The organism is Streptomyces sp. LE64 (assembly GCF_052606915.1).
Map to the genome: position 1 here is coordinate 2,710,687 of NZ_CP199708.1, position 54,695 is coordinate 2,765,381.

The following is a 54,695-nucleotide window of genomic DNA, read 5'->3' on the forward strand; positions in this document are numbered from 1 at the left end:
GCCCGAGTCGCTGTTGGCCCGGCGCCCCGGCCTGCCGGCCGAGCTGTGCGCGTCGCTGCCGTACGACTTCTTCCAGGTCGCCCTGGTCCTGCACCCCAACGAGCACAGCGGGACGGGCCGGTTCGACCTGTCGCGCTGGTTGGCGCCGGCGCTCGGCGCGGGCCTGGTCCTGGCCCGGCCGTACGAGGAGTGGGCCGCGCTGCTGGTCGCGGCGGACGCGGTCGTCAGCGACCACGGTTCCACCGCGCTCTACGCGGCGGCGCTCGGCCGGCCGGTGGTCGGCGCCTACGACGGGGGGCGCGAGCTGCTGGCCGACAGCCCGATGGCACGGTTGCTGGCCGCGGCCCCCCGGTTCTCCTCGGCGGCGGACCTGCCAGACGTCCTCCGGGCGGCCCGCGCGGTGGACACCCGCGCCCGCGCCGCGGACGCCTTCGCCCGGCCCGGGCAGGCCCTGCCGCTGTTGCGCCGGCACCTCTACCGGCTGCTGCGGCTGCCCCCGCCGGCCGGCCCGCTGGAGGCGCGCCCCTTCCCCCGGCCCGGCACGCGGCCCCGCACCCCGCGGGCCTTCGCGGTGCGGACCGGGGTCGCCGGTGACCGGGTCGCCGTCGCGCGCTTCCCCGTGCACACCGACCGGCCGGTGCACCACCTGGCGGCCGAACTGCCCTTCGCCGACCCCCGGTCGGCGCAGAGCGCGGCGGTGGTGTGGCGCCGTGCCCGGGACGCCGCGGCGGGCGCCGGCACCCCCGCGTGGACGGCGGAGGGGTGGACGGCGCACGCCCTGGCCGAGTCGCCGGGGTGCCGGACCGCGGTCGCGGTGCTGACGCCCGGGCGGGCCCTGCTCCGGAGCCGTACCGCGGGAACGTTCAGCCTGCGGGTGGAGCCGCACCGCGCGGCGGGCCGCGTCGCCCACGCCGATCCGGCGGCGGTGGCCTCCGCGGTGCACGCCTGGCTGGGCCCCGGCGCGGCGGGGACCCCGCCAGGGTCCCTGTGGTGCGACACCGGGCCGCTCTCCGTCCGCGTGCACCTGGCGCCCGCCGAGCCGGACGACCTCGACTACGTGCTCTGACCCCCGTCGGAAACCCGTCCGCCGGCGGTGGCGATGCGTCGGGCCTCCGCCCGGTGGGCCCCGGCCGCTTCGGCGTCGCCGCGGGCCTCGGCCAGCTCCGCGAGCTCCTCCAGGACGCGCACCTCGTCGGTGCCGGAGCCGCGTCGGCGGGCCCCGTCGAGCGCCGCGCCGACCAGCGGACGGGCCTCGTCGAGCCGGCCCGTCAACCGCAGTGCGCGGCCCAGTTCGAACCCGGCCCGGGCCCCCATCCGCTCGCGTTCCTGCCCCAGTGCCATGGCGTGGGCCTCCCGCAGCAGGACGACCGCCTCCCCGTGCCGCCCGCCGCGCAGCGCGGTCCGCCCCAGCAGATAGGTCTGGAGCAGCACCCCGTACGCGTTGCCGATCTCCTCGTGGACGGCCCGGGACGCCTCGAAGTCGGCGGCGGCGCCGGCCCAGTCCCCGGTCTCGGCCTTGAGCAGGCCCCGGAACTCCACCGTCGAGGCGCGCAGTTTGCGTTCGACGGGGGCGTCGCCCAGCGAGCCGGCCGCGTTGAGGGCCCGGTGCAGGTGCTCGGCGGCCTCCTCGTACCGTCCCCGTTCCCACAGCGGGCGGGCCAGCTGGCACCTCATCCGCACCATGGCCGGCAGGTGCTCGGCCCGGTCCGCGGCGGCCACCCCGGCTCGGAACGCGTCGATGGCGTCCGCGTGGTGCGGGTGGTCCAGGAAGTGCGTCCACAAGGGTTCGCACAGCGCCCAGGCGTCCTCGTACAGGCCGTCCTCCAGGGCCAGCCGGACGCACCCGTACAGCGCGTGCCGCTGGGCGTCCAGCCAGCGCAGCGCCTCGGGCTTGCCGGCGAACGCGAGGTCGGGGCCGCCGGGGGCGACGGCCCCGGGCAGGGCCGCGAAGGTCATCCGGGGGCCGGCGGCCAGCGCGTCTGCACGGGCCGCCTGGCGCCGGTACCAGCCGATCAGGGCCCGGCGGGCGGCGGCCCGTTCGGTGCCGTCCGGGTCCTCCTGCCGGGCCCGGCGCTCGGCGTGCCCGCGCAGCAGGTCGTGCAGGCGCCAGCCCTCGGCGAGGGCCTCCAGCAGCCCCGCGGACTCCAGTTCCTCCAGGGCGTCCCCGGCGGCCTCGGGGTCGGTGCCGACCAGGGCGGCGGCGGACGCCTCGTCGCTGCGGCGGCCCGGGAGTTGGGGCAGCAGCCGGTAGAGGCGGGCCGCCTCGGGGGAGAGCCCGGCGTAGCCGGCGTCCCAGACGGCCTCCACCACGGGAACGCCCTTCCGGTCGAGTTCCGCGGTCAGCTGCGCGACCAGGCGGGACAGGCTGCGCCGGCGGTACCTGCGCACCCACTCGCCGGCCACCTGGAGCGCGGCCGGGAGCCCGCCGCACCCCCGCACCAGCTCGCTCGCCGCGGCGGGTTCCGCGGCGAGCCGCGGATCGTCCACCAGGTTGCCCAGCAGCCGCACCGCGTCGTCCACGGCCAGCGGGCCCACCGGAACCTCCAGGGCGGCGGTGCCGTCGAGGTCGTACAGGGCGTGCTGGCTGGTGACGATCACCAGGCTGTGGCCCGAGGACGGCAGGAGCGGGACCACCTCGGTGCCGAAGCGCGCGTTGTCGACGACCAGGATGAGTCGCTTGTCCCGGGTCCTGCTCCACAGTTGCTTGCTGCGTCCGCCGAGGGACCGCTCCAGCCACTCGGTCGAGACGCCGAGGCCGACCAGGAGTTCCCCGACCGCGTCCGAGACCTCGACGACCCCGTCCCGGCGCAGCTCGTCCAGGTCGAGGTAGAGCACCCCGTCCGGGTACCGGTCGGTGAGGCCGCGGGCCACGTGGACGCCGAGCGCCGTCTTCCCGATGCCGCCGATGCCGGTGAGGGCGACGAGCAGGGGTCCCCCGTGCTCCGGGTGCTCCTCCACCGCGCGGGCGATGCGTTCCCGCTCCTCGTGGCGGTTCTCGAACCGGACGCGGACGGGCGGGAGTTGGAAGGGCACGGGGCAGGCCGACGGTTCCGTGCCGGACAGGTGTTGGTGGAGCTCCCCGATGCGTCCGGCTTGCACGACCACGTGCGCGCGTCCGTCCAGGCTGTTCCGCGTCTCCTCGACCATGCGGCCCACCCTAGGTGCTCGGCGGACGCCGGGCGGTGCCTTCCGGGCCGATCGGCGGCCCGACCGTGACCGCGGGTGCGGAACGGCCCCGACCACGCCGACGGCCCCGTACGCCGTGCCGACCTCCCGGGCGGCCCGCACACTGACCCCATGGGCGGGCAGCCGGCACCGGAGGGCAGCGGGGACGGTCCCGTGCCCGCCGGCGGGTCCGGGGACGAGGTGCTCGACCTGGTGACGCGGCTCGCGGAGCTGCTGGTGGCCGGCGGGTACGAGGGGACCCTGGGCAGCGAGCGGCGGTTGCGGGCGGTGGCCGCGGCCTACGGGGCGCGGGCCGAGGTGTCGGTGGGGGCCGAGTCGGCGGTGGTGGGCGTCGAGGGGCGGAGCCGGGTGGTGGCCCGGCCGCCGGAGGTGCCGCAGCTCGACCGGGTGAGCGCGTTGAAGCCGTGGCTGCGGGAGGTGACGGCGGGGCGGCTGCCGGTCGCCGAGGCCCGGCGACGGCTGGAGGCGATCGCGGCCTCGCCGGCGCCGTACCGGGGGTGGGCGCGGGTGACGGGGACGGTGCTGTTCTCGGTGGGGTTCGGGATGTCGATCCAGCCGACCTGGCAGCAGGTGTGGATCACCGGGGCGCTCGGGGTGGTGGTGGGGCTGGTGATGGAGGCGGTGCGGGCCCGGGGCGCCTCCGGGCGGGTGGCTCCGCTGTTGTGTTCGGTGCTGGTGGGGGTGCTGGTGCTGGGGGTCGAGCGGGCGGGGTGGGTGAGCGGCGGGACGATCCAGCTGATGGTGCCGGTGCTGTTCCTGTTCATCCCGGGCGACGCCATCACCATGGCCGTCCTGGAGGTGGCCGCCGGGCGGCTGACCGCCGGGGCGGCCCGGCTGGCCCAGTCGGCGGTGGCCCTGGTGACGCTGGCCTTCGGGCCGGTGCTGGCGGCGGCGGCGCTGGGCATCGACCAGCGGGAGATCTTCGACGTGCCGGTGGCGCCCGACTTCGGCCCGGTGGCCGGCTGGCTGGGGTGGGCGGTGTTCGCGGTCGGGGTGCAGCTGGTGTTCGGGATGCGGCGGGGGGACCTGCCGTGGGCGCTGCTGCTGGTGCTGGGCACCTACGGGGTGCAGCTGCTGGCGGTGCGCGGCTTCGGCACGCTGGCGGGGACCTTCCTCGCGGCGGCGGTGATGGCGTTCACCGCGGTGGGCCTGGGCGCGCGGGAGCGCACGCCCCCGGCGTACGTGCTGTACCTGGGGGCGTTCTTCGTGCTCACGCCCGGCTCGCACGGCCTGCGCGGCCTGGAGGCGTGGGTGGGCGGGCACCCGGTGCAGGGCCTCCACGACATCGCCGGCATGGTGGCGCTGATGGTGGCGATCGCCTTGGGGATGTTGGTGGGCGTCACCCTGCGGCGGGGGCCGGCCCCCGCCGGGGAGAGCGCCTGACGCCCGCCCCCGGCGCACGGAGGCGCGCGCGACCCGCGGGCCCCGTGGGGCTTGCGCCCGGCGGGCCGCTCACCTCACCCGGAGCCGACCGGTGCCGGGGCGGCGGCCCGGCGGTCGGGGGCCAGGACCCGTTCGGCGAGCTCCCCGAAGAGCAGGCCGAAGGCGGTCCACAGGGTGGCCTGGACGGCGAGCGCGGCCAGCCGGAACTCCCACACCACCGTCGCCGGGAAGTCCGCCGGCATCTCCTCGACGGACGGCAGGAACGCGAGCGCCAGCCCGACCGCGAGCACCCAGCCGGCGCCCGCCGCCACGGTCGCGTGCCAGGTGCCGAGCCGGGGCGCCAGCAGCCGCCCCAGGATCACCGCACCCACCGCGAGCAACAGGCTGAGCACCAGCATCAGCAGGTAGAGCGTGGTGCGCCGGCCGACGCTGTCGTCGGCGCCCACCGCGGGCGGATTGGCCGGGTACTTGAGGAACGGGACGACGTACACGGCGACCAGCCCGCCGAGGGAGAGCAGCAGGGCGGTGGCCCGCGGGGTGAACCGCCCGATCCGGCCGAGGGCGAAGCAGTGCGCGAGGGCGACGAGCCCGCCGAAGGCGACCCCGTACACCAGGATGCCGGTGGCGAGCCCGCCGGTGGCCTGGAGCCCCCGGCTGACCAGGGGCTCCTCGCCCGCCCCGTGGTCGTGGCCGGCGGCGTGGGCGTCCTCGTAGGCGATGGCGGCGTCCACCTGCGGCTCGCCCAGGACGTACGCGACGAGCAGGGCGAGCGCGCCCGCGGCGAGGCCAGCGAGCATGCCGCGCACGAGCAGGCGTCTGACGGTGTGGGAGTTCACGGTGGCGACCCGGTCCCCTCAGTGGCAGGGGTAGCCGAGCAGGTGGCGGGCGTCGTGCACCCACTCGTGGACGCCCTCCCCGGAGACCAGTGCGACGGCGCCCTGTTCGGCGCCGACGAAGTAGAGCAGCACCAGGACGAGGGCGCCGGTGAACACCGCCCAGGGGGCGAGTTGCCCGAGCGGGAGCTTGACGGGGACGCCGGCGGGGGGCGTGGTGGTGGATGCGGCTGTCGGTCTGGCGACGGACTGCGTCATGGCAGGACCTCCTGGGGAACTCGCGTCCCGGTTCGGTGGTGCACGGGACGAGGGCCGCGGGTCTGACTCCGCTCGTACCGCGGGCTCCGGGGAGCGCGGACGGGCTCACAGTGGCGCGACCGTGCCGGATTCCCACCGGCTTCCGTCGTGCCCTCGTCGTTGACGTGATGAAGTTGTCCAGCGGGTGGAACCCTGGTGCCCGGTACGGCTGTCGGGCGCGGTGGTGCTGTTCGGCGTGCGCCGGCGGCGCCGGCGGACACCGGCCCGTTCGGCCGGTACCGCACGGTGACGTCTCGAACGCGACGTGAAGGTACCGCGTACCGTGCGAGCGGGGAAGGGGGCCGTGACCTGGTACGGCACCCCCGTGCCCACCGACCGGGCGAGCACCTTCCCCCGGCCCTGTGCAGCAGGAGGACTGACGGAATGTCGACCACCCGAGTGACCCTGGTGGCCCCCGCCGCCGGGCGTGACCTGCGGGAGGCCAGGTTCGGCGGGGACGGCCCGCTCGACCCGCCGGCCCTCGCCCGCGCCCTGCGGGCCGGACCCGCGCTCCCGACCGCCGCCCGCTGGTACCGCTCCCCCACCGGGCGCTGCACCGAGACGGCCCGCGCACTGCGCGCCGGGCCGGAGCCGGGCGCGGAACGGGGCGCGGAGCCGGATGCGCCGGCGTCCGCGCCGGAGCCCCTGGACGTGGGGCGCTGGCGCGGGCGCACCCTCGCGGAGGTCACCGCCGAGGAACCCGCCGCCCTGGCCGCATGGCTCGCCGACCCCTCGGGCACGCCGCACGGCGGCGAGTCCTTGCCCGCGCTGCGCCTCCGGGTGGGCGGCTGGCTGGACGGGCTGACCGCGCGGGGCGGCCGGGTGGTCGCCGTGGTCGAACCGGACGTCGTCCGCGCCGCCCTGGTGCACGCCCTGGACCTGCCCGGACGGTCCTTCTGGCGGCTGGACGTGGAGCCGCTCTCCGCGGTGGAGCTCACCGGCCGGGCCGCCCGGTGGAACGTCCGCCCGGGACGCCCCCTCGACGGAACCTCCGGCTGATCCCCCGCGCCCTGCGCGGAGGAGCCGGTTCCGCGCCGGCGCGCACGCCGGATATTCCGTGGCCGGCACCCCGACTGCTGCACCAGGCTGGGCCGTTCGACCGCTGAGGAGGCCCCCGCATGCCGTACCGTCCCCACCCCGTCGCGCTCCCGGACCTGACCCTGTCGGGCACGGTCACCGTCACCGTCTGGAGCACCGATGCCGCGACGACCCCCCGCGTCCTCGCGGCGGTCGAGCGGGCGTGGCGGGCCCAGCCCGAGGAACGACGTCCGCTGGCGTACGCCGTCTGCGCGGCAGCGGACGACAGCGCGCTGTTGCACTACGCGCGCTGGCCGGACGACACCGCGGCGGCGACCGGTCCCGTGCCCTACGAGGAGGCCGTCCGCACCGCCGCCCCCGTCGCCGAGCGGCTCGCCCAGGGTGCGTACCACCGCTACCGCAGCGGACCGCGCGTGGCGGGCGACGACCGTACGGCGGGGTGCCTGGTGGCCGTGACGGTCACCTTCGACGGGGCGGACCCGGACCGCCAACGCGACTGGACCGACGGCATGTTCGCCGCCACCGGCCACGACCCCTACGACCGTACCGGGGTGATCGCCGCGCACTTCCACACCTCGGCGGACGGCACCGAGGTCCTCAACCTCGCGGAGTGGGAGAGCGAGGAGGCACACCGCGCCGCCTTCGAAGGCGCCCCGGCCGACCCCGCGGACCCCGTCGACGGGCAGCCGGCGGAGGAACCCGCCGGCGAACCGGAACTCACCCCGGAGCAGCAGGCGGCCTGGGACCGGGTGGTCAACTACCCCGGGATCACCGGCAGTCGCGTGGTGCGGCACGTACCGCTCCTGGTCCTCGCCCCCTCCTCCGGCGCCGACGCCCCGCGGGGCGGGCGACGGGCCGGGGGATGACAGCCGACGTCCCCGGCGGCCGGTTGGGTCAGCGAGCGGTGCAGAGGCCCCCGGGAGGGCCGTCCCCGGAACCGGCCCCGCCCCTCCCTCAGGAGTGCGCGCCGCCCCGGTAGGTGCCGTAGCGGGGCCGTCCGGTCGGCTCGTACACCTGGGCGACGACCCCGCTCGGCGTGGTCTCGCTGCTCAGCAGGCGCAGTCCGGCCTGGGCGCCGTCCTGCGGGAAGAGCCTGCGTCCGCTGCCGACGACCACCGGGGCGACCATCAACCGCACCTCGTCGACCAGCCCCTCGGCCAGCAGCGAGGCGCCGAGGCGGGCGCTGCCGTGGATCTGGAGTTCGCCGCCCGGTTGCTCCTTCACCGCGGCCACCCGGGCGGCGACGTCCCCGGAGAGGATGGTGGTCGGTTCCCAACCGGCCGTCGTCAGCGTCTGCGTGGCCACGTACTTCGGCAGGCCGTTGAGCCGGGAGGCGACCGGGTCGTCGGGGTCGTCCATCGCCGGCCAGTCACGGGCGAAGTTCTCGTAGGTGCGGCGGCCGAACAGGAAGGCGCCCGCCCCCAGGGTCCAGCCCGTCACGATCCGCAGGAACGCGTCGTCGAGGTGCGGCACCAGCCAGCCGCCCCGGGTGAACCCGTCGCTGGTGTCCTCCTCCGGTGACCCGGGCCCCTGCGACACCCCGTCCAACGACAGGAACTCCTGGAGGACCAACTTCATCGGCGGACCGTCCTTCCTCGTCACCGGGGCGACCACCGTCCCGGTGCGGTGAAGACTCGCGGACCGCCCGGGACCCGTCGCCCGCGGCGACCCCGGTCCGGCCGACCGGCGGCGGTCCGTTCACCCGTCCGCGCGGGCGGACGGCCCCGGACGGCGGGACCGCGGCCCGGGCCGCCCGCCCCTCGCACGCCCGTCGCGGCGCCGTCCGTCCGGGCCCCACGCCCGGACGGACGGTCCGCAGCCACCCGGTGGCGCCCCACGCGCCCCGGGTGTTCGCATCGCCCGTGCCCCGGGCGGGGACGGACGGTGGTCTCCGGTTGCCCGGCCGGGGCTCAGGTGCCCACGTCCCGGCCGAACAGGTCCTCCAGCGACTCGCGCCGCACCAGCAGCCGCGCCCGGCCGTCCCGGACGGCGACCACGGGCGGCCGGCCGACCAGGTTGTACGCCGACGCCATCGACAGGTGGTAGGCGCCGGCGACGGGCACCGCGAGCAGGTCGCCGGGGCGGACGTCCGGGGGCAGGGCCGCGTCGGCGGCGAGCACGTCGCCCGCCTCGCAGTGCCGGCCCACCACCGTGACCGGCACCGACTCGGCCCGCGAGGACCGGCCGATCAGACGGGGCGCGTACCGCACGCCGTACAGCGCGGGGCGCGGGTTGTCGCTCATCCCGCCGTCCACGGCCACGAAGTGCCGGTTGCCGGTGTGCTTCACCGCGAGCACCCGGTACAGCGCGACTCCGGCGGGCCCGACGATCGCCCGTCCCGGTTCGACGATCAGCCGGGGCACCCCGATCCCGGCGGCGGCGCAGCCGCTGACCAGTTCGGCGCGGACCTTGCGGGCGAGGGTGGTGAGGTCCATCGCCGCCTCACCGGGCCGGTAGGCGATGCCGTGCCCGCCGCCGATGTCCAACTCGCGCAGCACCAGACCGTGTTGGCTGCGCAGTTGGGCCATCATCCCGACGATCCGGCGCACCGCCGCGAGGTACGGCTTCACGGTGGTGATCTGCGAGCCGAGGTGCATGTGCAGCCCGGTCAGTCGGAGTTGGGGTTGGTCGAGGATGCGGGCGACGGCGTGCTGGGCCGAGCCGTCGGTGAGGGAGAGGCCGAACTTCTGGTCCTCGCCCCCGGTGCGGACCTTCTCGTGCCCGCCCGCGACGATCCCGGGGAGCACCCGCACCATCACCCGTTGGGTCTCGCACGGGGGTACCGCGGCGGCCAGCCGGGCCACCTCGGAAGCGCTGTCGATGACGATGCGCCCCACGCCCAACCGGAGCGCGGTGTCCAGGTCGCGCGGACTCTTGGCGTTGCCGTGCAGCACGATGCGCTCGGCGGGGAAGCCGCTGGTGACGGCGAGTTCCAGCTCGCCGGCGGAACACACGTCGAGCCCGAGGCCCTCCTCCCGCACCCAGTGGACCAGCGCCCGGCACAGGAAAGCCTTGGCCGCGTACACCACCTCCGCCCGGTCCTCGGGGAACGCCGCCCGGTAGGTGCGGCAGCGCTCGCGCACCTCGCCCTCGTCGAGGACGTACGCGGGGGTGCCGAACCGTTCCGCCACCTCGGTCAACGCCACTCCGCCCACGCTGATCTCACCGTGCGGGAGGCGTCCGGTGGAGGCCGGCCACACCGACAGCTCGTCGGACCCGCGGGGCCCGTCCGGCGCCGCCGCGGAACCGACCGTGGTCGTCTCGGTCATCGCGCACCTCCTCCTCCGGAGGCCGACAGCAGTACGGAACGGCCGCCCGTCGGCCCGGGCCCCGTGGCCGGGCCGACGGGACGGGCCACCAGCACCGGATCGACGGTGAGCCGGCGCACGCCCACCGGGGTGACCAGCGCGCGCAGCGCGGGCACGGCGAGCCGCACGTACGCCGTGCCCGGGCCGAGGACCTCGACCAGCCGGGCCGCCGAGGTGAACCCCACGGCCGTCCGCTCGCCCAGCGGCGTGCGGAAGAGCCGGGCCGTGCACCCCCCGGGGCCGGTGCGCGCCGGCACGAACAGCGCCCGGGGAGCGCCACCGCCGTCCCGCTCCGCGCCGTCCCGGCCGCCGTCACGCGGGCCGGGGCCGGAGGGCGCGCCCGCGCACGCCCCGGTATCGGGCGGCTCGGGCTCTTCGGCGCAGTTCACGCCCTCCGTCGCCCGCTCGGCGCGGGTGCGGACAGCGGTACGGGGACCTTCGACCATGGGTTCCTCCGTGGGGGCGCGGGGTTCGGCAGGGCTGCCGCGGTGGCCGGCACCCCGGGCCCCCACCACGCGGCGGGACCCGGGGGCCGTGCGTTGACCGTATGCCCGGCGCCGGGCCCCGCAGGACGTCCCCTGACGCCACGCTGACGCCCGGGAGCCGGACGTTGACACGGGCCATACGGCCCAGCCGGACGAATGCCTCGTGCCCCGGTCAACGGGCTCGGACCGCCTCTCGGGCAGCAGTCGAGCCCACCGCGCTCATACGGGCAGGACCACGACCAGAAGGGGGAGCGGCGAACCACTGGCCGGCCGCGGTGTACGCCGGAGACTCACGGCGCACCAGCCGCACCTGCGCGTCCACCGCGCACCCGGGGACGGAACCGGGTCAGGCCGTCGCCCCCTGGAACACCGTCACCACGATCACCGCCAGGAGCCCGGCCACCGAGGAGAACGTGAGGACGCCTCCCCAGAAGGCCCCGTCCAGGGAGACCCGCGCCCGCGCACGGTGTCGGCAGGCGTGCCGCGCAGGGCAGTCCCCGCGCGCCCGCCGGGCGTGCCGTCGCCTCGTCGCCGTCCGGGTCATCGGCCCGGCACCTCCTCCGAGCGCTCCAGCACCGTCCAGTCCGTGAACGTCCGCTGGTACCAGAGGTGCCGGGTCTCCTGGGCGTGCAGCAACAACCAGTCCTCCACCTGCGCCGGGTGTTCGCAGGGCCCCGACTCCGCGCCGCAGCACGCGGCTTCGCCCGAGACGCAGCGGGCCGCATAGGCCGGCTCCGTCGCCGGGTCCTGGGGGAAGGTGAACGGTACGTAGCGGAACACCCGGCGCAGTTGCTGCGGCGCCCCCGTCCCGCTCCAGCGCGCCGAGCGCTCGTTGGCCGCGCGCAGTCCGGCGCTCAGCCGCTCCCGATCGGTCGGGGGCCTCAACTGCGAGACGTCCGCCTCCCATTCGCGACCCCCGCCGATCGGCCGCAGCAGCGCATAGGGGGCCGGACTCCGTCTGGTACACCCCCACCTTCTGCCGAATGGAATCGAACACAACAGCTCCGCTAAACAATCCGGCGCTGTCAGTTTCCACTTGCTTAACCATGCCTACTCCATGGGCCGAACCCGCCCTCCCCCGGCGGATATTCAATTACTGTTCGTGCCCACAGCGTTGCGCATCGGAGCAACGAAGTTCAACGCTGCACATGTTCCACACGATCCATGTCACGGAAGGGGCGCCCAGTGAGCCAACCCATCGCCACGGGCGGGATCGGGACCATCACGACGGCCCAGATGTTCGGAGCGGTGCTCCGCCATCTGCGCAAGGCCGCGGGCTACACGCAGGAGGGACTGGCCGCCGACATCCCGTGCGACCGCACCCTCGTCACCCGCGTCGAGTCAGCAACTCGGGTCCCGCAGGACACCTTCGTACGGAAGTGCGATGAACTCCTGGGCACCGGAACCATCTTGATAGACCTCTGGAGCCAGGTGGACTGGTACCCGTCCGTCGAACACCCGGACTGGTTCAAGCAGCGCGCCGAGATGGACGCCAGGGCGATCGCGCTGTACGAGTACCAAACCCAGGTGATTCCTGGCCTTCTCCAGACCAAGAATTACGCGCACGCGCTGTTCTCCCTCGTGAACGACGACGCTCACATCGACGAGCCCGTGCGTGCCCGGATGAGTCGGCAGCACAGATTCTTGATGACTGACGGTCCCCTACTGATCGCGGTGCTGGACGAGAGTTGTCTGAGGAACGTGGTGGGGGACTCGGAAGTCATGCGGGAGCAGTGCGCTCACCTGTTGCAAGTCGGCGAACTACCCAACATCCGCATCCAGGTGGCCCCGTCAAGCAGACCCGGCATCCTCCGACCCAACACCTCAATGTCACTGATCACGCTTCCGGACGACAAGCGATGGGTCTACTCCGAATCCCTGGATCGCGGTCACTTCAGCAAGGACCCGACCGTATTTGCCCAGCACCTACAGCTCTATGATGTGCTGAGGGCGGACGCTCTTTCGGCTCTGGAGTCCGCAGCGCTGATCAGCGAGGTACTGGAAGGACACGGGCATCATGGTCAAGCACGGCCTCGACGCGACGTGGCGCAAGAGCAGCTACAGCGGGCACAACGGCGGCAACTGCATCGAAATAGCCCCAGGTATCCCCGACTTCGTCCCGGTGGGTGACACCAAGACCCCCGCCGCCCCCGCACTGATAGCGAGCCACACCGCCTGGGCAACGTTCGTGACGGGAGTCAAGGATGGCAGTTTCCGCGCCTGAACCCACCACCTGGCACCACTCGTCCCACAGCGGATCGAACGCCGGCAACTGCGTCGAGTGGTCCCCGAACCACCGAGGCGAGGTGGCCGTACGGGACAGCAAGCGCGCACGGGCGGGGAGTGACGGACCGGTGGTCCGTGCGTCCCGCACCGCCTGGACGCACCTCGTCCACTGGACGACGAACGGGTCGTCCACCCACTGAACTCGTGCCGCACCAAGGGGCCGTGACCCAACCGGGTCGCGGCCCCGACCATGTTCCAGCACGTTCCCGGCACTGCCCGAGCACTGCGGAAGCCCCGCACGAAGGGCAGGGTGGACCTGTCGCGGAAGCGCCCCACCGCGGAGCCCCGCGACCCGTCCCGTTCGTCCGTCGCTCCCCCCGTCACGGACGAACGGGGCCGCCACACCACCCTCACACACAGCACGAGGAGAGCATGATGGGCACCAGGCTCGCGACCGGCGAGGACGGCAACGGTCCCGGGGACGGCTCGGGAGGCGAAGGCGGTGGTGGCGGGCTGCCCGGGCATGCTGTCCGACCTGGACGTCCGCCCCGGGCAGCGGGTGCTGGAGATCGGGACCGGCGGCGGCTGGAACGCCGGGCTGCTGGCCCACCGCCTCGGCGCCGACCGGGTGGTCTCCGTCGAGGTCGACGCGCACCTCGCCGACGCGGCCCGGGAACACCTGCACCGCATCGGCCTGCACCCCCTGGTGGTGACCGGGGACGGGCTCCTCGGCCATCCGCCGCGGGCGCCGTACGACCGGATCGTCGCCACGGTCGGCGTGCGCGCGGTCCCGTACGCCTGGGTGGCACAGACCGTTCCCGGCGGTCTGGTCCTCGCGCCCCGGAGCCAGCCGTACGGCAACGCCGACCGGCTCGTCCGCCTCGTGGTGAGCGAGGACGGCGCCTCGGCGAGCGGGCGCCTGTCCACGCCGGTGGAGTTCATGAAGGTCCGGTCCCAACGCCACCGCGTGGACCAGGCCGCCTACCTCCCCGACGGGTTCCCCGGTGACGCGACCGACGGAACCACCACCCTGACCGCGGCCGACCTCGGCGCCGACGACCGGGCGCACCATCCCTTCGCCTGCGTCGCCGGCCTGCTCGTGCCCGACTGCACCCTGCTCACGGACCGCCGCGGCTCCGCCGTCAGCACCTGGCTCTACGGCCTGACCGACCGGTCCTGGGCGGCGGCCGTCCTCGTCGACGGGACGAGCAGGGGCAGCACCACCGTCCACCAGGCGGGCCCCCGCAGGCTCTGGGACGAACTGACCGCCGCCCACCACTGGTGGACCCGGAACGGATGCCCCGACCCCACCCGGTTCGGCGTCACCGTGACGGAGACCGGAGAGACCACCTGGCTCGACGCCCCCGACCGCCCCCTGCCCCGCGTCTGACGACCGTCCCGTCACCCCGTTCGGCCCCGGCGCGTCCCCGCCGGGGCCGGCCCCGCACCCCACGGCGAGCGGCGCGCCCGGCGCGCCGCCGACGCAGAACCGGTCGAGTCCCGTGCCGTACGTACCGACACCGGACGGATGCCTGCAAGGACGTGCAACGGCATGGAGGTCCCGGCGCCTCCCTCCGTAACGTCGTGCACACACCGAGCGACCAGGAGGTGCGGGATGGCAGTACCCGATCTGTACGGTCTTCCCCTGACAGAGGCCGTGTTCGCCAGGGCCTGCGGGGGCAACACCCATCCGGACGGCGAGTCGTGCGTGACCCTCGCCCGAATCGGCGTCGACGCCTGGGCCGTGGGTGACAGCAAGCGACCGGACGCGCAGCCCCTCCGTTTCACCACCGCCGAGCTTGAGGCGGCGGGCATCGACCCGACGCAGTTCGGCGTACCCGTCTGAGCCGCAGCCGTCGACCGGCCCCGCTGAACGCTCGTCGTTCCAGCGGGGTAGCCCTCCCGGAACGGAGCACGTCATCCACATCCACGGCTATGCGTGGCTCGGCGAGAAGGCGAGGTTCGACCAGGAGAGCCTGCGTCGCCCCCTGGGTGAGTCACCCTGCCTCACCGCTCCCGCGGAGGTCGCGGAGCGCTACCGTCGCGCGGCGGCCGAATTCCCCTCCGCCGATCTCCCCCCGGTCCAAACCGCACACTGGCTGTTGAAGCCGCCGTCACAGGTGCGGGGAACCTGGCGTGATCCCGAGGAAGCCGCCGCATGGTTGCGGAATCGGCTGGCACAACTCTCTCCGCGCTTCGCCTCGGGCGTGGAACGTGAAGCTCGCTGGCTGACCGTTCTGACGCACTCGGCCACCGAGCGTCTGACGCACGGCGGAGACGTCTCCCTCGGGCATTACCTCAAGGGAACCCTCTTCCACTCGGTAGCCCTGGTGACGTGCTCGCCTAACCGAAGCGCACCCCAACTCGCCTGTCCCACGCGCTAGTCGAGGACGTTCCAACGATCGGTGGAACACCGCAGGCATTGCCCCGACGGTTCACCGCCGATCAACGTGTTCACGTCGGGCGAAGCTGCACAGCGCCTTCCAGGCTGCCGACATCGCCCTTCCCGGCACGGGCCTGTGGTTGTTCGACGACACCGAGGTCCTGTTCACCCACTTCTCCGGCGACGGCGAGGTGGTCGACCGCGAGTGGCGAACCGAACCGGAGGTCGTGGCGCTGGTCTCCACCGCCTTCGAGACGGTCTGGGAGCGTGCGACCCCCCACGCGACCTACCGTCCGGGCTAGCGTCTCCAGGCGTGACCACGCCTTCCTCCTCCAGCGCACAGCGCGCCCGGCGCACGCTCGCCGATCACCTGACCGAGCTGTGTCGGGCCGCCGGGCTCACGGGCCGGGGCCTCGCCCGCGCGTGCGACTGGTCGCCGTCCAAGTCGTCACGGATCATGAACGCGCGTACCACCCCCTCCCCCGACGACGTCCGGGCCTGGTGCCGTGCCACGGGCGCCGAAGGGCGGACGGGCGATCTGCTCGAACTCCTCCGGTCCGTCGAGGGAACGTGGATCGAATGGCGTCGCATGGAGCGGACGGGCCTCCGGCACGCCCAGGAAGCACGCCTGCCGCTCTACGAGCGGACCCGCCACTTCCGCTCCTACTCGCCCGGCCTCGTCCCGGGGCTGCTCCAGACCCGGGAGTACACCGAAGCCGTCCTGCGGGCCGTGCGGCGACGGCGGGTCGAGGTGGATGACGTCGCGGACGCCGTAGAGGCCCGCATGGCACGGCAGCACGTGCTCTCCAGTGGTCAACGGCGCTTCGCGTTCCTGGTCGAGGAGGCCGTGCTGCGCAACGCGCCGTGCGGGCCGGCCGTGCTGGCCGAACAGCTCGATCGACTCGTGGAGATCGGCTCTCGCCCCCACATCAGCCTGGGCGTCCTGCCCACCACCCCCGACCGTTCCCGGATGCCGGTCGAGGGCTTCTGGATCTACGACACCGAACAGGTCAACGTCGAGTTGGTCTCGGGTTACCTCACGATCACCCAGGCATCCGAAATCACCATGTACGCACAGGCGTTCATGCAGTTGTCCGCATCGGCCGTGTACGGCGCCGACGCCAGCGCACACATCACCGCGGCCAGGGGCGCCCTCCGCCGGGGCTGCGACCGGGACGGTTCACCGTGATCGGAAGGCGGCTCGTGGGACGAGCGCACGCGAAGCGGCTGGTATGACTGGGGCATGCAGGAAGAAACCGCATGCTCCGCGATCGACACGTTCATCTCCGCGTTCAACGCCTCGGACGACAGCTATGTGACTGCTCTGCTCTCCCAGGCCCTGACCTCAGACGTGGTCTTCTGGGGACCCTTGGGCCGCAGCGAAGGAATCGCGGCGGTCGAGCGGTTCGTGCTGGACATCCGGCGCCACCCGGCGGGGACCGGCACGATGGTGCGCTGCTCGGCGGTGGACATGCCCGACGAGTGGGCTCGGTACCAGTGGGTCTTCACCACTCCTGACGGAGGCCCCCGCCTGGCCGGAACGGACGTCGTCCATCTGCGACGGAGCCTCATCGACCAGGTCATCGTCTTCGCGGGGGAGATCGAGCCGTTCGCCCACGGCGATTGAACAAACCGTTTAAGTCAATGTGTTGACAACGATCAGTGGGCTGGCTCACCCTTGCGCCATGTCGTCGCCCCATGCCCAGCACCACGCCGATCCCTTCGCGCCACCACATCCCGAACAGGCCCGAGCACGCCGCGTCCACGCCTCCCTGTTCCGCATCGCCGAGCGCCACGCGACGACCGAGGAGCAACGCACCCGCCAGGTCCACCCCTCGGTCATCGGGCCGCACGAAGCCGTCAGGTTGGTGTCCTTTCTGCTCAGCGGAGCCGCCCGACTCCACGACGACGAGCCGGAGGTGGACCCCGCCGACATCACCGCCGCGTTGAGCCTGCTGCCACTGGTCCGCGGGGAGATGGACGAACTGGAAACCGGGCTCCTCCAGATGGCCCGCGGTCGCGGCATGACCTGGCAGGAGATCGCCTTCGGCCTCGGGCTGGGCACCCCGCAAGCCGCCAGACAGCGGTACGAACGGTTGGCCAGCCGGAGCACACCCGACGCGGAGGGCCCGGAACAGGAAGGATCGGCGCCCGCCGCCCACACCTAGCGTTCCGGTCGGTCCGTCCCGATCACTCCGTCACGGGCAGGCACTCGGCGAGCAGCCCGAGGACGTCGTGCCAGGCCCGCTGCGCATGCCGTGGGTGGTAGCCGACGCCGGGGACCACGGGGTGGTCGACCGTCGGATGGTGGAAGGCGTGCAAGGCGCCCCCGTAGACCACGAGGCGCCAGTCCACGCCCGCGCCCTGCATCTCGGCCGTGAACGCCGCCCGTTGGGCGGGCGGCATGATCGGGTCCTCCGACCCGACCCCGGCCCACACCGGGCATCGGATGCGCGCCGCTTCGCCCGGTCGGCCGGTGGTCGTTGCGTTGACGGTCCCGATCGCCCGCAGGTCCACGCCCGCGCGCCCGAGTTCCAGCACGATCGCGCCACCGGTGCCGTAGCCGATGCCGGCGATCCGGTCGGGGTCGGTCCGCGGTTCGGCGCGCAGCACGTCGAGCGCCGCGTGGCCGATGCCCCGCATCCGGTCCGGGACGTCGAGCAGGGGCAGACAACGGGCCAGCATCTCCTCGGGGTTGCTCAGATAGCGCCCGCCGTGGAGGTCGAAGGCGAGCGCCACGTACCCCAGTTCGGCGAGGGCGTCGGCCCGGCGGCGCTCGACGTCGCCGAGCCCCGTGCCCTCCGGGCCGAGCAGCACGGCGGGCCGGCGGCCGGTACCGGCCGGGAGCGCCAGGTGCCCCACCATCGTCAGACCGTCGGCCAGGTACTCGACCGGGCGCGTAGTGATCGTCGTCATGGAACGGGACGGTAGTGATCGTCGGGCCCGGCCGGGACGCGTTTCACCGCCGGCCGAACGGCACGGGCGCCCCGCCTCGGCGGCCAGGAAGCCACCGAGGGCCCGGGGGACGCCCCGCTGCCGTGCCCGTGGGACGTCGGCTGCCGCACGGATCACCCGACGGCCGGCGCGACCGGGCCGAGCCGTACCGCGGCCCTGGCCGCGCGCATCGCCTCCCGGGCCCGCGCAGCACCGAGCCGGGCCACCGCCACCCCGGCCCCGGCGGCGTCCGCAGGTCCGCCGAGGCCGGCGCAGGCGCGGCAGAGGCCGGGGCGGGGCACCGGGTCACGGCACTCGGTGCACTCGGCGTACCGGGCCCCCACGGGCGGCGCGGGGGCCGGGACGGGCGGCATCTTGTGTTCCAGGCGGTGCCGGAGCACCGCGACCGGGGAGTGCACCGGCGCGGGCAGGCCCGGCAGCAGGGCCCGCGCGAGGTCGTCGGGGGTGCTGCCGCGCTCCAGCCACCGGGTGACCAGCGGCGCCAGCTCCACCGCTTCCGCCTCGCCGAGGCGCAGGCGCGGCTCGGGACGGATCACCCGGAGCAGCACGGCGACCGCTTCGCCGACCCGCCCGTCCGCCGCCGGTGCCGTCGCCGGCAACGGAGGCCGAGGCGGGGGCGGAGGCGGGGACGGAGGCGGAGGTGGGGGTGGGGGTGGCGACGGAGGCCGAGGTGGGGACGGCAGAGGCGGTGGTTCGCCGGTGTCCTCGGGGCGCTCCGCCTCCCGCCACCCTCTCGCCTTCGCCTGCGGCTCGACGAACTGCGCGGCGGGGAGGGAGGGTTCTTTGTACCGGTTCTTTATTAGGGCGCCTACGCCGCCAGTGCCCCGTCCACCGGAAGCCGGACGGGTGACACCCGGCGCCACCACGCGCTGCGGGGTGTCGTAGACGTGGGTCTCGGTGCGCAGGGTGCCGTCCGGCAGGCGGATCTTCTCTACGCGGTAGAAGCCGGCGTCGGTCAGCTCCTTCAGGGCCTTGCGGATCGCGCCGCGCCCCTGGGGGCTGGTGTCGGCCATCTGTCGGCCGTCCTCGCACCGGCCGTCGGGGCGGGAGAGGAGGTCCGCGAGCAGGCCGCGGGCAGTGTAGGACAACTGCCGGTTCTGCAACACGCAGTTGGGCAACACGGTGAAATTGCTTGCGTGGGCGCTACGATGGACGTGCATGGGGAGGGTTAGCTCCTAGTGCCGGGCCCCGGGGTGTTCCAGCACCGCCGGGGTCATCTATGTGTTCGGGTGGAGCGGGAACGTAGCACACGCACCGAGCACGGTTCGACACGGTCAGTGATCGATCGCAATCATGCGTCACTCGATGCAACACATGCTCCTCCCCAGTCACCAAGTAGCAGATGTCGATACTGACTCCTGTCATTGCCGATCCCGAGCGGACGCCGAGCGGGCAGCAGGGCGATCCAGGCCGGGCCTGGTCGTGGAATCCCGGTGGTGCACGGCCCTCGAACCGTGCACACTCCCCAGTCATGTCGACGAAGCCTCCGGCCGGACCGCTGTGCACGCGCGATTCACTCGCCTCCGAGCTGCTTGACCTGGGCCTACGCCCCGGTGAGACCCTCCTCGTGCACTCCTCCCTCAGCTCGCTCGGCTGGGTGTGCGGTGGTTCCGGCACCGTCGTCACGGCCCTGCTCGACGCCCTGGGCGACCGCGGAACCCTGGTGGTGCCCACGCATTCCGGCGACAACTCGGATCCGGCGGAGTGGAGCGATCCGCCCGTGCCCGAGGCGTGGTGGGCTGACATCCGGGCGTCGATGCCGCCCTACGACCCGCGCACCACGCCCACCCGCGGGGTGGGTGCGATCCCGGAGACCGTCCGCACCTGGCCGGGAGCCGTCCGCAGCGCGCACCCGCAGACCTCGTTCGCGGCCGTGGGCCCGGGCGCCGCCGCGATCGTGGACGACCACGCACTGGACTGCCGGCTCGGTGAACGCAGCCCGCTCGCCCGGCTGGAAGGGGTCGGGGCACGGGTCCTGCTGCTGGGCGCGGACTTCGCGTCCTGTACGGCGTTCCACCTGGCGGAGTACCGGATTCCCGCCCCTCGGGTCGACAACTCCTTCGCCATCATGACCACGCAGGGCCGCAGTTGGCACACCGTGCGGGACACCTCGATCACCGATGACCGCTTCGACGAGCTGGGCGCGGCCTTCGAACGGGAACGCCCGGTGGTACGGGGCACGGTGGGGGCGGCCCGGGCCCGACTGTTCTCCCTGGCCGACTCCGTCGCGTACGCCCGGGTCTGGCTGGCCGAGCACCGCCCGCGCCCGTCCTCGACCGGCAACGAGCCGCTGGTGTCCCCGTCATGATCGACAACGCTCGTAGCTACCGGCGGGGTCAGGTCTCCCCCGCCGAGGTCCTCGCGGCCATCGGCAGGTTCCGCGGCGCGTACCAGACCCGGCGGCTGACCGCGGCGCTCGACGAGATCGAGGACTCCACCGGCGACATGCGCCTGGTCGAGGGCGACCTGCACGTACCCGGCGACCTCGACCTGCCCCGGGAGCGGATCCACCTCCTGGTCGTGCTGGGCGATCTCCTCGTCGACGGTGCCTACGGCGACGGCGACGACCCCGAGTCCTTCCTGCTGGTGACCGGCGACATGCGGGCGCGCGACGTCGTGACCGCCGGGTGGTTGGAGGTCCACGGCGACCTGAGCACCGACCGGCTCGTCGGCGACTACAACGACTGCGGCGCCCACATCGGCGGCGACGTCCGCACCCGGCTCTTCTACGGCGAGGAACACCACTTCGCCATCGGCGGCGCGCTCCACGCGGACGCGGTGCTCGGTCGCCCTCGCCTGGAGATCGCCACCCCGCCGACCGCGATCGCCCTGGACGACCCCCGCCTGCTGGAACACGTCGACCGCGACCTGCTGCGCGTGCTCGACGACCACGACGGCGACGGCGCCCCGATCGCCTTCCTGGACGGCTTCCGCGACTTCCGCGAGCTGAAGCGGCGGGTCCGCGCCGGCCTGCCGCTCCGCACCGCCGGCACCCACGTCGACTGAGCCTCCACCCGGGCCCGACCCCGTCGCCGTCCGGCCCGCCTGCCGACCGCACCGGCCCTCGCGGCCCCTGGTCCGCCTGACCCTCCTCGCGTCCGCGATAGGTTGCCCGGCATGACCGAACACGGCCCGCCCGCCTGGCCGCCCGCCCCGATCAGGACCGCGCGGCTCCTGCTCCGCGCGTCCGAGGCCCGTGACCGTGCCGTGTACGTCGAGCTGTTCGCCTCGCCGGAGGTCGGCGCCCACCTGGGCGGCGCACGCTCCCGCGAGGAGTTGGAGCGCGTGGTGCCCGAGGTGCCCGGACGGCGCCCCGGCTCCTTCGTCGTCGAGCTCGACGGCGCGATGATCGGCACGGTCACCCTCGACCGGCGCGCCACGGGGCGCCCCGTCCGTCCGAACGCCGAGGAGACCATGCTCGGCTACCTGTTCCTGCCCGGGGCGTGGGGGCGGGGATACGCAGCCGAGGCGTGCGCGGCGGCGCTCGGCTGGTTCACCGAGGCGTCCCCCGGCGAACCGGTGGTGCTCTGCACCCGGACCGACAACGACCGCTCGATGCGCCTCGCGGCGAAGCTGGGGTTCGGCGAGGTGGAGCGGTTCGAGGAGTACGGCGCCGAGCAGTGGTTCGGCGTGCGGGTGCCGACCCCGGTGTGAGCGGCGGCCGCGCGAGGACGAGGAGCCTTCGGGCGGGACGGGCGTGGTCCCGGGAGCCGTGTGCCGGGGGTCGCCGGTGCGCGCCCCGGTCCCGGCCGCCCTACCCCAGTGCCCGGTCGACCAGCCGCCGAGCCGCCCGGGACTGGGCGTCCGCCCGGCCCGGTTCGGTCGGCAGGGTGAACAGGGCGGCGGCGACCGCGGTGGCACCGTCCGGTGTCACCCCCGTTTCCGAGACCACGCCCAGGTGCGTGCCGCCGTGGAACCACACGCCGGCACCGCCCGCGCCCGGACGCCGGGCGAGCCCCAGCCCGTAAGCCGTGCCCGGCGGGCCGAAGTCGGGGGCCGGGACCGTCCGCTTCATGGCCGCGACCTGCGCCGGAGCCAGCAGCCGGCCGCTCAGCAGGGCGCGGAGGAAGACCGTCACGTCGTGCGGCGTACTGATGATGCAGCCGTCCGCGCCGCCCGCCGACGCGACGGTGGTGTCCGTCAGGCCGGTGGTGCCCGGGAACTGGGTGTAAGCCACCGCGGTGGGCCGCGGGACATGGGACGAAGTGCCGGGGACGAGGGTGTTGCGCAGCCCGAGCGGAAGGATGATCCGCTCGTGGACCTCGTGCGCCCAGGGGTTGCCCGTCACCCGTTCCACGATCATGCCGGCCAGGACGTAGTTGGTGTTGGAGTACCCCCAACGCCGTTCCTCCGCGGGGTCCGTGGCGTCCGGCGTCCAGAGCGGTGGCCTGCTCAGGGCGGCCGTCACCTGCTCCTGCGGGCCCCCCGGGCGGAATCGGTTCCGGCGGTAGGCGTCGGGGGTGAACGGGGAGCCCTCCGAGGACGACAGGTAGTCGTTGAGGCCGCTGGTCTGGCGCAGCAGATTGGCGACCGTGATCCTGGAGCCGTCGTTCCCGTTGCCCCGGACCACGCCGGGGAGCCACCGTTCGACGGTGTCGGTGAGGCGCAGTCGTCCCTCCGCCACGAGTTGGAGGACCAGGGCGGCGGTGTACGTCTTGGTGTCGCTGCCGATCCGGTAGTAGGCGTTCCAGGGAACCGGTCCGTCGTGCCCCAGGTCCGCCACCCCGGCCCGGGCGACGGTCCGACCGCGGGGTGACCGCACCTCCGCCAGCACGCCCGTGGTGCCGGTGGCCCGGATCGCGTCGACACCGGCCTGGAGGGCGCCGCCGGACCGGGGCAGCGGGGCGGCGGGACCGGCAGCGGCGGCCACCAGCGTGACCGCCGTCGCCGCCGCTCCCGTCAGACCGGAACGCCTGCTGAGGAAAGGGCCGTTCGTGCGCATGCTGCTCCCAGGGGATCACCGTCGACCGTCGGTTCCGACGCTAGGTGCGGCCACGGGTCGGCACCATCGGGCCAGCCCGTGGACCCGTCCTGGGGGCAACCCCCGGTCATGGTCCGGAAGGGGGAACCCGGGGCCCCGGGTCAGGGGTGCGCGGCAGCAGCCGGCGCACCCGGCAGGCGCACCACCGCCGTACCGGCCTGGGACTCGCCGAAGCCCCAGCCCGCGACGAGGGAGTGGCCGAGCGCTGCCAGGTCGGTCTCCGGCCAGGCGTCGGCTCCGCAGCGGAAGCCGCCCTCCGTGCGGGCGTCCCGTTCGCTGAGGCAGAGCATGCGGAGGTGGTCTCGGAGCGCGGGATGCGGGACCGCGCTCAGCTTCTCCTCCCAGGGCTCGCCGGCGGCGCGGGCGTACGTCATGTCGTCCACCGACACCAGGTGTGCGGGGCCGCGTTCGGTGAACGTGGCAGCCCGCATCGCATCGGTGAGGGTGCCGTCGGTCCTGACGCGCAGCACCACGCTCAGCCAGCCGTTCAGCTTCTCGGACCGCCTGCCGGTCAGGTCCACGCCGTGGCGAGCGAGGAGGGGGCCCAACTCCGTGCCGTACAGCATCACCAGACCGCTGTCCTCATCGACCCGGGCGACGGTCCGCACGTCGGCGACGAAGGCGTCGTCGAACGGCCGGGGGCCCTTGTGACCGCCTTCGGCCCAAGGCCCCGTTCCGTCCAGGAGGTCGGGGTCGAAGCAGAACACCGACCGGCTCGGGTCGAACCACCACGCGCTCGGGGAGAACGGGTACTCCCCCTCCTCGGCCAGCAGTCGCCTCGGCTCGCCGGCCGTCAACGCGTCGGTGGTGGCCCAGGTGCTCGGGAACAGGAACTCGTTGACGGAGTCCGAGCCGTAGTACACCCCGTAGCCGGCACCGGGCTCGACGGTCGGCACCCCGCCGAGCAGTATCTCGAAGGCCGCCGTCAGCGCGGCGTCCCAGCCACCGGGGTCGGCGCCCGGATCGGCCGCCGGACCGGCCGCCGGACCGGGAGTCGGATCGGTCGTCGGGTCCGTCTCGGATGTCACGGGCCGCTCCTCCGCGTGCTGCCGCACGGGTTCGCGCGGGTCGCCGCACGGTACCGGCCGGCACTGACGCTCCCGGGCGGGCCGGCACCGGGACGCCCCGGCCGGGGTCGGGCGCCCGCACCGCAATCCGGTTGCGGTGCCCCTACCGACGGGGCACTGTCTACCCGTGATCGAACTGCGCGTTCTGAGACCGGACGACTGGCCGGTGTGGCGGAAGCTGCGGCTCGCGGCGCTCGCCGAGGCCCCGTACGTCTTCGGCGCGACGCTGGCCGACTGGCAGGGGGAGGGCGACCGGGAGGAACGCTGGCGCGGTCGCTTGGAGATTCCGGGTGCGCACAACGTCGTGGCCCACCTCGACGGCGAACCGGTCGGGATGGTCAGCGGCGTCCCCACGGCCGCCCCGGACGCGGTGGAGCTGATCTCGCTGTGGGTGGGCCCCGGGGCCCGGGGGCGGGGGCTGGGCGACGCGCTGGTCGAGGAGGTGCTGCGGTGGGCGGGCCGGGACCCGGGCCGGAAGGTCCTGCGGCTGTCGGTGGCCCCGGGCAACACGGCGGCCCTCGCCCTGTACGAACGGCAGGGCTTCGAGGGCCTCGGACGGCACAGCGACGGCCCGTCCGCCGAGCCGGACGGGGAACTGGTCATGGTCAGGCGACTGACCTCCTCGTGACCCGGCCCGTCCTCGAACTCCGTTGCGGGACAAGGTGGTTCGGCTACTTCTCCCCGGCCGCGTACGCGGCGAAGGATCGCGGCGGGCGGCCCGTCAGCTCGTGGACGGTCGGGCTCACCGTGGCCATGTCGCCGGCCGCCATCTCCGCGTGGAGCGCGAGCAGATCGGCCACGAACCAGTCGGGCAGGCCCCGGGCCCGTAGGTCCGCGGCGGCCTCGGCGGGCGGCAGGTCGTGGAAGGGCCGTCCGAGCAGGTCGGCGATCTCCCGGTGCGTCAGGGCCTCGGGACCGGTCAGTTCGTGGATGCCGGGTGCGTCCGGGTCCGGCGGCGCGCCGGTCAGCAGGGCGAGGGCGCAGGCGGCGACGTCACCGGCGTCGACGTACGCCACCCGTCCCGCGCCGTAGGGGCCGGCCACCGCTTCGGGGCGGGCGAAGCCACCGGCGCCGGTGGCGAAGTTCTGCATGAAGCCGGTGGGGCGCAGGCTCGACCAGGCGAGGCCGGACGCCCCCAGGTGGCGTTCGATCTCCCCGTGCGCGCCGACGCTCAACGCCGCGCGGACGCGGGCCCGCCAGGCGGACACCTTGACGACATGGGTGATGCCGGCGGCAGCCGCCAGGTCGACGACGGTGGTCTGCTGCCGGACCACGGGTTGGGGACCGGGGACGGGGAGGGCGCCGCCGCTGTCGAGGAACAGCCGGTCGACGCCGTGCAGGGCCGCCGCGACGGACGGCGGGTCGTCGAAGTCGCCCACGACGAACGGACCACCCGATTCCCGTCCCCGGTCGGGGGTTCGGACCAACGCCCGGAAGGGCACGCCCGCTTCCCGGAGTCCGTGCACCAGTCGTCGGCCGACCGTGCCGGTCGCACCCGTCACCAGGATCATGCCCGTCCCCCCGTGGCCGTTCGTCGCGAACCTCCGCATCCAACTTAGCGGAGGGCGCCTCCGGTTACTAGGGCGCACCTCCCGGCGGGGCGGAAACCGCACACACCAGCCACCATCATCTGGTCAGGTTGCATCTGCGCCCCGATGCTCCTTACTGTGGCGCACATGCCGTCGTACACCATCGGGCAGGCCGCCCGTCTCCTGGGCGTCAGCCCCGACACCGCCCGCCGCTGGGCCGACGCCGGGCGGGTCGCCACGCACCGCGACGACGCCGGGCGGCGGATGGTCGACGGCAGGGACCTCGCCGCGTTCTCCGTCGAGCTGGCCGCACAGGGCGCCGGGGACGAGGAGGAGGCGCCGCACACCTCCGTCCGCAACGCGTTTCCCGGGATCGTCACTGCCGTGAAGCTCGGGGACGTGGCCGCCCAGGTCGAGATCCAGGCGGGCCCGCACCGGCTGGTGTCCCTGGTGACCCGGGAAGCGGTCGAGGAACTGGGTCTGGAGGTCGGCGCCCGGGCCACCGCCCGGGTCAAGTCCACCAACGTCCACATCGACCGTGCCTGAACGCACCCCGCACGGACCCGCACGACCCTGAACGTTCCTGACCGCATCCGAGGAGTCCCGATGTCCCGCGCCGTACGCGCCCCGCACCTCCGCCCGCGGCGCGCCCTGACGCGCAACGGGGCGCTCGTCGTGACCGCCGTCGCCTTGCTGGTGCCCCTGCTCACCGCCTGCGGCAGCGAGGACGAACCCGCGGACGCCCCGGGCACGGCGAGCGGCAAGGGCCCCGCGACCTCCGCGAAGCTCACCGTGCTCGCCGCAGCCTCCCTCACGGACGTCTTCGAGACGGTGGAGAGCACGTACGAGAGGACCCACCCCGGGGTCGCCCTCACCTTCTCCTTCGCCGGGTCACAGGAACTCGCCGCCCAGGTCCGCCAGGGCGCCCCCGCCGACGCGATCGTCACCGCCGACACCACGACCATGGACGGGCTGCGCGCCGACACCGGCACCCCGACCGTCATCGCGAAGAACCGCCTGGTCATCGCCGTGCCCGAGGGCAACCCCGAGCGCGTCGACGGGCTGAAGGACCTCGCCGACCCGAAGCTGAAGGTGGTGCTCGCCGCTCCGGAGGTGCCGGTGGGCCGCTACAGCCGGCAGGTCCTCGACGGGCAGGAGGTCGCCGTGCAGCCGGTCTCCGAGGAACCGAACGTGCGCGCCGTGCTCAGCAAGGTGGAACTCGGCGAGGCCGACGCGGGCATCGTCTACGAGACGGACGCCGCCACCGCGCCCGACGAGGTCGACGCGGTCGCCGTCCCGGACGCGCAGAACGCCGTCGCCCAGTACCCTGCGGCCGTGCTGAAGGACTCCTCCGACACCCCCGCCGCACAGGCGTTCGTGGAGTGGCTGTCCTCCCCGGCCGCGCAGAAGATCCTGCGGGACGCGGGCTTCCAGCAGCCGTGACCCGACCCGACCCGCCGGCCCGACCCGCCCCGACCGCCCGGACGAACCGGCCGCGCGGGACGGAACGGGTCCCGGGCGCCGGCGGACGGGTGCCGTGGGTGCTGGCGCTGCCGGCGCTGCTCGCCGTGGCCTTCCTGCTGGTCCCGCTGCTCGGGGTGCTCGCCCGCACCCCGTGGCACGAGCTGGGCGCCCATCTGACCGCACCCGGGTCGCTCACCGCGTTGAAGCTCTCGCTGGTGGTCTCCTCGTGCGCACTGGGGCTGTCGCTGCTGCTGGGGGTGCCGCTCGCCTGGCTGCTGGCCCGGGTCCCGTTCCGGGGGAAGGCACTGGTCCGGTCGCTGGTGCTGCTGCCGATGGTGCTGCCGCCGACCGTCGGCGGGGTCGCCCTGCTGCTCGGCTTCGGGCGCCGCGGGCTGCTCGGGCCGTGGCTGGAGGACTGGTTCGGGATCGTGCTGCCGTTCCACACCGCCGGCGCGGTGGTCGCGGCGGCGTTCGTGTCGATGCCGTTCCTGGTGATCAGCCTGGAGGGCACCCTCGCGGCGCTGCACACCCGCTACGAGGAGGCCGCCGCCTCGCTGGGCGCCGGCCCGTGGCGGGTGTTCCGCACGGTCACCCTGCCGATGGTCGCCCCCGGGCTGGCCGCCGGCGCGGCACTGACCTGGGCCCGGGCGCTCGGCGAGTTCGGAGCCACGATCACCTTCGCGGGCAATCTGCCGGGCACCACCCAGACCCTGCCGCTCCAGGTCTACCTGCTGCTCCAGAACGACCCCGGGGCGGCGACCTCGGTGTCCCTGCTGCTGCTCCTCGTCGCCCTGGCCGTCCTGGTCGCGCTGCGCGGCCGGTGGACGGGCGCCGTCCCCGCGCGGGACGCCCGCGCCCGGCGCGTGCGCTCGGAGCCCACGCCCGCGGACCCCGTGGGCGCGGGGGAGGCCGGCGGCGGTGACGCGCCGGCGCACGGGACCCAGCCGCCTGGCGCCCTCGGGGCGGGGAGGCGCCGGGAGCCGGTCGCAGCCGCCCTGGACGCCCGCCTCACCGGCTTCACCGAACTGGTGCTGGCCGCCCCCGGCGGCACCACCCTGGCCGTCGTGGGCCCCAACGGCGCCGGCAAGTCGACCCTGCTGCGCGCCCTGCTGGGACTGCCCGCCCAGGCCACCGCCGCCCGTCTCCAGCTCGGCGGCGCGGACCTCGCCGACGCGCCCCCGCACCGCCGCGACACCGCCTGGGTGCCGCAGGAGCCGGCGCTGTTCCCGCATCTGTCCGCCCTCGCCAACACCGCGTACGGACCCCGCGCGCACGGCGTGCCGCGCGCCGAGGCGCTGCGCGCGGCGCAGGAGTGGCTGGACCGACTGGGGGTGGGCCACCTCGCCCACCGCAGGGCGACCCAGCTCTCCGGCGGTCAGGCGGGGCGCGTGGCGCTGGCCCGCGCCCTGGCCGCGCGCCCCCGGTTGCTGCTCCTGGACGAGCCGCTGGCTGCGCTGGACCAGACGACCCGCGGCCGGGTCCGGCACGTCCTCCGCCGCCATCTGGACGCCTTCGACGGCGTCTGTCTGATCGTCACCCACGACCCGGTGGAGGCGGTGTCCCTGGCCGACCGGGTGGTGGTGCTGGTGGACGGCCGGTTGGTGCAGGACGCCTCGCCCGCCGAGGTGGCCCGGCACCCCCGTTCCCCGTGGGTGGCCCGGATGCTGGGCGCCAACGCCTGGCCCGGCACCGCCACCGCGGACGGCCTGCGCACCGAGGGGGGCGCCCGGGTGGTCGCCGCCGAGCCGCTGCCGCCGGGCACCGACGCACTGGCCGTGATCGCCCCGCAGGCCGTGGCCCTGTACCGGGAGCGCCCGACGGGCAGCCCCCGCAACGTGTGGCCGGGCACGGTCCGCGAACTCACCGCGGTGGGCGGACGGCTGCGGGTCCTGGTGACCTCCGCCGGGGCGCCCGACCTGATCGCCGAGATCACCCCGGCCGCCGCCGCGGAGCTGGGGCTGCGCGACGGGGCCGCCGTGTTCACCGGGGTGAAGGCCACCGAGGTCACCCTCGTCGCCCGGTGAACCCGCGGCCCCGCCCCGGGCGGGCGGTGCTCAGGTCGGGTTCACAGCGGGCCCAGCACCTCCTCCGGCCGGGCGTCCAGCTCCAGGGCCTCCAGCACGGTGAGCAGTTGCCGCTCCTCGTAGCGGAAGTGGTTCTCCATGAGCGCGGCGACGCCTTCGAGGTGCTGGTCGAGTTCCTCGGGCGGTGCGGCCCGGTCGACGGCGGCCTGGAGGCCGCCGAGCAAGTGGGCGATCATGGAGTGGTCCTGTTCCAGCGCGCGCAGCACCGGCCGCAGGTGCGGGTGCGCCGCCGCGACGGCCGGGAACAGGGTCCGGTCCTCCCCCTCGTGGTGGCCGTTGAGGGCCGTGCAGAAGCCGTGGCAGTACAGCAGCAGCTCACGGGTGGCCGCTTCCCCGGTGGTGCCCTCGGCGAGGGCGGCACGGGTCAGGGCCAACGCTTCCCGCAGCCGGTGGTGCACCCGGCGGAGTTCTCGGCTCCAGGCGACGAGCCTGGTCGTCTCGCGCTCAGTCACGCGAGGACGAAGGGTGCGACGAACGCATCGTCGGCCTCCTTCGGTTCGGCGCCTCCATGCCTGACACGGTCTGCCACCGGCACGCGACGCTCCCCTCACCCTACCCGGTGCCGGCAGACGGCCGCTCTTCCCCGGGACAAGGGCTGACAAACCGTGACCCGGGCCGTCCCACGCCGTTGAAGGGGGCGTGCGGCGCCACAACCCCCGGCGCTCGCGCGAACCATCGCACCACCCAACCGAAGGAGTACGTGATGTCTCGCATCGCGAAGACGGTCGCCGTGGCCGTTGGTACGGGCGCCGTGATGCTCAGCGGCGCGGGTCTGGCCGCCGCCGACTCGAACGCCGCCGCCGCGGCCGTCGGGTCGCCGGGCGTCCTGTCCGGCAACATCGTGCAGATCCCCCTGAACGTCCCGATCAACGTCTGTGGCAACACCATCGACGTGATCGGCATCCTGAACCCGGCGTTCGGCAACACCTGCGTCAACGGCGGCGGCCCGGTCGGCTACGGCTACTGAGCACCACCACCGCGCACGGCGACCGAGGTCCCGTCGTCGAAGCCCCCGGCAGCTCCTCGGCCTGCCGGGGGCTTTCGGCGTGAGGGCGCGCCGGGCGTGTGCGCCCGGCGCGCCCTCACGCGTAGCGGTAGAGCCGGCCGTGGCCCTCCATCGAGGCCGGGGTGACGTTCCACGGCGGCATCGGTTCGCCGCGCGCCACGATCCGCCCGCGCTGGAGCGAGCCGAACCCGGGGGGCTCGGCCGGCTGGTAGGCGCCCTCCGGATGGGCCCGGCGCCAACGCGACCACAGCAGGTCGACGAAGGAGTGGTGCAGCCAGAACACCGGGTCGTTGACGGAGGCCCCGCCGAGCATGGTGCCGCCGACCCAGCGGTGCACCCGGTTGTGGTTGCGCCAGCGGTCGTTCCCGAACCGGGAGCCGGTCCAGCCCTCCAGCCCGTTGCGGAATCCGGAGGTCACCGTGGAGTCCCACGGCTCCTCGTCGTACGTCGACTCCCTCATGGCCGCGTCGAGTTCGGCCTCGGACGGCAGTGCGAAGGGGTCCGCGGGCCGTCCCAGGTCCCGCACCAGGAAGTCGTCGTCGGTGACGTTCGCCCGCACCACCCAGCCGTTGGCGCGGGCGAAGGGTCCGGTGTCCACCCGACGGTCACGGCCCCGTCCGGTCCCGCCGAGGAGGTCGTCCGTCCAGGGCGGGGCGACCGGCGAGCGCGCCGCCGTCCAGTCCCAGTACGGAACGGTGACCCCGGGCGCCTCCTGCTGGAGCGCGCGTTCGAACTCCAGCAGGAACTTGCGGTGCCAGGGCAGGAACGAGGGGGCCATGTGGGCGACCCGGCGCCGGTGGTCGCCGTCGGACACGTAGTAGTCGATGTGCACGCGGACGAACTCGTCGTAGCGGCCCTTGCGCTTGAGGGCGAGGACCGCGTCCACGAAGCGCCTGCGCTCCGCCCTGGTCAGCTTCGTCACGTTCTTGCGGGTGGGGACCACCGGTGTTCTCCTCTCCCGTTCGGGTCTTCCGGTCAGGCTCCGTGCACCGCGGGCGAGGCGGCCAGGCGGGCCGATCCGAGTTCGTCCACCGCGGCCCGGGTCGCCGCCAGGGGGGTCGGGTACGAGACGTAGTGGTCGACCATCGTGAGGTACCCGCCGTCCGCGCGGCGCATCAGGGCCAGGGGCCGTCCGTCCACGGTGACCTCGACGGCGGTCGGGGCGGCGCCGCGGGCGTGGCCCCCGGCCGCGCCCGCGGTGCGCCGGCCCTGGAGGCGGCGGCCCCGGTAGGTCTCGTCGAACAGCACCTCGCCGCGCGGCGCCCCGGGGTTGCCCGGGGCGCGGGAGCGGTGCTCGCGGTCCGCGGTGAGGACGGGGGTGAGCGCCGCGGCGGTGCCTCCCGCGACGGCGACGGCGAACAGCGTCCTCAGCAGGGCGCGGCGGGTCCCTCGCACGGTGACCTCCCGGTCGGGTCGACGACTCGTCCTGCCCAACGCGCGGGGCGCGCGCCAGGGCACGCCCCGCGCGGCAAGCGGCCTACAGCTGACGTCGTCGCCCGCCCGGCGTCCGGGCGGCGGATCGCGGGCGGACCGGCCGGTCAGCTCCGCAGGCTGCGGGCGGGGAGCAGGCAGTGGGCGGCCCCGGCGAGCATGTCCAGGTCGCCGGCGAAGGCGGACAGGGTCTCCTGGCTCATCTGCACGCCGGGCGCGCCCTGGGGCCAGGGGCGGGTGGCGAAGAGGAAGTACGCGTGACCGCGGTCCCGGACGGCGGCGAGCCACTCCGGGGGGACGAGGCACTGGGCGTTGAGGTGCGGCATGTTGACGACGGCCTGCCCGGCCTCGACGAGGAGGGAGACGGGGAAGCTGGGGCGGGTCGTGGCGTCCACCACGGGGCCGCCGACGGGCAGTCCGGTGTTCTCCAGCAGGGCGCGCACGGCGGCCGACGAGCCCTCGGCGCCGCCGGGGCCGTCACCGAGCGGGTAGGCGAGCAGGAAGGCCACGTCGCCCTGTTCGTCGGGGTGTTCCCCGCTCCAGGCCATCACGGCGAGGGTGCCGAGTTCAGCGGGGTGGAAGGGGCGCTTTTCGGTGGGGGTTGAGGTCACCACCGCACCGTAGCGACATACGGAGCGCACCAGGACGTTCGTGTCACTCGTCCGAGCGACACGGGCACGGGATCACCCGTGGTCGACCGCGCGCGGGAGCGCGGTACGGGGCGCGGGGCGGGTCCGCGCGCCGGCGGGCGGGACGCACACCGCCGCGCGGACCGCCGGGGGCTACTTGCCGACCGGAAGTCCGCCGAGCAGCGATCCGGCCTGGGGACCGCGCGCGTTCAACCGGTCCGCGGTGTTCTGCACGTTGTTCATGAGGGTGCCCTCCTTCTCCGTGTCGATCGCATTGGTGTGCAGGGCCCGCGCGTCGAAGGTGGACTGGCTGGTGAACGCCTCCAGGGCACCGTTCAGGCTGGTGGGCATCGGGTCGGCGGCGAACGCGGGTGCGGCGGCGCCGACCAGGGCGAAGGATCCGGCGACGACGGCGGCAGCCTTGAGGGGCTTCATCGTGTTCCTTTCTTCGGCGACCTGTGGGCCACCGGTGGGAAGGCGTACTACTGCGTTGACTAACGACCTCCGTCCGCCCCGGAAACCCCCGGCGCGCGGATTCTCCACAACCCCCACCCGAAGGGGTTTCGGTCCGCCGGAGCGCCGGGACGTGCGGAGCCGAAAATCCCTTCGTAGGTATTTTTGTATGAAGAATAATCCCCTCTCTTCGGGGGATCTCCGTGCCCCCGCCACCGAAGCTCCGGGACGGCGCGTCCGGCACCCCTTTCCCGTATTCCCGCGGGAATTCCCGCGGTGCGCCCGGAGCGCGCCCCGGGCGCGTTCCGTCCCGGCGCGCGAGCGCGAAAAGGCCGCCGGGGTCGACCCGGAGCGGGCCGACCCCGGCGGACCGGGTGCCGCAGGTCAGTCCGGCGCGGCGACGGCCGGGGCCGCCGGGATCAGCGGGGTGACGGGCAGCGTCGAGGCGCCGGGGACCGTCGGGAACCCCGGGATCGTCGGCACGCCGGGGAGGGACGGCACCGTCTGGGTCCCCGGGACCGTCGGCACGCCGGGGATCGTCGGCGCGGTCGGCGCCCCGGGAACGGTCGGCGCCCCGGGGACGGTGGGAGCGCCCGGGACCGACGGGACGGTTCCGGTGCCGGGGACCGACGGGACGGAGTCGCCTTGCGGCAGACCGTCGAGCACCTGCCCGGCGGCCCGTTCGACGAGGGTCGTCACCTGACTGGCGAACCCGGCGTCGTCACCGGCCAGGGCCGCTGCGACCAGCGCGTCCACGGCGCCCTGGAGGGCACCCGCGGCGGTGTCCTTGTCGTTGTCGGGCACCTGACTGCTCGGTGCCGCCCGGTCGGAGGCGTCCGCCGCGGGCGAGGCGAAGGCGGGGGCGGCGGCGCCGACGAGGAGGCCGGCGCAGAGTGCGGTGGTCCCGAGGCGTCGCGCGAGGAGAGCGCGCATGAGGATTCCCTTTCCTGGGGGGCTGGAACTCCCCCACCGTCGAATCCCCCGCACCGGGTCGCAACCGTGCGGTGACCGTTCGGGTCACCCTCCGGACGCGGACGAGCCGCCCGCCCCCGGTGCGGGGCGGGCGGCTCGTGGAGCGTCGGAACGTCAGCCGTTGACGCAGGTGTTGCCGAACGCGGGGTTGAGGATGCCGACCACGTCGATGGTGTTGCCACAGACGTTCACCGGGATGTGGACCGGCACCTGGACGACGTTGCCCGAGAGCACACCGGGGGACCCCACGGCGGCGCCCTGGGCACCGGCGCTGGCGCTGGCGATGCCTGCGGAGCCGGCGACGGCCGCGGCGGCGACGGTGGACAGGACGAGGGCCTTCGCGGTACGCGACATGAGAAGTACTGCTCCTAGGTCGTTGGGTGACGCACCGGGCGGGCCGCCCGGCCCATGGACCAACGCCCGACACCGCCCCGGGTTCCGCACCCGAAGGGGTGATCTCCGGGCCGGTTCGGATTCCGCCACCCGAAGGGGTGCCGAACGCGTTCTCGATACCCATTCGTCCGACACACGGATTTCCGCGGTATGAGCAGCAAATAGGCTCGGCGATTAGAGTGGCCGCCTTCGACAGCTCGGCCGAATCGCCCGCGAGCATCACACGCTAATGAAGTGCGATGGTCATACTTCCCCCGACGGGTTTCCACTGCTTTGTCTCCCGAAAGGGCAATCCCGGTCATGCGCAATTCCTTCGCTTCCGTTCTGCGACGGCTCGGCCCGCCCCGGATGACGGCGGGTGTCCTTTCCCTCTGCGTCCTGGCCACGGCGGGCGGCCTCGCCGGCGCCCCGCTCGTCCACGGCGCGGCGCCCACCGACCACGGCGAGGGGGCCCCCGTGCCGGCGCTGCCCGCTTCGGTGCCCACCGCCCCGCCGGCCTCGCCGGCCCGCGGCTCCTACGCCGAGGAGGCCGAGCGGGTGCCGTTCGCCCAGCGGTTCCACGCCGTGCAGCACGGCGGCATCACCCGCGCCGCGAACGTGTCGATCACCTGCCGCGCCGACGAGTCCTCCACCACGACCGACGGGACTCCGGTGTCCTGCGCGGACGCCCGCGCGGGCCGGAAGACCGCCACCAACGACGGCTTCGACATGTTCTACGCGGACGTCGACACCGACGACAACACCTACAACTCCAGCCGCGCCGAACTGCGCGTGCCCAGCGGGGCGAAGGTCTCGTACGCCCGGCTGTACTGGGGCGGCAACCTGCGGGTCGGCGAGCAGAAGCCGCCGCGCGACAACGACCGGGTGCTGCTCGCCGAACCCGAGGGCAGGTACAAGCAGGTCCTCGCCGACAGCGTGGTCGGCCACCGCACCGCGGGCGGCGCGGACGCGTACCAGGCGTCCGCGGACGTGACCGCCCAGGTGCGCGCCGGCGGCTCCGGCGCGTGGACGGTCGGACAGGTGAACGTGGCGATGGGCGACTCCGGGGCCGGGGCCTGGGGGGGCTGGACGCTGGTCGTCGCCTACGAGAAGCAGAGCGAGCCGCTGCGCCAACTCGCCCTGTGGGACGGCTTCGCGTACCTCGGCGAAGGGCGCCACGAGGCTGCGGTCCGGCTGGACGGGGCGACCGTGCCGGCCGGCGGCGGGGGCACGGTCGGGTTCGTGGCGTACAACGGCGACGCCGGGACCACCGGGGACGCCCTGACCGTCTCGGTGGGCCGGCGGGCCGGCACCGCGCTGACGGACACCCGCAACCCGGACGGGGACGTGCTCAACTCGACCGTGGGCGAACCCGGCGCGCAGAGCGAGCGGGACCCCTCGTACGCGGGCACCCTCGGCTACGACTCGGACGTGTTCGACCTCGGCAAGGCGGTCTCCGCCGGCGGCGGACGGCTCGACCTGCGGCTGACCGCGGAGAAGGACGTGGCCTGGGCCGGGGTCCTGTTCGCCGCGGTCGACACCGACGCCGATGCCCGCTGACCGGGCCCGCCCCGGCGGGGGACGGCCCCCGCTGGTGCTGCACGTGGTCCAGCCGGTGGCGGGCGGGGTGGCCCGGGTGGTCACCGACCTGGTGCGGGCCCACGCCTCGGGACCGGACGCGGTGCGCACCGCGGTGGCCTGCCCGGCCGGCGGCCCGCTGGCCGCGGCGGCGGTCCGGGCCGGCGCCAGCCACCTGGAGTGGGCCGCCAGCCGTTCCCCCGGCCCCGGACTGGCCGGCGAAGTGCGCTCCCTGGCACGGGTGTTGCGCGCGGTGCGACCCGACCTGGTGCATGCGCACAGCGCCAAGGCCGGGCTGGTGGCCCGGCTCGCGGTGCGGGGGCGGGTGCCGACCGTGTTCCAGCCGCACGCCTGGTCCTTCGAGGCCGTCGACGGGCCGCTGGGCGCCCTGAGCCTGCGGTGGGAGCGGTACGGGGCGCGCTGGGCGCACCGGATCGTCTGCGTCAGCGAGGCGGAACGCCGGCGGGGCGCGGCGGCCGGGGTGCGGGGCCGGTGGGTCGTGGTGCCCAACGGGGTGGACACCCTCCACCACCGCCCCGCGGAGGAGGACGCTCCCGTCCGGGGTGCGGGCGCCGCGCCCGTCTCCGCCGACGCGGCGCCCGCACCCCACAGCGCCCGGGAGGTGCGCCGTGCGCTCCCCGCGCTCGCGGACGTCCCCCCGGACGTTCCGCTCGTGGTCTGCGTCGCCCGGCTGTGCCACCAGAAGGGGCAGGACCTGCTGCTCCGGGCCTGGCCGGAGGTCCTCCGGGCCGTTCCCGGGGCCCGGTTGGCCCTGGTGGGGGACGGACCGACCGCGGCCGCGCTCCGGGCCGCCGCCCCCGCGCAGGTGCTCTTCGCGGGGGCCGTGGACGACCCCCGCCCCTGGTACCGGGCCGCCGACCTGGTCGTCCTGCCCTCCCGTTGGGAGGGCATGGCCCTGGCCCCGCTGGAGGCGCTGTCCTGCGGGCGCCCGGTGCTGCTGACCGAGGTGGACGGCGCACGGGAGAGCCTGCCGCCCGGTCACGCCCCGCACTGCCTGGTGCCCGCCGAGGACCCCGGTGCGCTGGCGCGCGCGACGGTCGGACTGCTGCTCGACGCGGACCGGCGCGCGGCGCTCGGCCGTGCGGGGCGCCGGCACGTCCTCACCACCCACGATGTGCGGCACTCCGCCGAAGCCGTCGCGGCCGTGTACCGCGGGCTGCTCGGCACGGAGCGCACCCAGTGCAGGGAGTCCATCACCTCGTGACCGCGGAAAGCATCGTTCCTCCGCCCCTGGGGCAACCGCGGACGGGACGTCACGCCCCCACCGGGCCGATGCCCCCCGAGCCCGCCGCGGCGGCCGGACGGCCGAGCGCCACGGGCCGGTTCGCGACCACCGGAGGGTTCGCCACCGCCGGGCGGTCCGCTCCGCCCCGGGCGCTCGCCGCGCCCCGGCCGCCCCGCGCGCCGAAGACCGTCCCGGTCCTGGCGCCCCGCCGGCCCTCCGGCGGCGGGCCCCCCGGTCCGGTGGGACCGCGGCGGGCCCGGCCCCGCCGGGACGGACTGCTGCTGGTGGTCGACGTGACGGCGGGTCTGCTCGGCGCGCTGGCCCTCGCCGCGGAACAGCGCGGACCGCTGTGGGTGGTGGCGCTGGCGGCCGGGGTGGGCGGTTGGCACGCCCGGGCCGCCCGGCGCGGACCGGCGCTGACCGTGCCCGGGGCACTGGCCGAGGCGCCGGGGGTGTGGCTGCGCACCGCCGTCGCCTGGGCGGTGTTCGGCACCGTCGTGGCCGCGCTCGTGCCCGCCCACGGCCTGCCGCCGCGCACCCTGGTACTCGGCTGCGCGACGCATGCGCTGGTCTCCTGCGCGGGGCGGGCCGTGGTCTACGCACGCCGGCGTGCAGGGCTCGCACGCCAGCCGCACCCCGTCCTCGTCATCGGGGACGCCCGTGCCGTGCGCCGGGTGGCGGCGGCGCTGCTGCGGCACCCCCGGTGCGGGGTGCGCCCGGTCGGCACCGTCGCCGTCGGGCCGCTGCCCCCGGGACCGCCGGTCCCGGCACCGGACGCGGCCGGGCCGCCCGCCCTGCACACCGTCGACGACGTCCGGCGGGCCCTCGTCCAGCACGGAGTGCGACACGTCCTGGTGACCGGGTCCGAGGCGCTGCGCGGTCAGGCCCCGCTGCTGCGCATGCTCACCGGATACGGCCGGGACCTCTGGCACCTCGACCCCGCGCCGGTCGACCCGAGCCAGGTGGGCCGGCGTGCGCCCCGGCTCGCCGGATTCCCGCACGCCCCGCTCGCACCGCACGGACCCCGGCGCACCCCGATCCGCAAACGGGCCCTCGACATGGCCCTGTCCGGGCTCCTGCTGCTGCTGGCCGCACCGGTGCTGGCCCTGTGCGCAACGGTCATCCGGCTCGTCGACGGCCCCGGGGTGCTGTTCCGGCAGGAGCGGATCGGCCGCGGCGGGCGCCCGTTCACCCTGCTGAAGTTCCGCACCCTGCGCCCCGCCGACCCGCGCGAGGCGGCCACCCGGTGGAACGTCGCCGACGACGGCCGGATCAGCACGCCCTGCCGGTTCCTGCGCCGCACCTCGCTGGACGAGCTCCCCCAGCTGTGGAACGTGTTCCGCGGCGACATGAGCCTGGTCGGGCCGCGCCCCGAACGACCCTACTTCGTAGGCCAGTTCTCCCGGACCTACGACGGCTACGCGGACCGCCACCGGATGCCGTCCGGAATCACCGGGCTGGCCCAGGTGGAGGGGTTGCGCGGGGACACCTCGATCGAGGACCGGGCCCGCTTCGACAACGCCTACATCGACACCTGGTCGCTGTGGCAGGACGTCTGCATCCTGCTGCGCACGGCCGCCGTCATCATCCGACCCACGGGGGGTTGACCGGTGCCCGATTCCGTTCCCACCACGCCCGGCCCGGTGTGCGCCGGGCGTTCCGAGGGGCCCGCCGAGCGGGCGCGAGCACCGTTCGCGCCGAGCGGCACGGGCGGGGCGCCCGCCCTGTTCGGGCGGGGCGCGCCGGTGCTTCCGGTGCTCCTGTTGCTGGCCCTGCTCGCCCTCCCCGTCACCGGGCCGGGCGGCACGGACCACGGCGGCGGGACCGTCGCGGACGTGATGTCCGGGGTGCTGGTGGTGCTCGCGGTGGTCGGGGCGGTGCGTCGGGGCGGGCGCCCGCTGCACCGGACCGCCGCGGTCGTCTTCGGGCTGCCGGTCGTCGGGATCGCCGTCGCGGCCACCGGTGCCGTCGACGCCGCGACCGGTGCCAGCGGGCTCGGCCGTTACCTCCAGGTGTTCGTGCTGGTCCCGGTGGCCGTGCTGCTGTTGGTACGGAGCCGGGCCGAACTGCGCCTGGTGGCTTGGGGGTTCGTCGCCCTGGCCCTGGTGCAGGGCGGGATCGGCGTGCACCAGTACGCCACCGGGACGGGCGCCTCGTACATGGGGGCGGACATCCGCGCGGTGGGCACCTTCGGCCCGACCGATGTGATGGGCATGGCCAGCGTCGTCTCGTACGGGGTGGTCTGCGCGGTCGGGCTCGCCCTCGGCACCGGACGCCCCGGGGGCGCGCGGGGCGGGCGCGGGGAGGTGGTGCGGCGGGGCGGCGCACTGCTGTGCGCGGTGGCACTGCTGGTGCCCCTCGCGCTGTCGTTCAGCCGGGGGGCGTGGATCGCCACGGCCGTCGCAGTGACCGCACAGCTGCTTCTCACCGGCGTGCGCCGGGCGCTCGCCGGGTTCGCCGTGCTGACCGCCACCGCGATCGTGCTGGTCGGCGGGGTCGGGGTGGGCACCGCGCTGCTCCAGGAGCGGTTGGGGAGCATCACCCGGGTCGCCGCGGCGCCCGACCAGTCGGTCACCGACCGGTACGCGATGTGGGCGGCGGCCCTCGGCATGTGGCGGGAGCGGCCGATCACCGGGGTGGGGCTGAAGGACTTCCCCGCCCACCGGGACGGCCATGCCTCGCTCGCCCTGTCCTCCGGGAGCGACACGGCCGGCGCCGGTGTCGGCTACCAGCGCCAACCCCTGTTGTCCCCGCACAACATGTACCTGCTGGTGCTGAGCGAACAGGGACTGCTCGGACTGCTCGCCCTCGCCGGCGGGTGGGCGGCGCTGCTGGTGCTCGCGGTGCGCCGGCTGCGCGCGGCGCGCCGGCGGGAGCGGGCCGGGCCGCGCGGACCGGACCGGCTCGACCCCGGCACCGACTGCGGGCTGCTCGCCTGCGGGGTGCTGGTGTGGCAGCTGGTCGACTTCGGGTACGCGGACATCGGCGGCCCCGCCACGGTACTGACCGCGGTGGGCCTCGGGGTGGCCGCCCGGTGGGCGCTCGGGGCGGACGCCCGGTGAGCCCGGCCCGGGAGGCGGCCCGCCCGGCGGCGGCCGAAGCCTCCGGCGCACGGCATCCCGCGCCGAGCGCTGCCCCGGCGCCCCGCGCGCCCGCGGACCCGCCGGCTCGGCCCACCGAACCGGCGGAACCGGCCGACCCGGCGGCACCGGCCGGCCGGTCGGAGGGGGCGGGCCGGGCCGGTGAGGGACGGTTCCTCGCCCGGACGGCCCTGGTGACCGGGGCGCTCACCGCGGCGGGGGCACTGCTGGGACTGGTCCGGGACCAGACCCTCGCCCACCTGTTCGGCGCCGACGGTGCCACCGACGCGTTCCTGGTGGCCTGGACGGTTCCGGAGTTCGCTTCCACCCTCCTCATCGAGGACGGCATGGCCCTGGTGCTGGTGCCGGCGTTCAGCGCCGCGCTGGTGCACCGCACGCGGGGCGGGTCCGCCGGCGCCGACCCGGTGAGGGCGCTGGTGCGCACCACCCTGCCCCGGCTCGCGCTCGCGCTCGCCGTGGTCGCCGTGGTCGCCGTGGTCGCCGCCCCGCTGGTGGTGGACCTCCTGGCGCCCGGGTTGCCGGACCCGGACCTCGCCGTGGACTGCACCCGGCTCACCGCGACCTGCCTGCTCTCCTTCGGGCTCTGCGGCTACTGCGGGGCCGTGCTGCGCGCGCACGGCCGGTTCTACGTGCCCGCCACCATCTACCTGGCGTACAACACCGGGATCATCACCGCGATGTTCGTCCTCGGCGGCCGCTGGGGCGTGCGGTCGGCGGCGGTGGGAGTGGCGGTCGGCGGCTGTCTGATGGTCGCCGTGCAGGCCCCCGCCCTCTGGCGCCGGCTCCGCGGTGCCGACTCCGCGCCGGGCACCCCCGGAGCGGCCCCGGGCACGGAACCCGGGGCTGCGCGGCCCGCGTCGCGTGCGCGGCTCGCGGGGGGCGCGGGGGGCGCGCTCATCGCCTCGGTGCTGCTGTTCGGCGCGTGCCGCCAGTCGCAGGTGCTGATCGAGCGCTTCCTCGGCTCCTCGCTGCCGGCCGGGGCGATCTCGCACCTGAACTACGCCCAGAAGGTGGCGCAGATGCCGATGGTGCTGTCGCTGATGGTGTGCACGGTCACCTTCCCCGCAGTGGCACGGGCCCTGGCCGGAGGTGACACGGACGCCGCGCGGCGCCGGGTCGAACGGGACCTGGGGCTGGTGTCCGCGGTGGTCCTGTGCGGGACGGCCGCGATCGTCGCGACCGCCTCCCCCCTGGTCGAACTCCTCTTCCAGCGCGGTGCGTTCACCGCCGAGGACACCACCGCCACGGCGGGGGTGATGCGCGTGTACGCCCTCGGGCTACTGGGCCACGCCCTGGTCGGCGCGCTGGTCCGCTCGTACTTCTCGGCCCGTCGGCCCACCTGGTACCCGCTGCTCTCGATGGCCCTCGGGGTCGGGGTGACCGCCGTGCTCGGCGCCCTGGCCGTCGGCCCCTTCGGGGTGCGCGGCATCGCCGCCGCGAACGCGGCCGGGATCACCCTGGGCGCGGTGCTGCTGCTGTGCGGCACCAAGCGGCGCGCGGTACCGCTCCGGCTGGACCGGGTCACCCGCCAACTGGCACGGGCCGCGGCCGCCGCCGGCTGCGCGACCGGCGCGGGCGTCCTCTGCGCCGCCCGGGTCGAGCGGGCGCGCACGACGGCGCTCGGCGACGGGGGCCACGGTGCCCTCTGCACCGTGCTGGCGACCTCGTTGACCGTCCTCGTGGTGTTCCTGTTGGTGCTCCGGGCGCTGGGGGGCCTGCCGGGGCGCGGACACGACGGCCGCAACGAGCCCGCCGGACCGGACCGAGCACCGGGCCGCACCCCGGAGCGTGCACCGACCACCGCGCCGGCGACTCCCCCCGCCCCCGTTGACGGCCCGGGACCCGGCAGGGCCCCGGGCGCCCCCCACCGTACCCCCGACCGAAAGGGCACCGATGCGCGCTGACCGGCACCGTTCCGGCACCGCCCCCCATACCCGTCCGCCCCGCCGCACCCCCACGCCCCCGCCCCCCTCGACCGCCCCGTCCGCCCCGGCCCCGGTGGCCCCCGGTGCGGCCACCCGGGCCGCCCCCCGCACCCTGCTGGACCGCCTCGACGCGATGCGCCCCGCGCGTGCGCCGGAGTGGATCGCCATGTACCACTCGGTGACCCGCGTCGGCGACGACCCGTACCGCATCACGGTCACCCCCGAGCGCCTCGACGACCAACTCGGGCGGTTGCGCCGGCGCGGGTCGCGCGCGGTGAGCATGCGGGAGTTGACGGCGGCACGGGCCCGCGGTCGGGCCCGCGGACTGGTCGCGCTGACCTTCGACGACGGATACGCCGACTTCCTCGACCACGCGCTGCCCGTGCTGCGCCGCCACGGCTGCGGGGCGACCCTGTTCGTCCTGCCCGGCCGGCTCGGCGGCGACAACGCCTGGGACCCGCTCGGCGTCCGCAAGCCGCTGCTCACCGCCGAGGGGGTGCGGGCCGCCGCGGCGGCCGGGGTCGAGATCGGTTCCCACGGACTCACCCACCTCGACCTGACCCGCGTCGACGACGCCGTCCTGCGCGCCGAGACCCGGGACAGCCGGCGTCGGCTGGAGGAGTTGACCGGCACCGAGGTGCTCGGCTTCTGCTACCCGTACGGCACCGTGGACGCCCGGGTGGTCGCCGCCGTGGGCGCCGCCGGCTACCGCTACGGCTGTGCCATCGCCCCCGGTGCGCTCGCCGGCGACCTCGCCCTGCCCCGGGTGCACATCGGGCAGCAGGACACCGGCGCGCGCTGGGAGGCGAAGCGGCTCCTCAGCCCCTGGCGCCGCCCGATGCCGGGCCGGACGGTCCGGGCTCCGGGCGCCCTGCTGGCGGCCGATGCGCCCGCGCGCACGCCGGTGCGGGGCAGAAGACCCGGGGTCCCGTTCGGGACCGCCGCCCGCCGCCCCGCCGCCCCACGGGCCGGGGCCACCGGCACCGCGACCACCACCGTTCGACCGGAGTCCTCGTGAAGGCGCTGCACATCATCACCGGCCTCGGGGTCGGCGGAGCGGAACAGCAACTCCGTCTGATGCTCCGTCACCTCCCGGTCACCTGCGACGTGGTGACCCTCACCAACCCGGGCCCGGTCGCCGACGCGCTCACCGCGGACGGCATCCGCGTCACCCACCTCGGCATGACCGGCAACCGCGACCTGCGGGCCCTGCCCCGGCTGGTGGCGCACATCCGCGCCGGCGGCTACGACCTCGTCCACACCCATCTGTACCGGGCCTGCCTCTACGGTCGGATCGCCGCCCGGATCGCCGGCGTGCACGCCGTCGTCGCCACCGAACACTCCCTCGGCGACGGGCAGATGGAAGGGCGTCCCCTCACCCCCGGGGTCCGCGCCCTGTACCTCGCCGGCGAACGCCTCGGGCACGCCACCGTCGCGGTCTCCCCCACGGTCGCCGAACGGCTGCGCCGCTGGGGCGTGCCGCGCCAGCGCATCCACGTCGTCCCCAACGGCATCGACCCCGAGGCACTGCGCTACGACCCGGCGGCCCGGCACCGGGTCCGGGCCCGCTACGGGCTGCCCCCCGACTCCTTCGTGGTCGGCGCGGTGGGTCGGCTGGTGCGGGGCAAACGCTTCGACCAGCTCGTCACCGCACTCCGCACCCTGCCCCGGGACGTCCGGCTGCTCGTCGTCGGCGCCGGCCCGGAGACCACCGCACTGCGCCGTACCGCACGCCGGGCGGGGGTCGCCGACCGGGTGGTGCTCACCGGTGAAGCGCGCCCTCTCGCGCCTCCCGGAGGCTCCGGCGCGCCCGGCCCGTCCGGCACCGCTCCGGCGGAGGTGCCCGCACTGCCCGCGCTGCTCTCCGCGATGGACGTCCTGGCCTCCCCCTCACCCCAGGAGGCGTTCGGCCTCGCCGTCCTGGAGGCGCTCGCCGCCGGCCTGCCGGTGCGCTACGTCGACTGCCCCGCCCTGGACGACCTCCCGCCCGGCGCGGCCGGTGACGCCGAACGCCTCGCCCCCGGGGCCGCCTCCTTCGCCGCGGCGCTCGGCCGGCTGCGGGAGGCGGGACCACGGGAACGGACCGTACCGCCGGCGGTCGCCCACTACGCCATCGGCCGCAGCGCCGAACGCCTCGCCGGGGTGTACGCCTCCGTCGTCCGTTCCTGACCCCGCGCCACCGCACCCGCACCGCCGCCACCACCCGCACCCGCCCCCCTTCCGCCCGGCCCGGTCCTCCCCCGGCCCCCCGCACCCACACCGGAGAACCCGATGACCGACACCCACGAAGGCGCCCCCGCCCGCCGGTTCGCCCGACTGCGGCGGCTGCCCGTCTGGCTGCTGCTGCCCGGCTGCGCCCTCGCCGGCGCCACCGCCGGCGGCGCCTACGGCGTGCTGCGGCCCGCCGAGTACACGGCCACCAGCTACGTCATCGCCGTACCGACCGAGAAGTCCGACCCGGCGACCGCGCTCGGCTTCGCCCAGGCGTACGGCCGGGTCGCCACCCAACTCGCCGTCCTCGGCGACGCCCAGGTCGCCGCCCGGCTCCCGGTCGCCGAACTGCGCTCCCGGGTACGGGCGGAGACCTCTCCGGACGCCCCGATGGTCGCGATCTCCGCGACCGCCGGGCGCCCGGCGCGGGCCGCCGACATCGCCAACGCCGTCTCCCGGGCGCTGACCCTCAACGCCAACCGGAACGAGGACCGCACCCGGGTCCAACTGCTCCAGTTCTCCCGGGCCTTGCGCCCCGTCACGCCCAGTTCGGCCGGCCCGGTCACCACCGCCCTGGTCGGGGGGAGCGCCGGCGGGCTGCTCGGCGGGCTGGCGCTCCTGACCCGCCCGCGCCGGCGCGCACCGGAGCCTTCCGCGCCGGCGCCCGTCCCCGCTCCGGCGCCCGCGGCGGACCTCCAGCGGTGACCCCCGCACCCTCCGTGTCGGCGCCGGCACTCCTCGGGTCCCCGCCCCGGTCCCCGGGCGGGGACCCGGCGGTCCCGGTCGTCGAGGTGTGCCGCGATCCGGCCGCCTTCGCCGCGCTCGCCCCGGAGTGGGCCGCGTTGTTCGCCCGCTGCCGGACGGCCACCCCGTTCCAGCACCACGCCTGGCTGCACTCCTGGTGGCGCTCGTACGGACGGCCCGGGCGGCTGCGGGTGGTCCTGGTGCGGGAGGCCGGGCGCCTGGTGGCGGCGGCCCCGTTGACCCTGGTGCACCGGCCGTGGCCGACGCTGGTCCCGCTCGGCGGGCCGCTCAGCGACCACGCGGACGTGCTCCTCGACGACGACCGGGCGGAGCCGGCCGCCCGGGCCCTCGCGGCCGGGATCGCGGCGGCGGGCCGCGGCGCGCTGGTGGACCTGCGCGAGGTCCGCCCGGGCGCAGCCGCGGAGCGGGTGTACGCGCTCTGGCCCGGACCACGGCGCAGGCTCGCCGACGCACCGTGCCTGGAGCTGCCGGCCCTCGCCCTGGAGGACCTGGTCGCCCGGCTGGCCCGCCCCCGCGCCCAGCGGGTCCGCGCCAAGCTCCGCAAGCTCGACGCGCTCGGGGTGCACGGCCGTGAGGTCCCCGTCGACGAGGTTCCGCGCGCCCTGCGCACCCTGCTCGCGCTGCACCGGCTCCAGTGGCAGGACCGCAAGGTGACGGGCGAACACCTGCGGCCCCGGTTCGCCGCGCACCTGGAGCGCGCGGTGGTGGCCATGGTGCGCTCGGGACACGCGGTGGTCACCGAGTTCCGGCTGCCCGACCGCACCTCCCCCACCACGGACCCCACGGGCCCCACGGCCTCCGGGGACGCCCGGGACACCGCGGGCACCACCGTCGCCGTGGACCTCACGCTCCTCGCCCCCGGCCTCACCGGCGCCTATCTGTACGGGGCGCATCCGCGGCTACGGGCCGGGAAGGTGGACGTGGCGACCATGTTGCTGCGCTCCGGCGCACGGCTGGCGACCCGGGACGGCGCCGCGGCCCGGGGCGGGGTGCTGAGCCTGTTGCGCGGCGACGAACCCTACAAGCACCACTGGAAGCCCGCGGTGGTCACCAACCGGCGGCTGCTCCTGGCCCGGCGGCGGGCACTGCCCCTGCTCGTCCTCGCCCTCGGCGACGCCGGGGCGCGCGATCTGCTCCGGCGGGCACGGCACGTCCGCCGAGCGCGCACCGCCGCCCGCACCACCCCGCCCCCGTCGGAGCCGGGAGGGGGCGCACATGCGTGCGGCGGGCCCTGACGGGCCCGCCGCACGCCGGCGCCTGTGGGCGTCCCCCGGGCCACCGGAGGGCGCCCGGTCGTTACGCCGTGCCGAGGCCCCACCGCGCCGGATCGACCAGGTCCCGCACGCCCCCGGCACCCCCGACGCCCCCCGGGTCCCCGGCGTTCCCCAGACTCCCCACGTCCCCCAAGCCCCCCAGGTCCTCCGGGACCCCGGGAACGCACATCGGCTCCTCCATCCACTGCCCCAGCCAGGGCCCGAGGTCCACCTCCGTGCAGGTCGGCTCCGACTGCGCGGGGGGCTCGGCGGGCCGGGGCTCCACGGGGGGTTCGGCGGGCGGTGCCGGCGGCTCCGGGGCGGGCGGCTCGACCACCGGCGGGGCCGGCACCGGCTCCGGCGGCTGCGGCAGGGCCTCCGACATCAGCTCCCGGTAGACCGCCGCGGCCCGCGGGTTGGTGGCGCACTGCCACACTCCGTGCGGACAGTAGTCCGTGATCGTGTGGTAAACGGGCCGGTGCCGTTCCATCCACTGGAGCATGCGGCGCATGTATTCGGCGTTGTCGCCGTTTCGGAACAGCCCCCACTCCGGATAGGAAATAGGCTTGCCGTGAGCCCGGGCGAACTCCACGTGGTGCTGGAGTCCGTACGGTTCGGTCACCTGCTCGTCGAAGGTGATTCCACTCGGCTGGTCGTACGAATCCATTCCGATGATGTCGACCACGTCATCCCCCGGATAACACGCGGTCCAACCGATGGCGTCCTTCCCCCGGCTCGGCGCGAAATCGAAACGGAACTCCTGACCCGGTACGGAGCGCATGGTGGTGACGATCCTCTTCCAGTACCTCTTCCACAGCACCGGATCGGGTCCGCAGCGGTGCCCGTACGTCGTCCCGTTCATCTCCCAGCCGAGCACCAGGACCGCGTCCCGGAGCCCGAGGTCCACCAGGCGCTGGGCGAGCAGCCGGAAGTGCAGGTCGTTCCAGCCGATGGCGCCGCGCCACAGGTCGGAACGGACCTGGAAGTCGCTGAGCCGCTGTTCGTTGCGGGCCGACATCGGCACGTTGAGCACGAACAGCCGGTCGGGCCCGGAGTGCTTCCACCCCGCCCAGTCGGCCAGGAACTCCACGTCACCCGCGATACCCGCCCAGCTGTCGCCCGGCAGATAGGTGTGGCCGACGCGCAGTTCGGCGCCGCCCAGCCACTGGCTCAGCTCCGCCATCCGGGCCACTCCGCGCGGCCCGTAGTCGAGGTAGGCGCCGAACGCGGGCCGTTCGCCGCCCACCGCGGCCGGGTCCGCGGCGCGCGCCGTGCCCGGTGCGGACACCGCCGCACCGAGCGCCGCCGCACCGACCAGCACCAGCGCGAGCAGGGCCCGCAGGACCCCGGACGCACCGCGGGGACCGCACGACCGGGGCGCCCGGAATCCGGTGGCACCGACACGAACGGAAGCACCGGGGGGACCGGCGGAAGGACACCGCCCGCGGGACGTCCGGCGGCGGACGGGCGGACGTTGCTGCAAGACCATGCACCACTCCTAGGGAAATCTCTCTCCTCGCCTTTTCGGCCTTCCTCGCCCCCGCCTTGAGAAGCCTTCGAGCCGAACACACGACTCCCTCGTATTCCTCTTCCTCGTGCACCCGAACGGGGCCCGTCCCGTTCCCGCACCCGTCCGCCCGCTTGGGTGAGTGAAAGGTGGCGGCATTCCCGTGTCGATACTGGACCCGCGCGTTCCCGCCGTGCTGCTGCGCCTGGACCGCAACCCGTTCCACCACGGCACGCTCGGTGCCGTGCGCTCGTTGGGGCGGGCCGGCGCGGAGGTGCACGTCGTCGCGGACTGCGCGGCGAGCCCCGTGCCGCACTCCCGGTACCTGCACCGCACCCACCGGCCCCCGCCGCCCGACGCGGACCCGGCCGCCGTCACCGCGGTGCTCCGCCGGGTCGCCGCCGCGCTCGCCCGCCCCGCCGTCCTGATCCCCCTGGACGACGCCGGGGCGATCGCCGTCAGCCGGTCGCACCGGGAGCTCACCGGGCCGTACCTGCTGCCGGGCCGCCCCGGGGCGCCGGCCGAACGGGTCGCGGACAAGGCCCGGTTGGCGGAGGTCTGCCGGGCGCTCGGCATCCCGCACCCGCGGACCGTCCTCCCGGGGAACGCGGCCGAGGCCGGCGCGGCCGCCGAACGGCTCGGGCTGCCCGTCGTCGCCAAGTGGAGCCGCCCCTGGCTGGTGCCCGGCGGCAGCGGGCTGCGCTCCACCCTGCTGCTGCGCTCAGCAGCCGAGGCCGCCGCCCTGTACCGGCGTTCGGCCGAGGCGGGAAGCCCGCTGCTGCTCCAGGCCTACCTGGCCCCGGGACCGGGCCGGGACTGGTTCTTCCACGGGTACGCCGACCGGAACGGCGCCCTGCACGGGGGCGGCTCCGGGTGCAAACGGCGCGCGTGGCCCCCGCGCGCCGGCGCGACCGCGGTCGGCCGCTGGGTGCCCAACCCCCGGCTCCACACCGCCGCCCGGGAACTGGTGCGGACCCTCGGCTACCGGGGCGTCCTCGACCTCGACTTCCGCCACGACCCGGCCCGCGACGCGTACCACCTGCTGGACTTCAACCCCCGGCCCGGCGCCCAGTTCCGGCTCTTCGCGGACGGCCGCGGCATCGACGTGGTGCGCGCCCTGCACCTGGACCTGACCGGGCGTCCGCTGCCCGACCCGGCCCCGCTGCCCGGCCGGCGCTTCGTGGTGGAGAACCACGCGCCGCTGGCCGCGCTGACCGCCCCGCTGCGCTCCGGGCCCGCCGAACTCGCCTGGTGCGCCCGGGACGACCCCGGCCCGGCCCGGGCGCTGGCCCTGCTGTGGCCGCGGCACGCCGTGCGCCGGCTGGCCGCCCGGCTGCCCCGCCCGGGCCGCACCCCCGCCGTGTCCCCGGCGCCCCCACCGCCTCCGACGACCGACGCAGCACACGAGAAAGCGAGCAGCCGCTGATGGACGACCTCCTGGTGGTGGGAGCGGGCCCGTACGGCCTGTCGATCGCCGCGCACGCCGCGGCGGCCGGACTGGACCTCCGGGTCTTCGGCCGCCCGATGTCCGCCTGGCGGGACCAGATGCCCGCCGGCATGTTCCTGAAGTCGGAGCCCTGGGCCTCCCACCTCTCCGACCCCGGCCGGCGCTACGGGCTGGACGCCTACGGCACGGCCCGGGGCTTCCCCACCCGACACGGCGTGCCGCTGCCGGTGCGCACCTTCGCGGAGTACGGACTGTGGTTCGCCGACCGTGCGGTGCCCCCGGTGGACCAGCGGACGATCCGGACCGTCACCGCCTGCCCGGGCGGCTTCGAGGCGGTCACCGAGGACGGTGAGCCGGTGCGCGCGCGGGCGCTCGCCCTCGCCGTGGGGGTGCTGCCCTTCGTGGACGTGCCCGGTCCGCTGACCGTCCTCGGCCCCGAGCACGTCAGCCACAGCAGTCACCACGCCGACCTCGGCGCCTTCCGGGACCGGGACGTGACGGTGGTCGGCGCGGGCCAGGCGGCCCTGGAGACCGCGGCCCTGCTCGCCGAACAGGGCACCCGGGTCCGGGTGCTCGCCCGGGCCGGCGCCCTGGACTGGAACGGGCTGCCGCCGGCCTGGGAACGGCCCTGGTGGCAGGCGGTGCGCGCGCCGCACAGCGGGCTGGGCCCCGGGTGGCGCAACTGGTCCTACAGCGAGTTGCCGGGGGTGTTCCGGCGGCTGCCGGAGGCCACCCGGGCCCGGGTCGTCAGGACCGCGCTGGGCCCGGCCGGGGCCTGGTGGCTGCGGGACCGCGTGGAGGGCGCTCTGGAGGTCCTGCTGGGCCACGAGGCGGTGCACGCCGGCGTGACGGACTCCGGACGGGTGCGGTTGGAGGTGCGGGGCCCCGCCGGGGCGGTGGAGCCGCTGGTGACCGACCACGTGATCGCCGCGACGGGCTTCGCGGCGACCCGCGACCGGTTGCAGGTGCTCGCCCCGGAGCTGCGCACCGCGCTCGCGGTGGGCGCGGACGGCGCCCCGGAGCTCGGCCGGGACTTCACCTCCTCGTGGCCGGGGCTGTTCCTGGCCGGGCTGGTCACGGCGTCGACGTACGGCCCGGCGATGCGGTTCGTGTACGGCTCCGGGTACACCGCGGACCGGCTGGTCCGGGGCGTCTGCCGGCACCTGCGGCAGCGGACCGGGGAGGGGGAGCCCGTGCCGCCGCCGGTGGTGCCGGCGCCGGGCGGGCCGGCGCCGTCCCCGTCGCCCGCGGCGACCGGCGCGGGCTGAGCCCACCGGGACGGAGTCCGGGCCCCCGACCGCGGTGGTCGGGGGCCCGGGCTCCGGGTGCTGCGGCGGTCGGGGTCAGCGGCGGGCGGCGCGGGCCGCGCGCCGGTACAGCACCCCGCCGCCGAAGAGCAGGGCGGCGGAGGCGGCGGCGATGCCGAGGGTGCTCTCGGCACCGGTTGCGGCGAGCGCGGGGGGCGTGGCGCGGTGTTCGTGCGCGGGCACGATGCGCGGGGGTGCGGTGCGCTCGGGCGCCTGGGGCGTGCGCGGGGGCTGGGTCTGGGTGGACGGGCGCGGCGGGGTCACCTGCACCGGGGGCTCGGCGGGGCGCTGCGGCGGCACGGTCACCCGGGGCGGGAGGTCCACGGGCCCGGCGGGGTTGGCGCAGACGGTGCCGAACACCGGGTTCAGCAGCGCGATGACGTTGACCGTGTTGCCGCAGAGGTTGACCGGCACGCTCACCGGGACCTGGCCGAGGTTCCCCGACAGCACGCCCGGCGAACCCGCGGCCGTGCCCGAGGCGGTGCTCCCGCCGGCGAGTTGCGTGGTGCGCGCGGCCTCGGCCCGGTGCGCCGGCCGGCCGGCGGGCGCGGCGTGCTTGGCCGACTTGGCGTGCTTGCCGGACTTGGCCTTCGCCGCGGCGTGCTTGGGGCCGGTCCTCTTGGGCGCCGCGTGCTTGCCGCCCGGCGCGGACTTCGCGGGCCCGGCCTGCGCCCCGGACGGTGCCGGAGCCGACTGCCGGGCCGGAGCCGACCGGGTCGGGGCGCCCGGGCCGCCGGGGGCCTGCGGGTCGTAGGGGGGACCGGGCGGGTGGTCGACGGCGCCCGGGTGCGGGGCCCCGTCGGGGCCGGCCTGGGAGGTGGCGGGGCCGGTGGTGTTGGTGGCGCTGTTGCCGAACGTCGGGTTCAGCAGGGACGCACCGTTCACGCTGTTGCCGCTCACGTTCACGGGCACCGTGATCGGCGCCGAGACGGTGTTGCCGGAGACGACGCCGGGTGAGCCGACCGCCGCCGCGTCCGCGTCGGCGGCGAGGGCGTGTCCTCCTGGCAGGGACAGGATGCTCGTTGCGGCCGCTGCCGTGAGCACGCCCTTGCTGAGGGCCTGTCGCATGGAAGGAGTCTCCTGTTCGCCGTAGGTGCGGGAGGGGTGGGCGCGGTGCGCCCGGGAAAAAGGGGGGCGCCGGCCCCCTCCCCGTCCGGGGACGGGTCGGGGGCCGGCGGACGGCCCGGGTCCCCGAGGGGAGCGGGCCCTACCGCGGGGGGTGCGGTCCGCGTCAGGCGTTGACGCAGACGTTGCCGGCGGTCGGGTTCAGCAGCGCGAGGATGTTGACGCTGTTGCCACAGATGTTGACCGGGATGTTGATCGGCACCTGGACCACGTTGCCGGACAGGACGCCCGGCGAACCGATCGCGGCACCGTTGGCGGTCGAGTCGGCGACCGCCGGGGAGGCGGCCCCGAGGGCCAGCAGGAGGCCGGCGACCACGGCCGCCGTCTTCTTGAGCTTCACGAATTCTTCCCTTCTCTGCGGTCAGGCCGAAGTGTCGGTGGAAACCGAGCGGGCCGCCGTCGGCAGCCCGCGCCATGACCGGTGGCCTGTCAAACGACCACGGAGGGGCGAGGAAACCGAGAACGCCGCTCTTTCCGCCGGTATTCACCCGAACAACTCGAACCGCCCGCACCACGGGGTGCGGGTGGATCGTCGAGAGGTGGGGACTCCCGCTGCGGGAAATCCGGACCCGGGAATCCGGGTACGGGTTTCCGGAGGCGGGAGGCCGGGATTCCGCACGGGCGGTCGGCGCCCGGGCGGCGTCCGGTGTCCGGGCCGTACGGTGCGGGTCCCCCGCCCTCTCGGGCGGGTCGGGGGACCCGGGTCCGCACGGTCCGTGCGACGGCCTCGCGGCCGGCGCCGGTCAGTTGTTGCCGACGCCGTTGCCGGACAGGATCGGGATGTCGCTGAGGATGTGGGACAGCGGCTCGTCGCCCTTGATCTGCGAGGAGTTCTCGGCGCACTGCTGGTTCTGCGGGGAGGACAGGACGTTGATGTCCTGCGCCGTGATCGGGATGGCGCCGATGAGCGAGCCCAGGTTGGCCTTGACCGGGACGCCGAGGCAGAGCTTGTTCAGCGAACCCTGGACCGCGCCGAACTGCGGGCTGCCGTCGCCGTGGGTCTTGGAGTTGCCGTACGCCTGGGTCGAGCCGTTGCCGTTGACGGTGGTGGCGCCACCGTCGTTGCCGATCGCCATGGCGGGGACGGCAGCGGCGGCGGTGACGCCGACCACGGAGGCAGCGACACCGGCCGCGGCCATGACCTTCTTGAGCATGCGAATTCCTTTTCTGACCAGGTTGCTGGTGCCTGCTGGACAACTGCGGCCCGCCCAAATAGTTGCGGGTCTTCACCCGGTCGGCTCGGGTCACCCGGTCAGCGCAACGGATCGGCCGGCTCGGGACGCGCCACGGATTGACGACGGAAATCGAAAATCCGCGCGTCACGTGCTCCGGCGGATGGACGTCTGATTATCCTTTCGGCCCGTTCTGTTGCGGTGCGCACCGGGTGGAATTCCGCCCGCGGTCGGCGCTGAAAGGAATCCGTGATGCCGTGGAACGCATGAGCCGCACGCAGGTCCGGCCTCCCGCCGGCGCGCACCGTGCACGCGTCGAACCCGCCGGCCCTCCCGAACCCCCGGGGCCCGACCGGGCCCCGGGGGGCTGGTCGGAGCGGGAGCTGCGCCTGGTGGAGCGGCTCGCCGTGGTGCACGAGCGACTCGCCGGGCTGCACGAGGAACGGGCCGCGCTCGTCGCGTACGTGTCGCGGCTGCACGCCGGACGGATCGGTCCGCCCGACGCGACCGGCGGGCGGACCGTGCACGTCGACACCGCGGTGGGCCGGCTGAGCTGGCGGATCGCCGCGGACGAGGCGGAGCTGCTGGCCGAGGACGGCTCGGGAGCCCGTGGGGGCGCGGAGGGACACGGCCGCCCGACGACCGCCCGGGAGTCCCGTCGGGACACCGTGACCCGGCTGGCGTTCCTGCACCTGCACCGCCGGCCGAACCGCCCGGTCCGGCTGAAGAAGGCGGACGTTCCGGGTGCCGACGTCGCCCCCGCGCCGCCCGGTTAATCCATCGGGGTGAAGCGCAGCAACCAAGGGGTGCGGGGGGAGTTGGGCAGAGCGCTCCGGGACGGGCAGAGCGCCACGGGACCGGCGCCTTCCGCAGGGCCGCTCCCCGCGGGTTCCCCGGAAGGCGACACAGCGAAACACGACGCACAGCTCAAGCGAAGTACGAAGGGGAATCCCGTGTTCAAGAAGGTCATGGCCGCCGCGGCCGTCTCCGCCTCCGTCATCGGCGCCTCGGCCGCTGCCGCCGCCCCCGCCATGGCGATCGGCAACGACGCCGGCACCACCACCGTCAACGGCAACGCCGCCACCCAGGCGTACGGCAACTCCGCCACCCACGGCAACTGGAGCCCGCAGTTCGCGCTGATCCAGGGCTCGCTCAACAAGCCCTGCATCGGGCTGCCGGCCAAGGTCAACGCGGGCTCGCTGATCGGCCTCATCCCGATCACCGTCCAGGACGTCAACGTCCTGTCCTCCCCGCAGAACCAGCAGTGCGTCGAGAACTCCTCGCAGGTCAAGGGCGACGAGCCGCTGTCGCACCTGCTCAGCAACATCCCGGTGCTCTCGGGCAACGGCGTCGGCAACAACTGAGTTCCCGCACCACCGCGCGGTGTTCCGGGCCCGTCCCGGAACACCGCGGCGAACGGGCCGCCGTGGTCACACGGCGGCCCGTTCCGCGTTCCGGCCGCCGGGCGACCACGTGCGCCGGCGTGCTCACGGCGGCCAGATGTTCCGGCGCACCAGGGACTCCCACTCCGGATCGGGGCGCCCCGGCACCGTGCGTCCCGCATGCCTCCACAGCCGGGCGAGCCGGGCGTACTCCGGCTCGGGCCCACCGGGTGAGCGCTCCGGTCCCGTGCGCCCGGTGCGCGGGCGTCCGGGGCCGGTGTCGGGCGCCCGGCGGCTCACCGGGATGAGCCCCTGTCGTCGCCAGTGCCCCGGTCCGCGCCGTTCGCCGTCCCCGTTCCGTCGGTCCCCGCCGCTCCGTCGACCCGGGAGGTCCGGCCGGCGGTCCGGTCCGTCCTGTGCGTCAGTCATGCCCGTACCAACGCACGGACCGGCGTCCGTGACATGGGCAGCGCCCCCACTGGCCCCGGGCGCTCCGCCATTCGGGTCATCTGCCGCAACCCCGGGGTCGAACACGCAGTTGATCACCACGCGGCTCCACGACCAGGGGCCCGCTCTCGAAAGGGTGAGAATCAT

60 protein-coding genes and 1 pseudogene (2 of these 61 only partly in view) are annotated in these 54,695 nt (G+C 75.3%); 36 read left to right on the top strand and 25 right to left on the bottom strand.

The features are described from left to right. Positions 1-1,066: the 3' portion of a translation initiation factor 2 gene (locus tag ACSMX9_RS12120; RefSeq protein WP_445402288.1), read on the top strand. The gene continues 644 nt to the left of window position 1, outside the view; only the last 1,066 of its 1,710 coding nucleotides appear in the window; its start codon lies off the left edge, out of view; the stop codon is at positions 1,064-1,066. Here ACSMX9_RS12120 and ACSMX9_RS12125 read toward each other — a convergent pair. Then, positions 1,054-3,147, bottom strand: a complete 2,094-nt coding sequence (locus ACSMX9_RS12125; RefSeq protein WP_445402290.1) for an NB-ARC domain-containing protein — start codon at positions 3,145-3,147, stop codon at positions 1,054-1,056. The two genes, ACSMX9_RS12120 and ACSMX9_RS12125, sit on opposite strands and share 13 nt — an antisense overlap. 150 nt (positions 3,148-3,297) lie before the next feature. Between ACSMX9_RS12125 and ACSMX9_RS12130 the strand changes: the two genes are divergently transcribed. Then, the gene (locus tag ACSMX9_RS12130; RefSeq protein WP_445402292.1) at positions 3,298-4,569 is read left to right on the top strand and encodes a threonine/serine ThrE exporter family protein; all 1,272 of its coding nucleotides are present in this window, start codon (positions 3,298-3,300) and stop codon (positions 4,567-4,569) included. A gap of 74 nt (positions 4,570-4,643) precedes the next feature. On the opposite strand, the gene ACSMX9_RS12135 is transcribed toward ACSMX9_RS12130, so the two are convergent. After that, positions 4,644-5,405, bottom strand: coding sequence for a CbtA family protein (locus ACSMX9_RS12135; protein ID WP_445402293.1), 762 nt, complete (start codon positions 5,403-5,405; stop codon positions 4,644-4,646). Between the two features lie 18 nt (positions 5,406-5,423). Beyond that, complete coding sequence (locus tag ACSMX9_RS12140; RefSeq protein WP_445402295.1) at positions 5,424-5,660, bottom strand: CbtB domain-containing protein; 237 nt, start codon at positions 5,658-5,660, stop codon at positions 5,424-5,426. 423 nt (positions 5,661-6,083) lie between these two features. On the opposite strand from ACSMX9_RS12140, the gene ACSMX9_RS12145 reads away from it, so the two are divergent. Next, a complete protein-coding gene (locus tag ACSMX9_RS12145; protein WP_445402297.1) occupies positions 6,084-6,698 on the top strand; it encodes a histidine phosphatase family protein in 615 nt (204 codons plus the stop codon). A 119-nt stretch (positions 6,699-6,817) separates the two neighbouring features. Next, on the top strand, positions 6,818-7,603 hold the full coding sequence (locus tag ACSMX9_RS12150) for an antibiotic biosynthesis monooxygenase (RefSeq protein ID WP_445402299.1): 786 nt from the start codon (positions 6,818-6,820) through the stop codon (positions 7,601-7,603). An 88-nt stretch (positions 7,604-7,691) separates the two neighbouring features. On the opposite strand, the gene ACSMX9_RS12155 is transcribed toward ACSMX9_RS12150, so the two are convergent. The 5 genes from ACSMX9_RS12155 to ACSMX9_RS12175 all read right to left on the bottom strand — a co-directional run bounded on the left by ACSMX9_RS12155 (position 7,692) and on the right by ACSMX9_RS12175 (position 11,415). Continuing rightward, positions 7,692-8,315: a dihydrofolate reductase family protein gene (locus tag ACSMX9_RS12155; protein WP_445402301.1), complete on the bottom strand. Its 624-nt coding sequence runs from the start codon at positions 8,313-8,315 to the stop codon at positions 7,692-7,694. A 332-nt stretch (positions 8,316-8,647) separates the two neighbouring features. Further along, positions 8,648-10,006, bottom strand: coding sequence for a diaminopimelate decarboxylase (lysA, locus tag ACSMX9_RS12160; RefSeq protein ID WP_445402303.1), 1,359 nt, complete (start codon positions 10,004-10,006; stop codon positions 8,648-8,650). Next, on the bottom strand, positions 10,003-10,491 hold the full coding sequence (locus ACSMX9_RS12165; protein ID WP_445402305.1) for an SAV_915 family protein: 489 nt from the start codon (positions 10,489-10,491) through the stop codon (positions 10,003-10,005). Before ACSMX9_RS12165 ends, lysA begins: the two co-directional genes overlap by 4 nt. A 385-nt stretch (positions 10,492-10,876) precedes the next feature. After that, a complete protein-coding gene (locus ACSMX9_RS12170) occupies positions 10,877-11,074 on the bottom strand; it encodes a hypothetical protein (protein WP_445402307.1) in 198 nt (65 codons plus the stop codon). Next, positions 11,071-11,415 carry a DUF7848 domain-containing protein gene (locus ACSMX9_RS12175; protein WP_445402309.1) on the bottom strand — a complete coding sequence of 115 codons (345 nt, stop codon included), beginning with the start codon at positions 11,413-11,415 and terminating at the stop codon, positions 11,071-11,073. Before ACSMX9_RS12175 ends, ACSMX9_RS12170 begins: the two co-directional genes overlap by 4 nt. Before the next feature lie 351 nt (positions 11,416-11,766). Between ACSMX9_RS12175 and ACSMX9_RS12180 the strand changes: the two genes are divergently transcribed. From ACSMX9_RS12180 to ACSMX9_RS12225, 10 genes are all read left to right on the top strand, one after another. Continuing rightward, the gene (locus ACSMX9_RS12180) at positions 11,767-12,660 is read left to right on the top strand and encodes a helix-turn-helix domain-containing protein (protein WP_445402966.1); all 894 of its coding nucleotides are present in this window, start codon (positions 11,767-11,769) and stop codon (positions 12,658-12,660) included. Then, positions 12,623-12,754, top strand: coding sequence for a DUF397 domain-containing protein (locus ACSMX9_RS12185; RefSeq protein WP_445402967.1), 132 nt, complete (start codon positions 12,623-12,625; stop codon positions 12,752-12,754). The genes ACSMX9_RS12180 and ACSMX9_RS12185 overlap by 38 nt, the downstream gene beginning before the upstream one ends. Next, positions 12,735-12,956 carry a DUF397 domain-containing protein gene (locus ACSMX9_RS12190; protein WP_351238107.1) on the top strand — a complete coding sequence of 74 codons (222 nt, stop codon included), beginning with the start codon at positions 12,735-12,737 and terminating at the stop codon, positions 12,954-12,956. Before ACSMX9_RS12185 ends, ACSMX9_RS12190 begins: the two co-directional genes overlap by 20 nt. 323 nt (positions 12,957-13,279) lie before the next feature. After that, positions 13,280-14,146, top strand: coding sequence for a methyltransferase domain-containing protein (locus ACSMX9_RS12195; protein ID WP_445402311.1), 867 nt, complete (start codon positions 13,280-13,282; stop codon positions 14,144-14,146). Between the two features lie 225 nt (positions 14,147-14,371). After that, complete coding sequence (locus tag ACSMX9_RS12200) at positions 14,372-14,602, top strand: DUF397 domain-containing protein (RefSeq protein ID WP_445402313.1); 231 nt, start codon at positions 14,372-14,374, stop codon at positions 14,600-14,602. A gap of 73 nt (positions 14,603-14,675) precedes the next feature. Continuing rightward, positions 14,676-15,140 carry a hypothetical protein gene (locus tag ACSMX9_RS12205; protein WP_445402968.1) on the top strand — a complete coding sequence of 155 codons (465 nt, stop codon included), beginning with the start codon at positions 14,676-14,678 and terminating at the stop codon, positions 15,138-15,140. An 85-nt stretch (positions 15,141-15,225) separates the two neighbouring features. Continuing rightward, the gene (locus ACSMX9_RS12210; RefSeq protein WP_445402969.1) at positions 15,226-15,441 is read left to right on the top strand and encodes a DUF6879 family protein; all 216 of its coding nucleotides are present in this window, start codon (positions 15,226-15,228) and stop codon (positions 15,439-15,441) included. Between the two features lie 11 nt (positions 15,442-15,452). Then, entirely contained in the window at positions 15,453-16,328 is an 876-nt protein-coding gene (locus ACSMX9_RS12215; RefSeq protein WP_445402315.1) for a helix-turn-helix domain-containing protein, read from the top strand. 54 nt (positions 16,329-16,382) lie between these two features. Further along, positions 16,383-16,766 (top strand): nuclear transport factor 2 family protein, encoded by a 384-nt coding sequence (locus ACSMX9_RS12220; RefSeq protein ID WP_445402317.1) that lies wholly within the window; start codon positions 16,383-16,385, stop codon positions 16,764-16,766. A gap of 58 nt (positions 16,767-16,824) precedes the next feature. Then, positions 16,825-17,307: a DNA-binding protein gene (locus tag ACSMX9_RS12225; RefSeq protein ID WP_445402319.1), complete on the top strand. Its 483-nt coding sequence runs from the start codon at positions 16,825-16,827 to the stop codon at positions 17,305-17,307. Positions 17,308-17,329: 22 nt separating this feature from the next. Here ACSMX9_RS12225 and ACSMX9_RS12230 read toward each other — a convergent pair whose 3' ends face one another. After that, on the bottom strand, positions 17,330-18,055 hold the full coding sequence (locus tag ACSMX9_RS12230) for a dienelactone hydrolase family protein (protein WP_445402321.1): 726 nt from the start codon (positions 18,053-18,055) through the stop codon (positions 17,330-17,332). Between the two features lie 152 nt (positions 18,056-18,207). Beyond that, on the bottom strand, positions 18,208-19,182 hold the full coding sequence (locus ACSMX9_RS12235; RefSeq protein ID WP_445402323.1) for a hypothetical protein: 975 nt from the start codon (positions 19,180-19,182) through the stop codon (positions 18,208-18,210). A gap of 383 nt (positions 19,183-19,565) precedes the next feature. On the opposite strand from ACSMX9_RS12235, the gene ACSMX9_RS12240 reads away from it, so the two are divergent. The 3 genes from ACSMX9_RS12240 to ACSMX9_RS12250 all read left to right on the top strand — a co-directional run bounded on the left by ACSMX9_RS12240 (position 19,566) and on the right by ACSMX9_RS12250 (position 21,748). Further along, positions 19,566-20,402: an aminoglycoside N(3)-acetyltransferase gene (locus ACSMX9_RS12240; RefSeq protein WP_445402325.1), complete on the top strand. Its 837-nt coding sequence runs from the start codon at positions 19,566-19,568 to the stop codon at positions 20,400-20,402. Beyond that, positions 20,399-21,100 carry a hypothetical protein gene (locus ACSMX9_RS12245; RefSeq protein WP_445402327.1) on the top strand — a complete coding sequence of 234 codons (702 nt, stop codon included), beginning with the start codon at positions 20,399-20,401 and terminating at the stop codon, positions 21,098-21,100. Before ACSMX9_RS12240 ends, ACSMX9_RS12245 begins: the two co-directional genes overlap by 4 nt. A gap of 111 nt (positions 21,101-21,211) precedes the next feature. Then, positions 21,212-21,748: a GNAT family N-acetyltransferase gene (locus ACSMX9_RS12250; RefSeq protein ID WP_445402329.1), complete on the top strand. Its 537-nt coding sequence runs from the start codon at positions 21,212-21,214 to the stop codon at positions 21,746-21,748. A 100-nt stretch (positions 21,749-21,848) separates the two neighbouring features. Here ACSMX9_RS12250 and ACSMX9_RS12255 read toward each other — a convergent pair whose 3' ends face one another. Together ACSMX9_RS12255 and ACSMX9_RS12260 are read right to left on the bottom strand one after the other, a co-directional pair. Next, on the bottom strand, positions 21,849-23,036 hold the full coding sequence (locus ACSMX9_RS12255) for a serine hydrolase domain-containing protein (RefSeq protein ID WP_445402331.1): 1,188 nt from the start codon (positions 23,034-23,036) through the stop codon (positions 21,849-21,851). 140 nt (positions 23,037-23,176) lie between these two features. Then, the gene (locus tag ACSMX9_RS12260; RefSeq protein ID WP_445402333.1) at positions 23,177-24,103 is read right to left on the bottom strand and encodes a hypothetical protein; all 927 of its coding nucleotides are present in this window, start codon (positions 24,101-24,103) and stop codon (positions 23,177-23,179) included. Positions 24,104-24,269: 166 nt separating this feature from the next. Between ACSMX9_RS12260 and ACSMX9_RS12265 the strand changes: the two genes are divergently transcribed. Beyond that, a complete protein-coding gene (locus ACSMX9_RS12265) occupies positions 24,270-24,770 on the top strand; it encodes a GNAT family N-acetyltransferase (protein WP_445402335.1) in 501 nt (166 codons plus the stop codon). A 43-nt stretch (positions 24,771-24,813) separates the two neighbouring features. Here ACSMX9_RS12265 and ACSMX9_RS12270 read toward each other — a convergent pair whose 3' ends face one another. Beyond that, positions 24,814-25,653: an NAD(P)H-binding protein gene (locus tag ACSMX9_RS12270; RefSeq protein ID WP_445402337.1), complete on the bottom strand. Its 840-nt coding sequence runs from the start codon at positions 25,651-25,653 to the stop codon at positions 24,814-24,816. Positions 25,654-25,818: 165 nt separating this feature from the next. Between ACSMX9_RS12270 and ACSMX9_RS12275 the strand changes: the two genes are divergently transcribed. The 3 genes from ACSMX9_RS12275 to ACSMX9_RS12285 all read left to right on the top strand — a co-directional run bounded on the left by ACSMX9_RS12275 (position 25,819) and on the right by ACSMX9_RS12285 (position 29,159). Continuing rightward, the gene (locus tag ACSMX9_RS12275; protein WP_351238085.1) at positions 25,819-26,217 is read left to right on the top strand and encodes a TOBE domain-containing protein; all 399 of its coding nucleotides are present in this window, start codon (positions 25,819-25,821) and stop codon (positions 26,215-26,217) included. Positions 26,218-26,277: 60 nt separating this feature from the next. Continuing rightward, positions 26,278-27,114 (top strand): molybdate ABC transporter substrate-binding protein, encoded by an 837-nt coding sequence (gene modA / locus ACSMX9_RS12280; RefSeq protein WP_445402339.1) that lies wholly within the window; start codon positions 26,278-26,280, stop codon positions 27,112-27,114. A gap of 98 nt (positions 27,115-27,212) precedes the next feature. Beyond that, on the top strand, positions 27,213-29,159 hold the full coding sequence (locus ACSMX9_RS12285; RefSeq protein WP_445402970.1) for an ABC transporter permease: 1,947 nt from the start codon (positions 27,213-27,215) through the stop codon (positions 29,157-29,159). A gap of 41 nt (positions 29,160-29,200) precedes the next feature. Here the strand turns inward: ACSMX9_RS12285 and ACSMX9_RS12290 are convergent, their stop codons facing one another. Continuing rightward, on the bottom strand, positions 29,201-29,671 hold the full coding sequence (locus ACSMX9_RS12290) for a hemerythrin domain-containing protein (RefSeq protein WP_445402341.1): 471 nt from the start codon (positions 29,669-29,671) through the stop codon (positions 29,201-29,203). Positions 29,672-29,922: 251 nt separating this feature from the next. Between ACSMX9_RS12290 and ACSMX9_RS12295 the strand changes: the two genes are divergently transcribed. Beyond that, positions 29,923-30,186 carry a chaplin gene (locus ACSMX9_RS12295; protein WP_445402343.1) on the top strand — a complete coding sequence of 88 codons (264 nt, stop codon included), beginning with the start codon at positions 29,923-29,925 and terminating at the stop codon, positions 30,184-30,186. A 115-nt stretch (positions 30,187-30,301) separates the two neighbouring features. Here ACSMX9_RS12295 and ACSMX9_RS12300 read toward each other — a convergent pair whose 3' ends face one another. From ACSMX9_RS12300 to ACSMX9_RS12325, 6 genes are all read right to left on the bottom strand, one after another. After that, positions 30,302-31,168 carry a tyrosinase family protein gene (locus ACSMX9_RS12300; protein ID WP_445402345.1) on the bottom strand — a complete coding sequence of 289 codons (867 nt, stop codon included), beginning with the start codon at positions 31,166-31,168 and terminating at the stop codon, positions 30,302-30,304. Positions 31,169-31,200: 32 nt separating this feature from the next. Beyond that, positions 31,201-31,620: a tyrosinase family oxidase copper chaperone gene (locus ACSMX9_RS12305; RefSeq protein WP_366115258.1), complete on the bottom strand. Its 420-nt coding sequence runs from the start codon at positions 31,618-31,620 to the stop codon at positions 31,201-31,203. A gap of 143 nt (positions 31,621-31,763) precedes the next feature. Then, complete coding sequence (locus ACSMX9_RS12310) at positions 31,764-32,267, bottom strand: DUF5949 family protein (protein ID WP_445402347.1); 504 nt, start codon at positions 32,265-32,267, stop codon at positions 31,764-31,766. A 171-nt stretch (positions 32,268-32,438) separates the two neighbouring features. Beyond that, on the bottom strand, positions 32,439-32,720 hold the full coding sequence (locus ACSMX9_RS12315; protein ID WP_351238069.1) for a hypothetical protein: 282 nt from the start codon (positions 32,718-32,720) through the stop codon (positions 32,439-32,441). A 402-nt stretch (positions 32,721-33,122) separates the two neighbouring features. Continuing rightward, positions 33,123-33,671: a hypothetical protein gene (locus ACSMX9_RS12320; protein WP_445402349.1), complete on the bottom strand. Its 549-nt coding sequence runs from the start codon at positions 33,669-33,671 to the stop codon at positions 33,123-33,125. A 153-nt stretch (positions 33,672-33,824) separates the two neighbouring features. Next, entirely contained in the window at positions 33,825-34,064 is a 240-nt protein-coding gene (locus ACSMX9_RS12325; RefSeq protein ID WP_351238065.1) for a chaplin, read from the bottom strand. 339 nt (positions 34,065-34,403) lie between these two features. Between ACSMX9_RS12325 and ACSMX9_RS12330 the strand changes: the two genes are divergently transcribed. The 9 genes and pseudogenes from ACSMX9_RS12330 to ACSMX9_RS12370 all read left to right on the top strand — a co-directional run bounded on the left by ACSMX9_RS12330 (position 34,404) and on the right by ACSMX9_RS12370 (position 46,143). After that, entirely contained in the window at positions 34,404-35,642 is a 1,239-nt protein-coding gene (locus ACSMX9_RS12330; RefSeq protein ID WP_445402351.1) for a DUF3344 domain-containing protein, read from the top strand. Further along, complete coding sequence (locus ACSMX9_RS12335; RefSeq protein WP_445402353.1) at positions 35,632-36,885, top strand: glycosyltransferase; 1,254 nt, start codon at positions 35,632-35,634, stop codon at positions 36,883-36,885. Before ACSMX9_RS12330 ends, ACSMX9_RS12335 begins: the two co-directional genes overlap by 11 nt. A gap of 68 nt (positions 36,886-36,953) precedes the next feature. Then, entirely contained in the window at positions 36,954-38,513 is a 1,560-nt protein-coding gene (locus ACSMX9_RS12340) for an exopolysaccharide biosynthesis polyprenyl glycosylphosphotransferase (protein WP_445402355.1), read from the top strand. A gap of 117 nt (positions 38,514-38,630) precedes the next feature. Next, entirely contained in the window at positions 38,631-39,968 is a 1,338-nt protein-coding gene (locus ACSMX9_RS12345; protein ID WP_445402971.1) for an O-antigen ligase family protein, read from the top strand. Next, on the top strand, positions 39,965-41,911 hold the full coding sequence (locus tag ACSMX9_RS12350; RefSeq protein ID WP_445402357.1) for a lipid II flippase MurJ: 1,947 nt from the start codon (positions 39,965-39,967) through the stop codon (positions 41,909-41,911). Before ACSMX9_RS12345 ends, ACSMX9_RS12350 begins: the two co-directional genes overlap by 4 nt. A 154-nt stretch (positions 41,912-42,065) precedes the next feature. Then, a pseudogene (locus ACSMX9_RS12355) lies at positions 42,066-42,779 on the top strand (polysaccharide deacetylase family protein); the annotation flags it as partial. A 167-nt stretch (positions 42,780-42,946) separates the two neighbouring features. Beyond that, positions 42,947-44,101 (top strand): glycosyltransferase, encoded by a 1,155-nt coding sequence (locus tag ACSMX9_RS12360; protein WP_445402359.1) that lies wholly within the window; start codon positions 42,947-42,949, stop codon positions 44,099-44,101. A gap of 102 nt (positions 44,102-44,203) precedes the next feature. Beyond that, positions 44,204-44,848 (top strand): lipopolysaccharide biosynthesis protein, encoded by a 645-nt coding sequence (locus ACSMX9_RS12365; protein ID WP_445402361.1) that lies wholly within the window; start codon positions 44,204-44,206, stop codon positions 44,846-44,848. A gap of 86 nt (positions 44,849-44,934) precedes the next feature. Further along, on the top strand, positions 44,935-46,143 hold the full coding sequence (locus tag ACSMX9_RS12370; RefSeq protein ID WP_445402972.1) for a GNAT family N-acetyltransferase: 1,209 nt from the start codon (positions 44,935-44,937) through the stop codon (positions 46,141-46,143). 61 nt (positions 46,144-46,204) lie between these two features. Here the strand turns inward: ACSMX9_RS12370 and ACSMX9_RS12375 are convergent, their stop codons facing one another. Next, the gene (locus tag ACSMX9_RS12375; protein WP_445402363.1) at positions 46,205-47,482 is read right to left on the bottom strand and encodes a glycoside hydrolase family 26 protein; all 1,278 of its coding nucleotides are present in this window, start codon (positions 47,480-47,482) and stop codon (positions 46,205-46,207) included. Between the two features lie 349 nt (positions 47,483-47,831). Here ACSMX9_RS12375 and ACSMX9_RS12380 point away from each other — a divergent pair, with 349 nt between their 5' ends. Together ACSMX9_RS12380 and ACSMX9_RS12385 are read left to right on the top strand one after the other, a co-directional pair. Further along, the gene (locus ACSMX9_RS12380) at positions 47,832-49,094 is read left to right on the top strand and encodes a carboxylate--amine ligase (RefSeq protein ID WP_445402365.1); all 1,263 of its coding nucleotides are present in this window, start codon (positions 47,832-47,834) and stop codon (positions 49,092-49,094) included. Continuing rightward, entirely contained in the window at positions 49,094-50,383 is a 1,290-nt protein-coding gene (locus ACSMX9_RS12385) for an NAD(P)-binding domain-containing protein (protein WP_445402367.1), read from the top strand. Before ACSMX9_RS12380 ends, ACSMX9_RS12385 begins: the two co-directional genes overlap by 1 nt. A gap of 75 nt (positions 50,384-50,458) precedes the next feature. Here the strand turns inward: ACSMX9_RS12385 and ACSMX9_RS12390 are convergent, their stop codons facing one another. From ACSMX9_RS12390 to ACSMX9_RS12400, 3 genes are all read right to left on the bottom strand, one after another. Then, positions 50,459-51,490 (bottom strand): chaplin family protein, encoded by a 1,032-nt coding sequence (locus ACSMX9_RS12390; RefSeq protein WP_445402369.1) that lies wholly within the window; start codon positions 51,488-51,490, stop codon positions 50,459-50,461. A gap of 163 nt (positions 51,491-51,653) precedes the next feature. Further along, entirely contained in the window at positions 51,654-51,887 is a 234-nt protein-coding gene (locus ACSMX9_RS12395) for a chaplin (RefSeq protein ID WP_351238043.1), read from the bottom strand. 403 nt (positions 51,888-52,290) lie between these two features. Beyond that, entirely contained in the window at positions 52,291-52,701 is a 411-nt protein-coding gene (locus ACSMX9_RS12400) for a rodlin (RefSeq protein ID WP_445402371.1), read from the bottom strand. A gap of 284 nt (positions 52,702-52,985) precedes the next feature. Between ACSMX9_RS12400 and ACSMX9_RS12405 the strand changes: the two genes are divergently transcribed. Together ACSMX9_RS12405 and ACSMX9_RS12410 are read left to right on the top strand one after the other, a co-directional pair. After that, positions 52,986-53,495, top strand: a complete 510-nt coding sequence (locus ACSMX9_RS12405) for a hypothetical protein (RefSeq protein ID WP_445402373.1) — start codon at positions 52,986-52,988, stop codon at positions 53,493-53,495. 177 nt (positions 53,496-53,672) lie between these two features. Beyond that, positions 53,673-54,083, top strand: coding sequence for a rodlin (locus tag ACSMX9_RS12410; RefSeq protein WP_351238037.1), 411 nt, complete (start codon positions 53,673-53,675; stop codon positions 54,081-54,083). Positions 54,084-54,206: 123 nt separating this feature from the next. Here the strand turns inward: ACSMX9_RS12410 and ACSMX9_RS12415 are convergent, their stop codons facing one another. Further along, positions 54,207-54,530, bottom strand: coding sequence for a hypothetical protein (locus tag ACSMX9_RS12415; protein ID WP_351238035.1), 324 nt, complete (start codon positions 54,528-54,530; stop codon positions 54,207-54,209). Positions 54,531-54,693: 163 nt separating this feature from the next. Here ACSMX9_RS12415 and ACSMX9_RS12420 point away from each other — a divergent pair, with 163 nt between their 5' ends. After that, a protein-coding gene (locus ACSMX9_RS12420) for a rodlin (protein WP_445402375.1) crosses the window boundary here: on the top strand, positions 54,694-54,695 show a 2-nt sliver of it. It continues 403 nt past the right edge of the window; just 2 of its 405 coding nucleotides fall inside the window; its start codon straddles the right edge of the window (only 2 of its three bases are visible, at positions 54,694-54,695); its stop codon lies beyond the right edge, outside the window.

Bases quoted from the DNA above. Each gene is read 5' to 3' on its own strand.
- ACSMX9_RS12125 (WP_445402290.1), bottom strand. From the start codon at position 3,147: ATGGTCGAGGAGACGCGGAACAGCCTGGACGGACGCGCGCACGTGGTC.
- ACSMX9_RS12130 (WP_445402292.1), top strand. From the start codon at position 3,298: ATGGGCGGGCAGCCGGCACCGGAGGGCAGCGGGGACGGTCCCGTGCCC.
- ACSMX9_RS12140 (WP_445402295.1), bottom strand. From the start codon at position 5,660: ATGACGCAGTCCGTCGCCAGACCGACAGCCGCATCCACCACCACGCCC.
- ACSMX9_RS12145 (WP_445402297.1), top strand. From the start codon at position 6,084: ATGTCGACCACCCGAGTGACCCTGGTGGCCCCCGCCGCCGGGCGTGAC.
- ACSMX9_RS12150 (WP_445402299.1), top strand. From the start codon at position 6,818: ATGCCGTACCGTCCCCACCCCGTCGCGCTCCCGGACCTGACCCTGTCG.
- ACSMX9_RS12155 (WP_445402301.1), bottom strand. From the start codon at position 8,315: ATGAAGTTGGTCCTCCAGGAGTTCCTGTCGTTGGACGGGGTGTCGCAG.
- lysA (WP_445402303.1), bottom strand. From the start codon at position 10,006: ATGACCGAGACGACCACGGTCGGTTCCGCGGCGGCGCCGGACGGGCCC.
- ACSMX9_RS12165 (WP_445402305.1), bottom strand. From the start codon at position 10,491: ATGGTCGAAGGTCCCCGTACCGCTGTCCGCACCCGCGCCGAGCGGGCG.
- ACSMX9_RS12170 (WP_445402307.1), bottom strand. From the start codon at position 11,074: ATGACCCGGACGGCGACGAGGCGACGGCACGCCCGGCGGGCGCGCGGG.
- ACSMX9_RS12180 (WP_445402966.1), top strand. From the start codon at position 11,767: ATGTTCGGAGCGGTGCTCCGCCATCTGCGCAAGGCCGCGGGCTACACG.
- ACSMX9_RS12190 (WP_351238107.1), top strand. From the start codon at position 12,735: ATGGCAGTTTCCGCGCCTGAACCCACCACCTGGCACCACTCGTCCCAC.
- ACSMX9_RS12195 (WP_445402311.1), top strand. From the start codon at position 13,280: ATGCTGTCCGACCTGGACGTCCGCCCCGGGCAGCGGGTGCTGGAGATC.
- ACSMX9_RS12200 (WP_445402313.1), top strand. From the start codon at position 14,372: ATGGCAGTACCCGATCTGTACGGTCTTCCCCTGACAGAGGCCGTGTTC.
- ACSMX9_RS12220 (WP_445402317.1), top strand. From the start codon at position 16,383: ATGCAGGAAGAAACCGCATGCTCCGCGATCGACACGTTCATCTCCGCG.
- ACSMX9_RS12225 (WP_445402319.1), top strand. From the start codon at position 16,825: ATGTCGTCGCCCCATGCCCAGCACCACGCCGATCCCTTCGCGCCACCA.
- ACSMX9_RS12230 (WP_445402321.1), bottom strand. From the start codon at position 18,055: ATGACGACGATCACTACGCGCCCGGTCGAGTACCTGGCCGACGGTCTG.
- ACSMX9_RS12240 (WP_445402325.1), top strand. From the start codon at position 19,566: ATGTCGACGAAGCCTCCGGCCGGACCGCTGTGCACGCGCGATTCACTC.
- ACSMX9_RS12245 (WP_445402327.1), top strand. From the start codon at position 20,399: ATGATCGACAACGCTCGTAGCTACCGGCGGGGTCAGGTCTCCCCCGCC.
- ACSMX9_RS12250 (WP_445402329.1), top strand. From the start codon at position 21,212: ATGACCGAACACGGCCCGCCCGCCTGGCCGCCCGCCCCGATCAGGACC.
- ACSMX9_RS12255 (WP_445402331.1), bottom strand. From the start codon at position 23,036: ATGCGCACGAACGGCCCTTTCCTCAGCAGGCGTTCCGGTCTGACGGGA.
- ACSMX9_RS12270 (WP_445402337.1), bottom strand. From the start codon at position 25,653: ATGATCCTGGTGACGGGTGCGACCGGCACGGTCGGCCGACGACTGGTG.
- ACSMX9_RS12275 (WP_351238085.1), top strand. From the start codon at position 25,819: ATGCCGTCGTACACCATCGGGCAGGCCGCCCGTCTCCTGGGCGTCAGC.
- modA (WP_445402339.1), top strand. From the start codon at position 26,278: ATGTCCCGCGCCGTACGCGCCCCGCACCTCCGCCCGCGGCGCGCCCTG.
- ACSMX9_RS12295 (WP_445402343.1), top strand. From the start codon at position 29,923: ATGTCTCGCATCGCGAAGACGGTCGCCGTGGCCGTTGGTACGGGCGCC.
- ACSMX9_RS12315 (WP_351238069.1), bottom strand. From the start codon at position 32,720: ATGAAGCCCCTCAAGGCTGCCGCCGTCGTCGCCGGATCCTTCGCCCTG.
- ACSMX9_RS12320 (WP_445402349.1), bottom strand. From the start codon at position 33,671: ATGCGCGCTCTCCTCGCGCGACGCCTCGGGACCACCGCACTCTGCGCC.
- ACSMX9_RS12325 (WP_351238065.1), bottom strand. From the start codon at position 34,064: ATGTCGCGTACCGCGAAGGCCCTCGTCCTGTCCACCGTCGCCGCCGCG.
- ACSMX9_RS12330 (WP_445402351.1), top strand. From the start codon at position 34,404: ATGCGCAATTCCTTCGCTTCCGTTCTGCGACGGCTCGGCCCGCCCCGG.
- ACSMX9_RS12335 (WP_445402353.1), top strand. From the start codon at position 35,632: ATGCCCGCTGACCGGGCCCGCCCCGGCGGGGGACGGCCCCCGCTGGTG.
- ACSMX9_RS12340 (WP_445402355.1), top strand. From the start codon at position 36,954: ATGCCCCCCGAGCCCGCCGCGGCGGCCGGACGGCCGAGCGCCACGGGC.
- ACSMX9_RS12365 (WP_445402361.1), top strand. From the start codon at position 44,204: ATGACCGACACCCACGAAGGCGCCCCCGCCCGCCGGTTCGCCCGACTG.
- ACSMX9_RS12385 (WP_445402367.1), top strand. From the start codon at position 49,094: ATGGACGACCTCCTGGTGGTGGGAGCGGGCCCGTACGGCCTGTCGATC.
- ACSMX9_RS12390 (WP_445402369.1), bottom strand. From the start codon at position 51,490: ATGCGACAGGCCCTCAGCAAGGGCGTGCTCACGGCAGCGGCCGCAACG.
- ACSMX9_RS12400 (WP_445402371.1), bottom strand. From the start codon at position 52,701: ATGCTCAAGAAGGTCATGGCCGCGGCCGGTGTCGCTGCCTCCGTGGTC.
- ACSMX9_RS12405 (WP_445402373.1), top strand. From the start codon at position 52,986: ATGAGCCGCACGCAGGTCCGGCCTCCCGCCGGCGCGCACCGTGCACGC.
- ACSMX9_RS12415 (WP_351238035.1), bottom strand. From the start codon at position 54,530: ATGACTGACGCACAGGACGGACCGGACCGCCGGCCGGACCTCCCGGGT.